The 57516-nt window shown below is 56.2% G+C and carries 53 protein-coding genes (2 of these 53 only partly in view); 31 read left to right on the top strand and 22 right to left on the bottom strand.

The features are described from left to right. The 14 genes from VPX56_RS16365 to VPX56_RS16300 form a co-directional block, all read left to right on the top strand. A protein-coding gene (locus tag VPX56_RS16365; protein ID WP_131635840.1) for a DMSO/selenate family reductase complex B subunit crosses the window boundary here: on the top strand, window positions 1-532 show its 3' portion. The gene continues 98 nt to the left of window position 1, outside the view; 532 of the gene's 630 nt are visible here — the last part of the coding sequence; its start codon lies beyond the left edge, outside the window; the stop codon is at window positions 530-532. Further along, a complete protein-coding gene (locus VPX56_RS16360; RefSeq protein ID WP_326467678.1) occupies window positions 525-1304 on the top strand; it encodes a dimethyl sulfoxide reductase anchor subunit family protein in 780 nt (259 codons plus the stop codon). The genes VPX56_RS16365 and VPX56_RS16360 overlap by 8 nt, the downstream gene beginning before the upstream one ends. Next, the gene (locus VPX56_RS16355) at window positions 1304-2179 is read left to right on the top strand and encodes a 4Fe-4S binding protein (RefSeq protein WP_326467676.1); all 876 of its coding nucleotides are present in this window, start codon (window positions 1304-1306) and stop codon (window positions 2177-2179) included. The genes VPX56_RS16360 and VPX56_RS16355 overlap by 1 nt, the downstream gene beginning before the upstream one ends. 122 nt (window positions 2180-2301) lie before the next feature. Then, on the top strand, window positions 2302-2733 hold the full coding sequence (gene ndk, locus VPX56_RS16350; RefSeq protein ID WP_131635837.1) for a nucleoside-diphosphate kinase: 432 nt from the start codon (window positions 2302-2304) through the stop codon (window positions 2731-2733). A gap of 147 nt (window positions 2734-2880) precedes the next feature. Next, window positions 2881-4047 carry a dual-specificity RNA methyltransferase RlmN gene (locus VPX56_RS16345; RefSeq protein ID WP_089597809.1) on the top strand — a complete coding sequence of 389 codons (1167 nt, stop codon included), beginning with the start codon at window positions 2881-2883 and terminating at the stop codon, window positions 4045-4047. 291 nt (window positions 4048-4338) lie between these two features. Continuing rightward, the gene (gene rodZ, locus VPX56_RS16340) at window positions 4339-5343 is read left to right on the top strand and encodes a cytoskeleton protein RodZ (protein WP_263609757.1); all 1005 of its coding nucleotides are present in this window, start codon (window positions 4339-4341) and stop codon (window positions 5341-5343) included. A gap of 26 nt (window positions 5344-5369) precedes the next feature. Continuing rightward, a complete protein-coding gene (gene ispG / locus VPX56_RS16335) occupies window positions 5370-6488 on the top strand; it encodes a flavodoxin-dependent (E)-4-hydroxy-3-methylbut-2-enyl-diphosphate synthase (RefSeq protein WP_131635835.1) in 1119 nt (372 codons plus the stop codon). Window positions 6489-6568: 80 nt separating this feature from the next. Beyond that, a complete protein-coding gene (gene hisS / locus VPX56_RS16330; protein ID WP_131635834.1) occupies window positions 6569-7843 on the top strand; it encodes a histidine--tRNA ligase in 1275 nt (424 codons plus the stop codon). 13 nt (window positions 7844-7856) lie between these two features. Beyond that, window positions 7857-8477, top strand: coding sequence for a YfgM family protein (locus tag VPX56_RS16325; RefSeq protein ID WP_326467670.1), 621 nt, complete (start codon window positions 7857-7859; stop codon window positions 8475-8477). Between the two features lie 10 nt (window positions 8478-8487). Beyond that, on the top strand, window positions 8488-9666 hold the full coding sequence (gene bamB, locus VPX56_RS16320) for an outer membrane protein assembly factor BamB (protein WP_326467668.1): 1179 nt from the start codon (window positions 8488-8490) through the stop codon (window positions 9664-9666). Between the two features lie 112 nt (window positions 9667-9778). Next, on the top strand, window positions 9779-11251 hold the full coding sequence (gene der / locus VPX56_RS16315; protein ID WP_131635831.1) for a ribosome biogenesis GTPase Der: 1473 nt from the start codon (window positions 9779-9781) through the stop codon (window positions 11249-11251). A gap of 298 nt (window positions 11252-11549) precedes the next feature. After that, the gene (locus VPX56_RS16310; protein ID WP_326467665.1) at window positions 11550-13091 is read left to right on the top strand and encodes a peptide MFS transporter; all 1542 of its coding nucleotides are present in this window, start codon (window positions 11550-11552) and stop codon (window positions 13089-13091) included. 61 nt (window positions 13092-13152) lie between these two features. Continuing rightward, on the top strand, window positions 13153-14187 hold the full coding sequence (locus VPX56_RS16305; RefSeq protein WP_326467663.1) for a Gfo/Idh/MocA family oxidoreductase: 1035 nt from the start codon (window positions 13153-13155) through the stop codon (window positions 14185-14187). A gap of 50 nt (window positions 14188-14237) precedes the next feature. Beyond that, window positions 14238-14459: a zinc ribbon domain-containing protein gene (locus VPX56_RS16300; protein ID WP_202781856.1), complete on the top strand. Its 222-nt coding sequence runs from the start codon at window positions 14238-14240 to the stop codon at window positions 14457-14459. On the opposite strand, the gene VPX56_RS16295 is transcribed toward VPX56_RS16300, so the two are convergent. Genes VPX56_RS16295 through xseA form a run of 3 tightly spaced genes read right to left on the bottom strand, consistent with a single transcriptional unit; the run spans window position 14456 to window position 17258 of the window. Further along, window positions 14456-14806 (bottom strand): protealysin inhibitor emfourin, encoded by a 351-nt coding sequence (locus tag VPX56_RS16295; RefSeq protein ID WP_006811517.1) that lies wholly within the window; start codon window positions 14804-14806, stop codon window positions 14456-14458. The genes VPX56_RS16300 and VPX56_RS16295 overlap by 4 nt on opposite strands. Next, the gene (locus VPX56_RS16290; RefSeq protein WP_326467659.1) at window positions 14807-15826 is read right to left on the bottom strand and encodes a M4 family metallopeptidase; all 1020 of its coding nucleotides are present in this window, start codon (window positions 15824-15826) and stop codon (window positions 14807-14809) included. It abuts the gene before it with no gap. 58 nt (window positions 15827-15884) lie between these two features. Further along, window positions 15885-17258 (bottom strand): exodeoxyribonuclease VII large subunit, encoded by a 1374-nt coding sequence (gene xseA / locus VPX56_RS16285; protein WP_326467657.1) that lies wholly within the window; start codon window positions 17256-17258, stop codon window positions 15885-15887. A gap of 159 nt (window positions 17259-17417) precedes the next feature. On the opposite strand from xseA, the gene guaB reads away from it, so the two are divergent. Together guaB and guaA are read left to right on the top strand one after the other, a co-directional pair. Next, window positions 17418-18884, top strand: coding sequence for an IMP dehydrogenase (gene guaB, locus VPX56_RS16280; protein WP_131635825.1), 1467 nt, complete (start codon window positions 17418-17420; stop codon window positions 18882-18884). 68 nt (window positions 18885-18952) lie between these two features. After that, window positions 18953-20530, top strand: a complete 1578-nt coding sequence (guaA, locus tag VPX56_RS16275) for a glutamine-hydrolyzing GMP synthase (RefSeq protein ID WP_326467653.1) — start codon at window positions 18953-18955, stop codon at window positions 20528-20530. A 96-nt stretch (window positions 20531-20626) separates the two neighbouring features. On the opposite strand, the gene VPX56_RS16270 is transcribed toward guaA, so the two are convergent. Both VPX56_RS16270 and VPX56_RS16265 read right to left on the bottom strand, forming a co-directional pair. Continuing rightward, window positions 20627-22612 carry an ORC-CDC6 family AAA ATPase gene (locus VPX56_RS16270; RefSeq protein ID WP_326467651.1) on the bottom strand — a complete coding sequence of 662 codons (1986 nt, stop codon included), beginning with the start codon at window positions 22610-22612 and terminating at the stop codon, window positions 20627-20629. A 183-nt stretch (window positions 22613-22795) separates the two neighbouring features. Then, on the bottom strand, window positions 22796-23998 hold the full coding sequence (locus VPX56_RS16265; RefSeq protein WP_326467649.1) for an MFS transporter: 1203 nt from the start codon (window positions 23996-23998) through the stop codon (window positions 22796-22798). Between the two features lie 114 nt (window positions 23999-24112). Here VPX56_RS16265 and VPX56_RS16260 point away from each other — a divergent pair, with 114 nt between their 5' ends. Continuing rightward, window positions 24113-24598: a winged helix-turn-helix transcriptional regulator gene (locus VPX56_RS16260; RefSeq protein ID WP_326467647.1), complete on the top strand. Its 486-nt coding sequence runs from the start codon at window positions 24113-24115 to the stop codon at window positions 24596-24598. On the opposite strand, the gene VPX56_RS16255 is transcribed toward VPX56_RS16260, so the two are convergent. The 3 genes from VPX56_RS16255 to VPX56_RS16245 are packed head-to-tail and all read right to left on the bottom strand — an operon-like array spanning window position 24558 to window position 27054. Next, window positions 24558-25301 (bottom strand): alpha/beta fold hydrolase, encoded by a 744-nt coding sequence (locus tag VPX56_RS16255; protein ID WP_263609762.1) that lies wholly within the window; start codon window positions 25299-25301, stop codon window positions 24558-24560. The genes VPX56_RS16260 and VPX56_RS16255 overlap by 41 nt on opposite strands. A 9-nt stretch (window positions 25302-25310) precedes the next feature. Then, a complete protein-coding gene (locus VPX56_RS16250) occupies window positions 25311-25772 on the bottom strand; it encodes a DUF6130 family protein (protein WP_263609763.1) in 462 nt (153 codons plus the stop codon). 52 nt (window positions 25773-25824) lie between these two features. After that, window positions 25825-27054, bottom strand: coding sequence for an MFS transporter (locus VPX56_RS16245; protein ID WP_326467642.1), 1230 nt, complete (start codon window positions 27052-27054; stop codon window positions 25825-25827). A gap of 96 nt (window positions 27055-27150) precedes the next feature. On the opposite strand from VPX56_RS16245, the gene VPX56_RS16240 reads away from it, so the two are divergent. Then, entirely contained in the window at window positions 27151-28032 is an 882-nt protein-coding gene (locus VPX56_RS16240) for a LysR family transcriptional regulator (RefSeq protein ID WP_326467640.1), read from the top strand. Window positions 28033-28037: 5 nt separating this feature from the next. Here VPX56_RS16240 and VPX56_RS16235 read toward each other — a convergent pair whose 3' ends face one another. Then, window positions 28038-28226, bottom strand: a complete 189-nt coding sequence (locus VPX56_RS16235; RefSeq protein ID WP_326467638.1) for a YfgG family protein — start codon at window positions 28224-28226, stop codon at window positions 28038-28040. 350 nt (window positions 28227-28576) lie between these two features. Here VPX56_RS16235 and VPX56_RS16230 point away from each other — a divergent pair, with 350 nt between their 5' ends. Beyond that, entirely contained in the window at window positions 28577-30817 is a 2241-nt protein-coding gene (locus VPX56_RS16230; protein WP_326467636.1) for an EAL domain-containing protein, read from the top strand. A 4-nt stretch (window positions 30818-30821) separates the two neighbouring features. On the opposite strand, the gene ppx is transcribed toward VPX56_RS16230, so the two are convergent. The 4 genes from ppx to purM all read right to left on the bottom strand — a co-directional run bounded on the left by ppx (window position 30822) and on the right by purM (window position 36329). Then, on the bottom strand, window positions 30822-32360 hold the full coding sequence (gene ppx / locus VPX56_RS16225) for an exopolyphosphatase (protein ID WP_131635817.1): 1539 nt from the start codon (window positions 32358-32360) through the stop codon (window positions 30822-30824). Window positions 32361-32363: 3 nt separating this feature from the next. Further along, window positions 32364-34424, bottom strand: a complete 2061-nt coding sequence (gene ppk1, locus VPX56_RS16220; protein WP_131635816.1) for a polyphosphate kinase 1 — start codon at window positions 34422-34424, stop codon at window positions 32364-32366. A 229-nt stretch (window positions 34425-34653) separates the two neighbouring features. Further along, window positions 34654-35295 (bottom strand): phosphoribosylglycinamide formyltransferase, encoded by a 642-nt coding sequence (purN, locus tag VPX56_RS16215; RefSeq protein WP_131635815.1) that lies wholly within the window; start codon window positions 35293-35295, stop codon window positions 34654-34656. Then, a complete protein-coding gene (purM, locus tag VPX56_RS16210; RefSeq protein ID WP_263609767.1) occupies window positions 35292-36329 on the bottom strand; it encodes a phosphoribosylformylglycinamidine cyclo-ligase in 1038 nt (345 codons plus the stop codon). Before purM ends, purN begins: the two co-directional genes overlap by 4 nt. A 265-nt stretch (window positions 36330-36594) precedes the next feature. Here purM and VPX56_RS16205 point away from each other — a divergent pair, with 265 nt between their 5' ends. The 4 genes from VPX56_RS16205 to VPX56_RS16190 all read left to right on the top strand — a co-directional run bounded on the left by VPX56_RS16205 (window position 36595) and on the right by VPX56_RS16190 (window position 41043). Continuing rightward, complete coding sequence (locus VPX56_RS16205) at window positions 36595-38025, top strand: 6-phospho-beta-glucosidase (protein ID WP_326467631.1); 1431 nt, start codon at window positions 36595-36597, stop codon at window positions 38023-38025. Between the two features lie 217 nt (window positions 38026-38242). After that, a complete protein-coding gene (gene upp, locus VPX56_RS16200) occupies window positions 38243-38869 on the top strand; it encodes a uracil phosphoribosyltransferase (RefSeq protein WP_022648979.1) in 627 nt (208 codons plus the stop codon). Between the two features lie 86 nt (window positions 38870-38955). Further along, entirely contained in the window at window positions 38956-40245 is a 1290-nt protein-coding gene (uraA, locus tag VPX56_RS16195) for a uracil permease (protein WP_326467628.1), read from the top strand. Window positions 40246-40341: 96 nt separating this feature from the next. Next, on the top strand, window positions 40342-41043 hold the full coding sequence (locus VPX56_RS16190; RefSeq protein ID WP_211438414.1) for a DnaA inactivator Hda: 702 nt from the start codon (window positions 40342-40344) through the stop codon (window positions 41041-41043). Window positions 41044-41122: 79 nt separating this feature from the next. Here the strand turns inward: VPX56_RS16190 and VPX56_RS16185 are convergent, their stop codons facing one another. From VPX56_RS16185 to celB, 3 genes are read right to left on the bottom strand one after another with little or no spacing between them, the layout of a single operon-like run. Next, window positions 41123-42541 (bottom strand): leucyl aminopeptidase family protein, encoded by a 1419-nt coding sequence (locus VPX56_RS16185; RefSeq protein WP_326467626.1) that lies wholly within the window; start codon window positions 42539-42541, stop codon window positions 41123-41125. Next, window positions 42541-43497: a glycosylasparaginase gene (locus VPX56_RS16180; protein WP_326467624.1), complete on the bottom strand. Its 957-nt coding sequence runs from the start codon at window positions 43495-43497 to the stop codon at window positions 42541-42543. The genes VPX56_RS16185 and VPX56_RS16180 overlap by 1 nt, the downstream gene beginning before the upstream one ends. Before the next feature lie 3 nt (window positions 43498-43500). Then, entirely contained in the window at window positions 43501-44820 is a 1320-nt protein-coding gene (gene celB / locus VPX56_RS16175; protein WP_131634755.1) for a PTS cellobiose transporter subunit IIC, read from the bottom strand. A 147-nt stretch (window positions 44821-44967) separates the two neighbouring features. Here celB and VPX56_RS16170 point away from each other — a divergent pair, with 147 nt between their 5' ends. Beyond that, window positions 44968-45792, top strand: a complete 825-nt coding sequence (locus VPX56_RS16170; RefSeq protein WP_326467622.1) for an XRE family transcriptional regulator — start codon at window positions 44968-44970, stop codon at window positions 45790-45792. Here VPX56_RS16170 and arsC read toward each other — a convergent pair. Together arsC and bepA are read right to left on the bottom strand one after the other, a co-directional pair. Continuing rightward, the gene (arsC, locus tag VPX56_RS16165) at window positions 45789-46145 is read right to left on the bottom strand and encodes an arsenate reductase (glutaredoxin) (RefSeq protein WP_326467620.1); all 357 of its coding nucleotides are present in this window, start codon (window positions 46143-46145) and stop codon (window positions 45789-45791) included. The two genes, VPX56_RS16170 and arsC, sit on opposite strands and share 4 nt — an antisense overlap. 13 nt (window positions 46146-46158) lie before the next feature. Next, a complete protein-coding gene (gene bepA / locus VPX56_RS16160) occupies window positions 46159-47622 on the bottom strand; it encodes a beta-barrel assembly-enhancing protease (protein WP_131634758.1) in 1464 nt (487 codons plus the stop codon). Between the two features lie 220 nt (window positions 47623-47842). On the opposite strand from bepA, the gene VPX56_RS16155 reads away from it, so the two are divergent. Beyond that, the gene (locus VPX56_RS16155; protein WP_263609774.1) at window positions 47843-48907 is read left to right on the top strand and encodes an AI-2E family transporter; all 1065 of its coding nucleotides are present in this window, start codon (window positions 47843-47845) and stop codon (window positions 48905-48907) included. A 96-nt stretch (window positions 48908-49003) separates the two neighbouring features. On the opposite strand, the gene bcp is transcribed toward VPX56_RS16155, so the two are convergent. Together bcp and VPX56_RS16145 are read right to left on the bottom strand one after the other, a co-directional pair. Next, window positions 49004-49474, bottom strand: a complete 471-nt coding sequence (gene bcp, locus VPX56_RS16150; protein ID WP_131634760.1) for a thioredoxin-dependent thiol peroxidase — start codon at window positions 49472-49474, stop codon at window positions 49004-49006. Beyond that, complete coding sequence (locus VPX56_RS16145) at window positions 49474-50043, bottom strand: glycine cleavage system transcriptional repressor (RefSeq protein ID WP_131634761.1); 570 nt, start codon at window positions 50041-50043, stop codon at window positions 49474-49476. Before VPX56_RS16145 ends, bcp begins: the two co-directional genes overlap by 1 nt. 145 nt (window positions 50044-50188) lie before the next feature. On the opposite strand from VPX56_RS16145, the gene dapA reads away from it, so the two are divergent. The 6 genes from dapA (at window position 50189) to ypfH (ending at window position 56646) form a co-directional block, all read left to right on the top strand. Next, window positions 50189-51067, top strand: coding sequence for a 4-hydroxy-tetrahydrodipicolinate synthase (gene dapA / locus VPX56_RS16140; RefSeq protein ID WP_263609775.1), 879 nt, complete (start codon window positions 50189-50191; stop codon window positions 51065-51067). Window positions 51068-51083: 16 nt separating this feature from the next. Continuing rightward, window positions 51084-52118 carry an outer membrane protein assembly factor BamC gene (gene bamC / locus VPX56_RS16135; RefSeq protein ID WP_326467615.1) on the top strand — a complete coding sequence of 345 codons (1035 nt, stop codon included), beginning with the start codon at window positions 51084-51086 and terminating at the stop codon, window positions 52116-52118. 109 nt (window positions 52119-52227) lie between these two features. Next, window positions 52228-52941 carry a phosphoribosylaminoimidazolesuccinocarboxamide synthase gene (gene purC, locus VPX56_RS16130; RefSeq protein WP_131634764.1) on the top strand — a complete coding sequence of 238 codons (714 nt, stop codon included), beginning with the start codon at window positions 52228-52230 and terminating at the stop codon, window positions 52939-52941. A gap of 120 nt (window positions 52942-53061) precedes the next feature. Continuing rightward, on the top strand, window positions 53062-53931 hold the full coding sequence (ypfJ, locus tag VPX56_RS16125; protein ID WP_326467612.1) for a KPN_02809 family neutral zinc metallopeptidase: 870 nt from the start codon (window positions 53062-53064) through the stop codon (window positions 53929-53931). Next, window positions 53931-55877 (top strand): tRNA(Met) cytidine acetyltransferase TmcA, encoded by a 1947-nt coding sequence (locus VPX56_RS16120; RefSeq protein WP_326472089.1) that lies wholly within the window; start codon window positions 53931-53933, stop codon window positions 55875-55877. The genes ypfJ and VPX56_RS16120 overlap by 1 nt, the downstream gene beginning before the upstream one ends. 73 nt (window positions 55878-55950) lie before the next feature. Then, a complete protein-coding gene (ypfH, locus tag VPX56_RS16115) occupies window positions 55951-56646 on the top strand; it encodes an esterase (RefSeq protein ID WP_131634766.1) in 696 nt (231 codons plus the stop codon). Between the two features lie 93 nt (window positions 56647-56739). On the opposite strand, the gene VPX56_RS16110 is transcribed toward ypfH, so the two are convergent. Beyond that, on the bottom strand, window positions 56740-56937 hold the full coding sequence (locus VPX56_RS16110) for a hypothetical protein (RefSeq protein WP_023308751.1): 198 nt from the start codon (window positions 56935-56937) through the stop codon (window positions 56740-56742). 24 nt (window positions 56938-56961) lie between these two features. After that, on the bottom strand, window positions 56962-57516 hold the end of the coding sequence (gene dapE / locus VPX56_RS16105) for a succinyl-diaminopimelate desuccinylase (protein WP_326467608.1). 573 nt of this gene lie beyond the right edge of the window; the window shows 555 of its 1128 coding nt (coding positions 574-1128); its start codon lies beyond the right edge, outside the window; the stop codon is at window positions 56962-56964.

Below are 57516 nucleotides of genomic sequence, written 5' to 3'. Positions count from 1 at the left end.
CTGCAAAGATAAAAATAATCTTGAAGTCGGGCGTCGGTTCCGCCGCGTGTACGAAGTCAACGGCGGAAACTTCATCCCAACCGGCCAGGGCGGCGTCAGCAATAACGTTTTTGCCTACACGCTCTCTATTTCCTGTAACCACTGTGCAGATCCCATCTGTACTAAAAACTGCCCGACCACCGCGATGCACAAGCGGCCGGGGGATGGCATCGTGCGCGTTGATACGGACAAGTGCGTTGGATGCGGATACTGCGCATGGTCATGCCCGTACGGCGCGCCACAGCTCAACGAGCAAACCGGACAGATGTCGAAATGCGATCTCTGCGTGGATCTGCAGGCTAAGGGGGAGCAGCCCGTCTGCGTGGCAACCTGTCCGCTGGAAGCAATCAAATTCGGCCCGATAGATGAACTACGGGCGAAGTACGGTACGGTCTGTGACGTAAAGGGCTTACCTGATTCCTCCATCACAAAACCGAATCTGGTCATCAAGGCGCATTCGGGTTCAGAGAAAGAGGGGAAACATCATGCATGAGTTGCCGCTGCTGATATTTACACTATTCCTGCAGGGATCGGTTGGCGTGACGCTCTGGCTGGCGCTTGGTAGCGCGACCTCTTCGCCGCGCAGCGTGATATCCGCCGCCGCGGGGGCGTTTGTTCTTGCCAGCCTTGGGCTTCTCGCCTCGGCGCTGCATATGGGCTACCCGCTTAATGCCCTGAACGCGCTGCGCCATGTTTCCAGCTCCTGGCTGAGCCGTGAAATCATTTTTGCCAGCCTCTATCTGGCGGCGCTGGGCCTTGCAATTCTGCTCTTGTTTGCGAATAAGCCCGGCTGGAAGCTGCTTCTGGTTGTTGCGGGTATTATTGGACTGGTGGATGTGTTCTGCATGGCGCAAATCTACATGCATGCCTCCGTCGTGACGTGGCAGCACGTTAACACGCTGGTGCTGTTTATGGGATCGGTGGGGATTATGGGTTCGGCCTGTATGGCTGCCAGGGCAAAAAATCACCGCGCTGCGGTCGCGATTGTCGTTCTGCTGGTCCTTGCACGCCTGCTTATGCAACCCGTCTGGCTGGCTGATATTTACGCCGCTGACAGCAGCGTCGTGACGTTCCCGCATGCTCCTTTGCAGATGCTTGAACAGCTTCGCGCCGTACACTTGCTGAGCTGGTGCGTCTCCGTTCTCGGCATGCTCTGCTTTGCAGCGGGTGGGCTGAAGTCCGCACGCGGCACGATGCTGATAGGGAGCGCACTGCTGATTGTCGGCGAACTGATGCTGCGCTTCGTTTTCTTCAGTATCGGCTGATGGTGGATCTGAGCTTTGGCCCGGCGGTGGACGTGACGCAGGAATGCGTCCGTCGCCGCTTCCGCCGCGCCTCCTGTCGTGCCTGTGCGGACGTTTGTCCCGCGCAGGTCTTCTCGTTTTCGGATACCGGCGTCTCGATAGAGAAAAGCCTCTGCATAGAATGCGGTGACTGCCTGTTTGTCTGTCCGACAGAGGCGATTACCGGCATCGCGCCGCGAAAACGATTTCTCAAGAACGACACGCTCGCTGGGCCTTTTACCGCACGCGCGGCCACCATTCACGAATTGTTGCTCTGGCACGCGGTGCATGGCGTTCGCTTTATCAGCCTTGAAGCGGAGCAATATCCCGCATGGATGACGGCGCTTGCCGGGCTTAACCTTGTCCTGCGTCGACGAGGTGAAACCGTCTGGGGTTTTAAACCCTGGGAGAAATATGAGGTAAACGTCGCGCGTCGGGCGCTTATTCATATCCCGCAAGAGGACGTTACGGCCTGCGCCGTGCAGCCCGGGAAACGAGCGCAGCGTGCGGCTTTCCCCGATATCAGTGAAGCGGATATTGTTCTCAACGCCGAGAAATGCATGCTGTGCGGTGCCTGCTGGCGAAGCTGCTCTGAAAACGCGATTCGTTTTGAGCAGCACGTGCTGATCGTCGAGGCTGCACGCTGTACCGGCTGCGGAGGATGCGAGGCGGTCTGTCAGCATCACGCGCTTGAGGTAACGAATAAAGAATCGAAAGCATCGATAACAACCTATCCGACGTATGCGGCTACCTGTACCGCGTGTCACCGTCCGTTCTGGTCGTTTCATCCTGACCAGAAGCAGTGTGCGCTTTGTCTGCACCACCCGCACGGCATGAGAAACCCGGACTGTTGCTAATATTCGTCTCATTTTAAAAAAATGTTATGTGGAACCATAGGCAATGGCGCTATTGCTCATTATAATCCGCGCCACACCATACTCCGGTATGCAAAACAACAGAACATTTGACAGAGGTTATCATGGCTATTGAACGTACTTTTTCCATCATCAAGCCAAACGCGGTGGCAAAAAACGTTATTGGCAGCATCTTCTCTCGCTTTGAATCAGCAGGGTTTAAGATCGTTGGCACCAAAATGCTGCACCTGACCGTTGAGCAGGCTCGCGGTTTCTATGCTGAGCACGAAGGTCGCCCATTCTTTGACGGTCTGGTCGAGTTCATGACTTCTGGCCCGATCGTCGTATCCGTACTGGAAGGCGAAAACGCGGTACAGCGTCACCGCGACCTGCTGGGTGCAACCAACCCGGACAACGCGCTGGCAGGTACTCTGCGCGCGGACTACGCGGACAGCTTCACCGAGAACGGCACCCACGGTTCCGACTCTGTTGAATCTGCCGCTCGCGAAATCGCGTTCTTCTTCGCAGAAGGCGAAGTGTGCGCTCGCACTCGCTAATATTTTCGTAAATGCCGCGTGCAAACGTGGCATCCCTGCGCCAGACTTTGTACAATGCAACGCCCCGGATGAGCAAACTGCTTTCCGGGGCGTTTCTTTTCAACCCTCCACGGGCCATAACGTGTAACAACGAGGCCGGAAAAAATTATGTCTGAATTAGTGAATACCTCCGAAGTCGCCATTCCTGCGGTTCCAAATAAAAATGGAAAAATCAACCTGCTGGATCTGAACCGTCAGCAGATGCGCGAGTTCTTCAAAGATATGGGTGAGAAGCCGTTTCGTGCCGATCAGGTAATGAAATGGATGTACCACTATTGCAGCGACAACTTTGATGACATGACGGACATCAACAAAGTGCTGCGCAACAAGCTCAAAGAAGTGGCTGAAATCCGCGCTCCTGAAGTCGTGGAAGAACAGCGCTCATCCGATGGCACCATCAAGTGGGCGATTGCCGTGGGCGATCAGCGCGTTGAGACTGTCTATATTCCGGAAGATGACCGCGCCACGCTGTGCGTCTCTTCTCAGGTAGGATGCGCGCTGGAGTGCAAATTCTGCTCTACCGCGCAGCAAGGCTTTAACCGTAACCTGCGCGTGTCTGAAATTATCGGCCAGGTGTGGCGTGCTGCGAAGATCGTTGGCGCGGCAAAAGTGACCGGCACCCGTCCAATCACCAACGTGGTGATGATGGGGATGGGCGAGCCGCTGCTGAACCTGACCAACGTGGTTCCGGCGATGGAAATCATGCTCGACGACTTCGGTTTTGGTCTGTCCAAGCGTCGCGTAACGCTCTCTACCTCTGGCGTAGTGCCTGCTCTGGACAAACTCGGCGACATGATTGACGTGGCGCTGGCCATCTCCCTGCATGCGCCGAACGATGCCATCCGTGACGAAATTGTACCGATCAACAAAAAGTACAACATCGAAACCTTCCTCGCCGGTGTTCGCCGTTACCTGGAAAAATCCAATGCGAACCAGGGCCGCGTGACCATCGAATACGTGATGCTCGATCACGTGAACGACGGCACCGAGCACGCGCACGAGCTGGCGGAGCTGCTGAAAGATACGCCGTGTAAGATTAACCTGATCCCATGGAACCCGTTCCCGGGCGCGCCGTACGGCCGTAGCTCGAACAGCCGAATTGACCGCTTCTCCAAGGTATTAATGGAGTACGGCTTCACCACCATCGTGCGTAAAACCCGTGGTGATGATATCGATGCGGCATGCGGACAGCTGGCGGGCGACGTCATCGACCGTACCAAACGTACGCTGCGTAAGCGCATGCAGGGTGAGACCATCGCGGTCAAAGCTGTTTGATTATTATGCTTCACGGCGCATTCTCTGCGCCGTGAAGCATAATCTTACTGAATAATCAGCCAAATTCGTGTTGATTGATTAATAATTACGGTGCGTTTCATACGACTTTCGGGCAGTATGTAACGACGTAACAACAGTTTAGCCACGCGGGCAGAGCTGCACTGTCATCTCCGGGCTGACAGTCTTATACTCTCTGTTCAAGGTTAACTGACCAGAAGTTTCGCGGTGCGGGTGGCATTGTGACTCACCGGCACCTGAACCCTTATTTTCACGTACCAGTAGTTGTAGCGAATGAATACTGAAGCCACTCACGACCAAAATGAAGCACTCTCCACTGGCGTTCGTCTTCGCAACGCCCGTGAACAACTCGGACTCAGCCAGCAAGCTGTTGCAGAACGCTTGTGCCTGAAGGTTTCCACGGTTCGCGATATTGAAGAAGATAAGGCGCCTGCCGATCTGGCTTCAACATTTCTGCGCGGTTATATCCGCTCATACGCAAAACTGGTGCATATCCCCGAAGAAGAATTACTGCCGATGATGGAGAAGCAGGCGCCGGTTCGTGCAGCAAAAGTTGCGCCGATGCAGACCTTCTCTCTGGGTAAACGTCGTAAAAAGCGTGACGGCTGGCTGATGAGCTTTACCTGGCTGGTGCTGTTTGTGGTTGTCGGCCTGACGGGCGCATGGTGGTGGCAAAATCACAAGGCGCAGCAGGAAGAGATCACCACGATGGCCGATCAGTCCTCGGCTGAGCTGAATCAATCCGGAAATGATAACGCGCAGAGCGTGCCTCTGAGTACTGAAGGCGCGGCAACCTCCAGCGAACCACAGACGGCGGCGACAGATACGCCAGCAACCGATGCTGCACAGACGCCAGAAGCCACGGCCAGCGCGGGCTCTGCGCCTCAAACTCAGGACCCGAACGCGGTGGTTTCGCCTTCCCAGGCTAACGTTGATACCGCTCCGGCAGCAACAGCGAATGACAGTGCCGCTTCACTGCCTACGGACCCGGCCGGCACCGCAGCGCCTGCTGCCGATCCAAACGCGCTGGTGATGAATTTCAGCGCCGACTGCTGGTTAGAAGTGACCGACGCAACGGGCAAAAAGCTGTTCAGCGGCCTGCAGCGTAAAGACGGCACGTTAAACCTAACCGGTCAGGCACCGTATAAACTTAAAATCGGCGCTCCGGCAGCGGTTCAGATCCAGTATCAAGGAAAACCTGTCGACCTGAGCCGCTTTATCAGAACTAACCAGGTTGCGCGTCTTACCGTTAATGCCGAACAATCAGCAGCACAGTAACAGACGGGCTACGCGGGAGATTTTTCATGCATAACCAGGCTCCGATTCAACGTAGAAAATCGAAACGGATTTACGTTGGGAATGTGCCAATCGGCGACGGCGCGCCTATCGCCGTCCAGTCGATGACCAATACGCGCACCACGGATGTGGAAGCGACGGTCAATCAAATCAAAGCATTAGAGCGCGTGGGTGCGGACATTGTTCGCGTTTCCGTGCCGACAATGGATGCCGCTGAGGCGTTTAAGCTGATCAAACAGCAGGTCAGCGTGCCGCTGGTTGCGGATATTCACTTCGACTACCGCATTGCGCTGAAGGTCGCTGAATACGGCGTCGACTGCCTGCGTATTAACCCAGGCAACATCGGCAACGAAGAGCGTATCCGCATGGTGGTGGACTGCGCCCGCGATAAAAATATTCCTATCCGTATCGGCGTCAACGCCGGTTCACTGGAAAAAGATCTCCAGGAAAAATACGGTGAGCCAACGCCTCAGGCGCTGCTCGAATCCGCCATGCGTCACGTAGATCATCTGGATCGTCTTAACTTCGATCAGTTCAAGGTAAGCGTCAAAGCGTCCGATGTTTTCCTGGCAGTAGAGTCCTATCGCCTGCTGGCAAAACAGATCGAACAGCCGCTGCACCTTGGGATCACCGAAGCCGGTGGCCTGCGCAGCGGTTCTGTTAAGTCTGCGATTGGTCTGGGCCTGCTGCTCTCCGAAGGGATCGGTGATACGCTGCGCGTCTCGCTGGCGGCGGATCCGGTAGAAGAGATCAAGGTCGGTTTCGATATCCTGAAATCACTGCGTATCCGCGCGCGCGGGATCAACTTCATTGCCTGCCCAACCTGTTCGCGTCAGGAATTTGACGTGATCGGCACGGTAAATGCCCTGGAGCAGCGTCTGGAAGACATCATCACCCCTATGGACGTGTCCATTATCGGGTGCGTGGTGAACGGTCCGGGCGAAGCGCTGGTGTCAACCCTGGGCGTGACCGGCGGCAACAAGAAAAGTGGTCTCTATGAAGATGGCGTTCGCAAAGATCGTCTGGATAATAGTGACATGATCGACCAGCTTGAAGCCCGCATTCGCGCCAAGGCGACGATGCTGGATGAAGCGCAGCGCATCAGCGTTCAGCAGGTTGAAAAATAACGTGATGGGAAGCCGCGAGCTTCCCATGTATGATTGAACCCATTCTTTGGGTTTTTTTTGTATATAGAAAGAGAATAAACGTGGCAAAGAACATTCAAGCCATCCGCGGCATGAACGATTATCTGCCTGGCGAAACCGCCATCTGGCAGCGCATTGAAGGCACACTGAAACAGGTGCTCGGCAGCTACGGTTACAGCGAAATCCGTTTGCCGATTGTAGAGCAGACCCCGTTATTCAAACGCGCTATCGGTGAAGTGACCGACGTGGTTGAAAAAGAGATGTATACCTTTGAGGATCGCAACGGCGACAGCCTGACCCTGCGTCCGGAAGGTACGGCGGGCTGCGTACGCGCCGGCATCGAACATGGTCTTCTGTACAATCAGGAGCAGCGCCTGTGGTATATCGGCCCAATGTTCCGCCACGAACGTCCGCAGAAAGGCCGTTATCGCCAGTTCAACCAGCTGGGTGTGGAAGTCTTCGGCCTGCAGGGGCCAGACATCGACGCCGAGCTGATCATGCTGACTGCCCGCTGGTGGCGCGCGCTCGGTATCTCTGAGCATGTTTCACTGGAGCTGAACTCTATTGGCTCTCTTGAAGCGCGCGCTAACTACCGCGATGCGCTGGTTGCCTTCCTGGAACAGCATAAAGACAAGCTTGATGAAGACTGCAAGCGTCGTATGTACAGCAACCCGCTGCGCGTTCTCGATTCCAAGAATCCGGACGTACAGGCGCTGCTGAACGATGCGCCTGCGCTGGGCGATTACCTCGACGAGGATTCACGCGAGCACTTTGCCGGCCTGTGCAAGCTGCTGGAAGCCGCGGGCATTGCCTATACCGTTAACCAGCGCCTGGTGCGCGGTCTGGACTACTATAACCGTACCGTTTTTGAATGGGTCACCTCGAGCCTGGGTTCGCAAGGAACGGTCTGCGCAGGCGGTCGTTATGACGGCCTGGTTGAGCAGCTGGGTGGTCGCGCTGCGCCGGGTGTCGGTTTTGCAATGGGCCTTGAGCGACTTGTTTTGCTGGTTCAGGCAGTTAATCCGGAATTTAAAGCAGATTCCGTTGTCGATATATACCTGGTGGCCTCAGGTGCGGATACGCAGCCTGCGGCGATGCAGCTTGCCGAACGCGTGCGTGATGCACTGCCGGACGTTAAGCTGATGACCAACCATGGCGGCGGCAACTTCAAAAAACAGTTTGCTCGTGCCGATAAGTGGGGCGCAAGTATCGCACTGGTGCTGGGTGAGTCCGAAGTGGCTAACGGCGAAGTGGTGGTAAAAGACCTGCGCTCTGGTGAGCAAACAACGGTAACGCAGGACGGCGTTGCGGCGCACTTGCGCACTCTATTGGGCTAAGGAGAAAGACGGCGTGGAAATGTACGAAAACGAACACGATCAGGTCGATGCGATTAAACGCTTCTTTGCTGAGAACGGCAAAGCCCTGGTTGTTGGGGTTATTTTAGGTGTGGGTGCCTTAGTTGGCTGGCGCTACTGGAACAACCATCAGGCTGATTCCGCGCGCGGCTCGTCTCTGAGCTACGAAAATACCGTTAGCGCGATTCGTGCTGACCAGCCACAGACGCTGACGGCGGCAGAGAAATTTGCTGCGGACAATAAAAACACCTACGGTGCGTTGGCCGCGCTGGAAGTGGCTCAGCAGTACGTTGATAAGAACGAGCTGGACAAAGCCGCTACACAGCTGTCGCAGGGGCTTGCGGCTGCAAGCGATGATAATCTGAAAGCGGTCATCACTCTGCGCCTGGCGCGTATCCAGGTTCAGCAGAAAAAAGCTGATGAAGCGCTGAAAACGCTCGATACCATCAAAGGCGAAGGCTTTGCTGCCATCGTTGCCGATCTTCGCGGTGAAGCACTGCTGAGCAAAGGTGACAAAGCGGGCGCGCGTAAAGCGTGGCAAGCTGGCGTAGACAGCAACGCTTCACCTGCGCTGAGCGAAATGATGCAGATGAAAATAAATAATTTGTCCGTCTGAGAGGGACCCGATGCAATTGCGTAAATTACTTCTGCCAGGACTGCTTTCCGTTACGTTATTGAGTGGCTGTTCACTGTTCAGTGGCGAAGAAGATGTTGTCAAAATGTCCCCGCTGCCGACGGTTGAAAACCAGTTTACGCCGTCCACCGCTTGGGACGTCTCCGTGGGTGACGGTATTGGTGACTTTTATTCCAACCTGCATCCGGCATATGCGGACAGCGTTGTCTATGCCGCCGACCGTAAAGGCACCGTGAAAGCGGTCAATGCCGACGACGGGAAAGAGGTGTGGTCCGTTAACCTGGCGGAAAAAGACGGCTGGTTCTCCCGTAAGCCTGCACTGCTGTCTGGCGGCCTGACCGTTGCCGGCGGTCACGTCTACGTAGGTAGTGAAAAGGCGCAGGTTTATGCGCTGAACAGCAGCGACGGTTCTATTGCCTGGCAAACAACCGTTGCCGGTGAATCCCTGTCTCGTCCAGTGGTGAGCGACGGTCTGGTGCTGATTCATACCAGCAACGGCCAGCTGCAGGCGCTGAACGAAGCTGACGGTCTGGTAAAATGGACGGTTAACCTGGATATGCCAGCGCTCTCCCTGCGCGGTGAATCCGCGCCGGCAACGGCGTTTGGTGCGGCCATTGTTGGTGGTGACAACGGTCGCGTGAGCGCCGTGCTGATGCAGCAGGGCCAGATGATTTGGCAGCAGCGTATCTCCCAGGCGACCGGTTCTACTGAGATCGACCGTCTGAGCGACGTAGATACAACGCCGGTTATCGCTGACGGTGTCGTTTACGCCCTGGCCTACAACGGCAACCTGACCGCGCTGGACCTGCGCAGCGGCCAGATCATGTGGAAACGTGAGCTGGGTTCCGTGAATGATTTCGTTGTTGATGGCAACCGTATCTATATGGTTGACCAGAACGATCGCCTGCTGGCACTGAGCACTGACGGTGGCGTGACGCTGTGGACGCAAAGCGATCTGCTGCACCGTCTGCTGACGTCACCGGCCCTGTACAACGGTAGCCTGGTGGTGGGTGATAGCGAAGGTTACATGCACTGGATTGACCCTGAAACGGGCCGCTTCACGGCGCAGCAAAAAGTCGACAGTTCCGGTTTCCTGACGGACCCGGTTGTGGCTGACGGCAAACTGCTGATTCAGGCAAAAGACGGCACGCTGTACGCGATCACGCGTTAATTAACCGGCGGTTGTAGTATACTAAACGGCTCCTGTTCACTCAGGAGCCGTTTTGACATTTTTAAAAACGCCGCAAAAGCGACGTTTATTTGAATTTTATGAGGCTTCAAACATGGTACCTGTGGTCGCGCTTGTCGGGCGCCCTAACGTTGGAAAATCCACTCTTTTTAACCGTTTAACACGCACCCGTGATGCGCTGGTTGCGGATTTCCCGGGGCTGACGCGTGACCGTAAGTACGGTCGTGCAGAGGTGGAAGGACGCGAGTTCATCTGTATCGATACCGGTGGTATTGACGGTACGGAAGACGGCGTTGAAACCCGCATGGCGGAACAGTCTCTGCTGGCGATTGAAGAAGCGGACGTGGTGCTGTTCATGGTGGATGCCCGTGCTGGCCTGATGCCTGCAGACTCCGCTATTGCAAAACACCTGCGCGCGCGTGAAAAGCCAACCTTCCTGGTGGCGAACAAAACTGACGGCATTGATGCCGATCAGGCCGTTGCGGATTTCTGGTCTTTAGGGCTGGGTGACATCTACCCGATTGCGGCCTCTCACGGTCGTGGCGTGACCAGCCTGCTTGAAACCGTTCTTCTGCCGTGGGTTGACGAAGTGAATCCACCGGAAGAAGTGGACGAAGACGCAGAGTACTGGGCGCAGTTCGAAGAAAGTGAAGAGGGCGAAGAAGAGCCTGAAGACACCTTCAACCCGCAGGATCTGCCTATCAAGCTGGCTATCGTGGGGCGTCCAAACGTAGGTAAGTCTACGCTTACTAACCGTATTCTCGGTGAAGAGCGCGTTGTGGTTTACGACATGCCGGGCACCACGCGCGACAGTATCTACATTCCCATGCAGCGCGATGAACGTGAGTTTGTCCTCATCGACACTGCGGGCGTGCGCAAGCGCGGGAAGATCACTGACGTGGTGGAAAAATTCTCCGTCATTAAAACGCTGCAGGCAATCGAAGATGCCAACGTGGTGCTGCTGGTTATCGACGCGCGCGAAGGTATTTCCGATCAGGATCTCTCTCTGCTCGGCTTTATCCTGAATAGTGGGCGCTCACTGGTTATCGTGGTTAACAAGTGGGATGGCCTGAGCAACGAAGTGAGAGAGCAGGTGAAAGAGACCCTGGACTTCCGTCTGGGCTTTATCGACTTCGCTCGCGTGCACTTCATCTCTGCGCTGCACGGTAGCGGCGTGGGCAACCTGTTCGAATCCGTTCGCGAAGCCTATGACAGCTCGACCCGTCGTCAGAGCACCGCTATGCTGACCCGTATCATGAACATGGCTGCAGAAGACCATCAGCCGCCATTGGTTCGCGGTCGTCGCGTTAAGCTGAAATATGCTCACGCCGGTGGTTACAACCCGCCAATCGTGGTGATTCACGGTAACCAGGTAAAAGACCTGCCGGATTCCTACAAGCGCTATCTGATGAACTACTTCCGCAAATCCCTGGACGTGATGGGTACGCCTATTCGTATTCAGTTCAAGGAAGGGGAAAACCCGTTTGCGAACAAGCGTAACACCCTGACGCCAAACCAGATGCGTAAGCGTAAGCGTTTGATTAAGCATATTAAGAAAAGCAAATAATCACTGCCTGTCTCACAAAACCCGCGCCAGTCGCGGGTTTTTTTCGTCCTTTCACACCGCCAGCTATCCCTGTGTGATGTCAATCACTATTCGCTTTTAACCATCTTTAAATCCAGAAAAGTAGACAATCATCGAATTTTCGTCTTAAAGTCCAGGGTCCGGTACTAGACAAAACTAGCGCCTGGTTATCAAATGGTTAACTAATTTTTCGCCGCATGTAAAAAATCGGTCAGATACGTAACTGGCCGGCGTACATGCTGGTGTTTACAAGCACGACACATACCTTTTCGGGAGAATTATGCAATCCTCTGTTAATCAAAAAGAAAGCCGAACGTTCTTCGGCCATCCGTATCCGCTCGGTTCGCTGTTCTTTACCGAGATGTGGGAACGTTTCTCGTTTTACGGCATTCGCCCGCTACTGATCCTGTTTATGGCGGCCACCGTTTATGACGGCGGGATGGGGCTGGCGCGTGAAAACGCTTCGGCGATTGTGGGGATCTTTGCCGGTACCATGTACCTGGCGGCGCTGCCGGGCGGCTGGCTGGCGGATAACTGGCTCGGTCAGCAAAAAGCCGTCTGGTACGGATCAATCCTGATTGCGCTCGGCCACATGTCGATTGCGCTCTCTGCCTTTATGGGCGACAACCTGTTCTTTATCGGCCTGATGTTCATTGTGCTCGGCTCTGGTCTGTTCAAAACCTGTATCTCGGTGATGGTCGGGACCCTGTACAAAAAGGGCGATGCGCGTCGTGACGGCGGCTTTTCGCTGTTCTACATGGGCATCAACATGGGCTCATTCATTGCGCCATTGATTTCCGGCTGGCTGATTAAATCTCACGGCTGGCACTGGGGCTTTGGTATCGGCGGTATCGGGATGCTGGTGGCGCTGATCATCTTCCGCATTTTTGCCGTTCCGGCGATGAAACGCTACGACAGCGAAGTCGGCCTGGATTCCACCTGGAACAGCCCGGTGGTAAAACGCAACGGCGTAGGCGCATGGCTGCTGGCGCTGGCGGTAGGCGTTGCCGTCATCGTGACGCTGATTGCGCAGGGCGTGATTGTGATCAACCCGGTTGCGGTTGCCAGCGTGCTGGTTTACGTGATTGCCGCTTCCGTTGCGCTCTATTTTATCTACCTGTTCATTTTCGCGGGTCTGAACCGTAAAGAGCGCGCCAGACTGCTGGTCTGCTTTATCCTGCTGGTCTCCGCCGCGTTCTTCTGGTCCGCGTTTGAGCAAAAGCCTACGTCGTTCAACCTGTTTGCCAACGACTACACTAACCGTACGATCGGCAGTTTTGAAATCCCGGCGGTGTGGTTCCAGTCGATTAACGCCCTGTTTATTATCCTGCTGGCCCCGGTGTTCAGCTGGGCATGGCCTAAGCTCGCGAGCATGAACATTCGCCCGAGCAGCATCACCAAGTTTGTCATTGGTATTCTGTGCGCGGCGGCAGGTTTTGGCCTGATGATGCTCGCTGCACAAAACGTGCTGAACAACGGTGGGGCAGGCGTGTCCCCGTTCTGGCTGGTGGGCAGCATTCTGATGCTCACCCTCGGCGAGCTGTGCCTGAGCCCGATTGGTCTGGCGACCATGACCCTGCTGGCACCGGACAGAATGCGCGGTCAGATGATGGGCCTGTGGTTCTGCGCAAGTGCGCTGGGTAACCTGGCGGCTGGCCTGATTGGCGGCCACGTGAAGGCCGATCAGCTGGATATGCTGCCCGATCTCTTCGCGCGCTGCTCCATCGCGCTGCTGATTTGTGCTGCGGTTCTGATCGTCCTCATTGTTCCGGTGCGCCGCATGCTGGAAAATGCGCAGACTAAGCCGGCCTCTGACGCCTGATAAACCTCGATCATGCCGGGGTAAGGTTATGCCCCGGCAATTTACTTAACGAGGTAAGACTATGCTGTTAGGGTTTGTTGGTCTTGGGGCCGTGGTTGAAACGGCGTACCTGCCCGCAATACGAAAACTTTTTGATACTCCCCCTCACTGTTTAGGCTTTGATATCCAGCCCGTAAAACAGCCGGAGGGCATAACGCGCTGCGCCACGCTGTCTGAACTTCTCTCCCAGCCGCTTGATACCCTGTTTATTACCACGTCGTCGCTGCACCATCTTGAGGTGCTTGAACAGGCTCTCGCCTCATCGGTTTCCCGCATCGTGGTTGAAAAACCGATTGTCTCCACGCTTCCTCAAACGGAAAAACTCAATGCGCTGCTGGCGAACCCTGACGCCGCCTCCCGCGTGCTGGCGCTCGATCACTGGATGGGTCGCCTTGAAACGGTGAAGCGGGGGCTTGTCTCAGCCTTTTCTGACATCGTCAAAATTGACGGTTTTTTGCAGGAGCCGAGCGGATATAACGCTGCAGGGGAACCCATTGCGCTTAACTTTGCCACGGGCGAGCCGGACGCGCGTACGCTTCGCCACCCTGATGGCGTGATTCTGGATATCGGTACGCACGTGCTGGCGATGCTGCGCGAAACGGTGCGCTATCTGGGCGGGAATGATGAGATGACGCTGGAGGTCGTCACGGCTAAAGACCGCCTGGGGCGCGATATCGCAAAAGGCGACCTGACCACGGCGGAAGGCGAGGCGCATCTTCAGGGAAGGATCAGCGGCGTGCCGGTGGATATCTGGCTTAACAAATACGCGGGACCCGCGGGCGGGCAAAAAGGTTTGCGGCTCTGGTTGCGCGACGGGCGGATCATCAGCTACGACCGACGCGGCGCGGAAGATGTGCTGGAGCTTGTGAATGGCGACATGCGACATAGCTGGGAAATCCCCGGTACAATTTACGAGCACTGTCTTGCAGAGCATATTCTGGGCGCCAACAGCCTGTTTGAACGGGATCCACACGAGGTGAGCCGCACGACGCGCCGCAGGGTCGAGGAGGTGACGCAGCTGCTGGCGTTACAGCAGCAGCTGCGTGGCCCGCACTGAACGTAACGTGGTAAAATTACTGCAGACCTGAACGCTTTAAAGGAGTCACCATGACGATTACCTGCCCGGATTGCCAAGCACCGCTTGAGCCCCTGAACGGGGTGGCGCACTGCGACAGCTGTAATAAAGATATTGCGCTTGAAGCCCGCTGCCCGGAGTGCCATCAGCCGCTCCAGGTATTAAAAGCCTGCGGCGCGGTGGACTATTTCTGCCAGAACGGCCACGGTCTTATCTCTAAAAAACGCGTGGAGTTTGTCCGGGCCGAAGGTTAATCGCAGACGCAGCCTTCGCCCTTCTGCCACAGCTCGACCAGCGATTCCGGCGCTTCCTGCTCGGGCACCAGCACGATGATGTCGGCATAGTGCGCCTGATTTTGCCCGGTCCAGATAATCTGAATGCGGAAATAGCGCTGGTCGCCGCTGCCGGGTGAAGAGGCTTGTCCTGGCGGCTGGCCGCGGGGAAAAGCCTGTTCCAGAATGCTCACCAGGCGCTGGCGCTGGGCCTCATTGAGCGAGGAGAGCGCGATGGTGCGCTGCCCGCTCAGCTTGGGAATAAAAGCGACGCCGCCTTCCCGGGCCAGCTCAACCACGGCGTCATCCGTCAGTTCCGGAACCTGCATTTACAACACTCCCACCTGTTCCCAGGCTTGTTTAATGGCCGCACCAGCGTCGCTGCCGGAGCGTTTCTCTCCGTGCGCGATCGTCAGTTTTGCGAAGGCCTCAAAATCCGCATCCTGCGCCAGATTGCGATCGCAAACCGTGTCGTACCAGGCATAACCCGCTTTTTCCCAGGCGTAGCCGCCGATCGCCATCGCGGCCAGATAAAATGCCCGGTTGGGGATGCCGGAGTTCAGATGCACGCCGCCGTTATCCTCGCGCGTTTTAATGAAATCTTTCATGTGCGCAGGCTGCGGGTCTTTGCCGAGCAGAGGATCGTCATAGGCGGTGCCGGGTTCAGACATCGAGCGCAGCCCTTTGCCGTTAATCCCTTTCGCCAGCAGCCCTTCACCAATGAGCCAGTCAGCTTTATCGGCGGTTTGCTTCAGATGGTACTGTTTCACCAGCGAGCCAAACACGTCAGACAGAGACTCGTTCAGCGCGCCCGACTGTTCAAAATAGATAAGCCCGGCCTCGGTCTCGGTCACGCCGTGGCTCAGCTCGTGCGCCACCACGTCGATGGCGATGGTAAAGCGGTTGAAGATTTCCCCGTCGCCGTCACCGAATACCATCTGCTGACCGTTCCAGAAGGCGTTCTGATATTCCCGACCGTAATGCACGGTGCCGGTCAAAATAAGCCCTTTATTATCGAGCGAATCACGCTGATATTCTTTCCAGAAGAAATCATGGGTAATACCTAAATAGCTATAGGCTTCATCCACCGCCACATCGCCGTTCGACGGCTGGCCTTCGTAACGCACCTGCGTACCCGGCAGTTCCTGGGTTTGCTTCGCGTCGTAGATATCGCGCTCCAGCTGTCCGGCTTTATTCACGTGCGGCGCGGCGGGTTTGCCGGGCATGTGGGCCATCAGCGTCTGGACGTGGGTTAAGGTCTGACGGGCACAGCGCTGCTGCGGCTCGGAACCGCTTTCGATAATACGACGAAGAATATAAGGGGGAATAACGCTATGAAGATGGGGCATGCTGCTCTCCTTATTAAAAAAGGGAATAGCAGCAGTATAGTAAGTAACCGGCGAAGAATTATCCGGTTTTACGCTGACGCGTCTTTTTCACCGGTTTAATTGATTTCACTTCGCTTTCTACCCAGCCGTCGGAAAGACGCGTCGTCAGCACATCGCCGGTATTCACCTGTTTGGTCTGCTTCAGCACTTTGCCGTCCGTTGCCGTCGTCACGCTATAGCCGCGCGCCAGCGTGGAGAGGGGGCTGACCGCTTCAAGGTGCGTCACCGCATTGCCAAAACGTTCGCGGGTGGTGCTCAGTCGGGCGCGGACAGTCTCCGCCAGGCGATACTCCAGCTGCTGGATCCGGGTTTGCGCGCGATAAATTTTCGGCTGCGGGTTCTGCTGGTTCAGGCGCTGCGTCACGCGCTGCTGGCGGGATACCGCGCGCTTAAGCTGCGCGTCCACCGCAAAACTCATGCGCTGACGCAGGCGCTCCAGCACGGTCTGCTGGCGGGCAAGGCGCAGCTGCGGGTGCTGCTGCTGAAGACGATGATGAAGCTGGGTAAAACGGCGGGTACGGTTGGCAAGGAAGTAGTCCATCGCCATCTCCAGGCGCTGCTGACCGTTCTGGATCTGGCGAAGCAGCTCCAACTGGTTGCGGCTGACCACTTCCGCCGCCGCGGACGGCGTAGGCGCGCGCAGATCCGCGACAAAATCGGCTATCGTGACGTCCGTTTCGTGGCCGACGGCGCTCACCACGGGGATAAGGCTTGCAAAGATTGCCCGCGCCACGCTCTCGTCGTTAAAGCTCCACAGGTCTTCCAGCGAGCCGCCGCCGCGCCCGACGATTAATACGTCGCACTCCTGACGGGCGTTCGCCAGCTCAATGGCGCGAACGATCTGGCCCGGCGCATCGTCACCCTGAACGGCGGTCGGGTAGATGATGACGGGCAGGGAAGGGTCGCGACGCTTTAACACGTGCAAAATATCGTGCAGGGCCGCACCGGTTTTTGAGGTGATGACCCCAACGCAGTGGGCAGGAGAGGGCAGCGGTTTTTTGAACTGCTGATCGAACAGCCCCTCGGCAGAGAGTTTGGCTTTCAGCTGTTCGTATTTTTGCTGCAGCAAACCTTCGCCCGCAGGCTGCATGCTCTCAACGATAATCTGATAGTCGCCGCGCGGTTCATACAGGGTGATATTGGCGCGGACCAGAACCTGCTGGCCGTGCTGAGGACGGAACGTCACGCGGCGGTTGCTGTTGCGGAACATCGCGCAGCGCACCTGTGCGGTGTCGTCTTTCAGCGTAAAGTACCAGTGGCCGGACGACGGCTGCGTGAAGTTAGAAATTTCACCGCTGATCCAGACCTGCCCCATTTCCTGCTCAAGCAGCAAACGCACCGTCTGATTAAGGCGGCTGACAGTATAAATTGAGGGGGATTGAGAGGATAACATGTGAGCGGGATCAAATTCTAAATCAGCAAGTTATTCAGTCGATAGTAACCTGCTGAGAGGCAATCGCAAGCATTTTTTTCAAAAAAGTGTAGATGCAATCGGTTACGCTCTGTATAATGCCACGGCAATATTTAACCACCCAGGTCAGAGATATTGCCCATGCTACGTATCGCTAAAGAAGCACTGACGTTTGACGACGTCCTCCTCGTTCCCGCTCACTCCACCGTTCTGCCGAATACTGCCGATCTCAGCACGCAGTTGACGAAAACCATTCGCCTGAACATTCCTATGCTCTCTGCGGCAATGGACACCGTGACCGAAGCGCGCCTGGCTATCGCCCTGGCACAGGAAGGTGGCATCGGCTTTATCCACAAAAACATGTCTATCGAACGTCAGGCGGAAGAAGTTCGCCGCGTGAAGAAACATGAATCCGGCATCGTGTCTGACCCGCAGACCGTTCTGCCAACCACCACGCTGCACGAAGTGAAAGCCCTGACCGAGCGTAACGGCTTCGCCGGCTATCCGGTTGTGACCGAAGAGAACGAACTGGTCGGTATCATCACCGGCCGTGACGTGCGTTTCGTGACCGACCTGAACCAGCCTGTCAGCGTGTACATGACGCCAAAAGAGCGTCTGGTCACCGTGCGTGAAGGTGAAACCCGCGACGTGGTGCTGGCAAAAATGCACGAAAAACGCGTTGAAAAAGCGCTGGTTGTTGACAGCAGCTTCCACCTGCGCGGCATGATCACCGTTAAAGATTTCCAGAAAGCAGAACGTAAGCCTAACGCCTGTAAAGACGAGCATGGCCGTCTGCGCGTCGGCGCTGCGGTTGGCGCAGGCGCAGGCAACGAAGAGCGCGTTGATGCGCTGGTTGCTGCGGGCGTTGACGTCCTGCTGATTGACTCCTCTCACGGCCACTCCGAAGGCGTTCTGCAGCGCATTCGTGACACCCGTGCAAAATACCCTGACCTGCAGATCATCGGCGGCAACGTGGCGACGGGCGCAGGCGCGCGCGCGCTGGCGGACGCTGGCTGCAGCGCGGTGAAAGTGGGCATCGGCCCTGGCTCAATCTGTACTACCCGTATCGTGACCGGCGTGGGCGTTCCGCAGATCACCGCGGTGTCTGACGCGGTTGAAGCGCTGGAAGGCACCGGTGTCCCGGTTATCGCCGACGGCGGTATCCGCTTCTCTGGCGACATCGCCAAAGCGATCGCCGCGGGCGCCGCTGCCGTGATGGTAGGCTCAATGCTGGCCGGTACCGAAGAATCCCCGGGCGAAATCGAACTCTACCAGGGCCGTTCTTACAAATCTTACCGCGGCATGGGCTCCCTGGGCGCGATGTCCAAAGGCTCCTCTGACCGTTACTTCCAGACCGATAACGCCGCTGACAAACTGGTACCGGAAGGTATCGAAGGTCGCGTTGCCTATAAAGGCCGTCTGAAAGAAATCATTCACCAGCAGATGGGCGGCCTGCGCTCCTGTATGGGCCTGACCGGCTGTGGTACCATCGACCTGCTGCGAACCAAAGCGGAATTCGTACGCATCAGCGGTGCGGGTATCCAGGAGAGCCACGTTCACGACGTGACGATCACCAAAGAGTCCCCGAACTACCGTCTGGGCTCCTGATTTTCTTCGCCCGACCTCGTGTCGGGCGATTTATTTAATCTGTTTCACTTGCCTCGGAATTAGCGTCAATGACGGAAAACATTCACAAACATCGTATTCTCATCCTGGACTTCGGTTCTCAGTACACTCAGCTGGTGGCGCGTCGCGTACGTGAACTGGGCGTTTACTGTGAGCTGTGGGCGTGGGATGTCACGGAAGCACAGATTCGCGAATTCAACCCAAGCGGTATTATCCTTTCCGGCGGCCCGGAAAGCACCACCGAAGCGAACAGCCCGCGCGCGCCGCAGTACGTGTTCGAAGCCGGCGTGCCGGTATTCGGCGTCTGCTACGGTATGCAGACCATGGCAATGCAGCTGGGCGGCCACGTTGAAGGCTCTAACGAGCGCGAGTTCGGCTATGCGCAGGTTGAAGTCGTTACCGACAGCGCGCTGGTGCGCGGTATCGAAGACTCCCTGACCGCAGAAGGCAAACCGCTGCTGGACGTGTGGATGAGCCACGGTGATAAAGTTACCGCCATCCCGTCTGACTTCGTCACCGTTGCCAGCACTGAAAGCTGCCCGTTCGCCATCATGGCGAACGAAGAAAAACGCTTCTACGGCGTGCAGTTCCACCCGGAAGTGACCCACACCCGTCAGGGTATGCGCATGCTGGAGCGCTTCGTGCGCGATATTTGCCAGTGTGAAGCCCTGTGGACTCCGGCCAAAATCATCGACGACGCCGTTGAGCGTATCCGCCAGCAGGTTGGCGATGACAAAGTGATCCTCGGCCTCTCCGGCGGCGTGGACTCCTCCGTAACCGCGATGCTGCTGCACCGCGCCATCGGCAAAAACCTGACCTGCGTCTTCGTGGACAACGGTCTGCTGCGCCTGAACGAAGCCCAGCAGGTTATGGACATGTTCGGCGACCACTTCGGCCTGAACATCGTTCACGTGGAAGGCGAAAAGCGCTTCCTGGACGCGCTGAAAGGCGAGAACGATCCGGAAGCGAAACGTAAGATCATCGGTCGCGTGTTCGTTGAAGTGTTCGACGAAGAAGCACTGAAGCTGGAAGACGTGAAGTGGCTGGCGCAGGGCACTATCTATCCTGACGTGATCGAGTCTGCGGCTTCCGCAACCGGTAAAGCGCACGTCATCAAATCTCACCACAACGTGGGCGGCCTGCCGAAAGAGATGAAGATGGGCCTGGTTGAACCGCTGCGCGAGCTGTTCAAAGACGAAGTGCGTAAGATCGGTCTGGAACTGGGTCTGCCGTACGACATGCTCTACCGTCATCCGTTTCCGGGTCCGGGTCTGGGCGTGCGCGTGCTGGGCGAAGTGAAGAAAGAGTACTGCGACCTGCTGCGTCGCGCGGACGCTATCTTCATCGAAGAGCTGCACAAAGCCGATTTGTACAACAAAGTGAGCCAGGCGTTCACCGTGTTCCTGCCGGTTCGTTCCGTCGGCGTGATGGGCGATGGCCGTAAGTACGACTGGGTTGTCTCCCTGCGTGCGGTGGAAACCATCGACTTCATGACCGCGCACTGGGCGCACCTGCCGTATGACTTCCTGGGCCGCGTGTCTAACCGCATCATCAACGAAGTGAACGGTATTTCCCGCGTGGTGTATGACATCAGCGGTAAGCCACCGGCGACGATTGAGTGGGAATAATTCTAAATTGCACGATTGAAATAAAGCCCGCGTTTGCGGGCTTTATTTTTTAAGTTATGCATCAGTTATATTTGGATAGTATTTTATTAATTAGTGTTATTCTATAAAAGGTGCTGTTTCTTCAAAATAGACCTCCCAATAATGAGGCCATTTTTCATTTAGCGAGAACAATGGTTTTCTTCCATTTTCACGATATTTTAACCATGGTAATTCTAATATGTGTTCTTTCCGCAACTCGCGAGACATATTATTAGTTGCTAGCTTTGGTCTACCAGCATTAGTAGTCATGTATTCATTTATAATTTTTGTTAATTCGGTTGCGTAGCTGTGATCGTAACCTTTTGCTTTACGTAAAACTAATGCTACAAGTATTATGGGTATATAAATCGTGCCAGCAACTTTAAGTATTCCAAGATTGTTTGGTATAGAGTTGATTAATAACTTATCAATTGATTTCTCAATAAGGCGTGTGGTTTTGTTTTGATTATGTGGTAGTTGTAATTGCTCAGTATTTGTTATCAGATTAAGTCTGAGTTGTCCATCTTGTTGATCTAGGTCGAGAATTGAATTTCTTACGGAACGGTAATCTGATTTAGGTACTTCAATATATTGAAGCTCATCATTTTCATCAGGCTCAATAATGAGTCCTAATGGAGCATTCTTTGAAGACATTAGCTCAACATAACAGCCATAATCTAATGTATATAAAGTAAATTTTTTACCTACTGCATTCTTAGCAGATATACCTTGTTTTAATACATGTATTACGCGCATATCATATAAATAGTCAATTAAATGATAATTCTTTTCGTTGCTAATCAAAAAACCTCTGGATTTACGCAACCCAATAACTTCATTGATAATTTTGTCAAGAAGTGATACCGCTTCAGGCCTACTGTTAAGTGCCGCATGTTTATTAACTTGGAACCATTTTTGTGCTGATTTTCTAATGTGGGTAATTGATATTTTGTTCGTTTGTGCAGCTTGTGCTGCTAAGGATATTATGTTGATTGCATCCCGAGGAACGCCTTCAACAGCTCTGACGAACTCATCAAAAGAAGATGTTTGACTAAATGTATCATTTATGAAAAGGTTCGGTTCAAGTTCACAGCAAGAAGTTTTGTCAATAGCAATAACGTGTCTATGCAAGAGTTTTTTGAAAAAATCTTTTGCAGCTTCACTGTCGTTGTCGAAAACCATATGTTCATCTAGATTAATAACGGAAGATGCATCTGAACCTAACTCAATTCCAATGCTTACTAATGTAGATTCATCTCTTATCATAAAGTTACAACGATGTGCGATAGCAGCAATTTTTACCGTTATACCGGGCGTTGGGAATAAAATCCGCCTAAGCAATTCTGCTAGGTAAGGTTGAAGGTCTAAAGGTGTTTCAGACCATTCATCAATTAGAATCCATAATTCTTTATGTGGCAATTTAGATACGATTTTATTAAGTAATTTTGTGATTGCACCAAAATGTATTCTTAGAGTCTGTTTTCCACATGATTTAAACCGTTCTGAGTTGCCATTGGCTTTTTTATTTGATAATCCGATATCTACCGAAATACCTTTGTTTGATAAGTTGGTTTTAACATGGTTATTATTGTAAAAATCATTTGTTCTTATTGTTTCATTCTCTGCTGTTCCATCGATATATATTGCTGTTGCTTGTTCAAGAAATTCGTTTAATAACTCGGTCAACTCGCTTGTATTAGATAATTCATTTTCATAAATATAATCTAAAATAAATTCATGGATTACGCAAAGTGTATCGGAAAGAAGTCGCGTAGCTCTCTCACTATGAGGAATGTTTTGGTCGGAAAAAATACCTCCGGTGGAGCCGATTAACCTCATGTCAATGGGGATGCTTATTATGCCTTTACTAGCTATTTCATTATTTAATACTGCGAGAAAATGAGTTTTGCCTGTGCCTCTTCTTCCAAAAATGATTTGATTATCATTGCTGGATAAAAGAGTATAGGCAGGGCCGACATCAACAAAGGATTTTATTAGATGATCTGGGTTAAGCTTTTCAGCACGCTTTGCTAGCCTCATTAAAATAGAATTAACATTTCTCATTGAATCCCTCCTTGTTAATGAATAATATCAAACTACATAATCATGATGCTTTTTTAACATTAACAGTTTGATGTTGAGAAATGCAAACGGTAGTCTGTAATTATATCTCTAATTTATAACAAACATCATATTTTTTGTTTTAGATAGCTGATTAACAAGTCTGAAATGCCGAGTAATGTAGGCTTAATAATTCGAGTTATAAGAATCAAAAGTTAGTAGCCAGAACATTAGCGCCAGCAAACTGACCGCCCCTCCAAGCAGGCATACGCCCTGCCAGCCCATGCTGGCAAACGCCATCGTCGTGCCAATGGCGCCCAGCCCGCTGCCCAGCGCATAAAAAAGCATATACAGTCCGACCAGTCGGCTATGCGCCTCGGGACGGGCGCGGAATATCAGGATCTGGTTAGTGACGTGGAGCGCCTGCCCGCCTAAATCCAGCAGCACAATGCCGATAATCAGGACGGCGAGAGAGTGCTCCATGAGCGACAGCGGCCACCATGCGAGGAGCAACGTCACTAGCGCTGCGGCGCTGGTGTAATGCGCGTAACCGCGATCGGCCCATTGCCCCGCACAGCTGGCGGCAAGCGCGCCAGCCGCGCCAGCAAGGCCGAACGCACCGATGACCGTGTGTGAGAAGTTCCAAGGCGGAGCACTCAGTGGGAGCACCAGCGCGCTCCAGAAAATATTGAACGCTGCAAACATCAGCAGCGCCAGCACGCCGCGCACCTGCAGCACTTTTTCCTTGCGCAGCAGCGTCAGCATTGAGCAAATCAGGCGCGGATAGCTTATCGAAGAGGGCAGGTTGGGAAGGGCAGGGAGCCTGCGCCAGAGAGGAAACGCGATAATGAGCATCAGCACGGCAGCACAAGCATACACGCCGCGCCAGCCTGTGATGTCGCTGATGCCACCGGCGAAGACCCGAGCGAGTAACAGACCCACAAACACGCCGCCTTGCGCCGCACCGATGACACGCCCCTGTTCATGGGGCGAAGCGGCACTGGCGGCGTAGGCTATCAGCCCCTGAGTCATTGCGGTACCCAGCATACCGGTCGCAAGCATCCCTGCCAGCAGCGCTGAGGCGGTTTGCGCCATGCTTACAAATGCCAGGACGACCACCAGCGCCGCTAGCTGAACCGCCATCAGGCGTCGGCGATCCACTTTGTCACCCAGAGGAACCACAAGAAGCAGAGCCAGCGCGCAGCCGATCTGGATAGCGGTCACTACGCCACCCACTGCCGCATAGCTGATGCTGAAATCGCGCGCCAGCGCGTCAAGCAAAGGCTGAGCGTAATAGACGTTTGCCACGCTCAAACCACTGGCGATGGCGAATAACCATACCCTGCCGCGCGACATGTTGGCTGAGGAAAGGGGGGAGGTATGTGACATGTTCAAAATTCTCGCCTGGACAACCTAGTTTTAAAATGAAACTTGTTGAATGCTAGGCTATGCAGTTTTAAAATGCAACTAGTTGTTGCCCGTTCTGAGCGAGGAAAAACTGTGATGTCCCTAGGGTCGAGAAAAGAGGAATATTGTCCCGTTGCCCGCAGCGTCGATCTGATAGGGGATCGGTGGTCGCTGCTTATTGTGCGAAATGCGTTTGACGGCATGACTCGCTTCGGGGATTTTCAGCGTAGCCTCGGGGTTGCGCGCAACATACTTTCTGACCGGCTGCGCAAACTGGTTGAGGCGGATATCCTGACGTTACAGGGGGCATCAGACGGCACGGCTTATCAGGAATATGTTCTGACCGAAAAAGGCGAAAGCCTGTTTCCGGTGGTTGTGGCGCTACGTCAGTGGGGAGAACAGCATCTGTTTGAGCAGGGCGAGCGACACTCGCTGTTGGTTGATAAGCGTACGGGCAAGCCGGTTCGCTTTATGACGCCAGCGGCGCATGAGGGCACTGCGCTACTGGCGGGAGATACTGAGGTGCAGAAGGTCGATGAGCTTAGTGAGCGTCCACCGCCTGCTCAATCGTCCGGGCGATAGCCTCCGGATGGCTCACCATCGACACATGGCTCGCCGCCACCTCCGTCGTTTTCGCGTGGATTGTTTTCGCCATCGCGCGCTCAAGTTCGGGATTGATCATCCGGTCGTTTTTGCTGACCACATACCAGCTCGGTTTGTCGTGCCAGGCCGCGTGGGTCACTTTCTCTGCAAACGCATCGGCTTTGATTGCCCCCTGGGTTGCGGCGATAAGTTTCTGTTCCTCCGGTTTTACGTCAGGGGCGAAATCTTCACGCACGGCTTTTGGCGGCAGAGATAAATAGCCGTCTGCACCTTTGGCGATACCCGCACTCCCCGGCGGGGCAGGGAAGCGCCCCGCCAGATCCGCTACAGACTGCCCGGAATCAGGGGCAAACGCCGCGACGTACACCAGTGATTTCACGCGTGCATCGTTACCGGCTTCACCGATCGCTGCTCCGCCCCAGGAATGGCCTACCAGCACCACCTCGCCATGCGCGCGGGCAATGGCACGCTGCGTGGCGGCGACGTCATCTTTCAGTGAGGTAAGCGGCAGCTGCACGGCGATAACCTCGGTGTTCCTTTCCTGCAGCCGACTAATCACCTTATTCCAGCTGCTGCCGTCTGCAAACGCGCCGTGCACCAGGACGACGCTGGTTTGATTTTGGGCAAACGCGCCGGTCGACAGCGCCAGCAGGCCCGCCGTTAAGATCGATATTGTTTTCATCTTCAGCCCCTAAAAGTGATGGATTTCCGCATGCGGCGGCACGGTGAATTCAACGGTTTTGTGGTCGATCGGTTTATGCGTCGGATCGGCAAGAATAACGGTCACTTTATGTTTACCCGCGGGCAGCCCGACCAGGATCACCGGCTCACCGCTGGCGTCAGCCCAGTGCCAGGGCGCGTTATCCACCACGACGTGAATATGGCCGATACGGGGAGCAATTTTTAGCGCCTCAGGACCGAATACCGGCTCAATGCGCAGATTTTCGACGCGGTATTGAATAAATACCGCACCTTTACTCAGCGGGCCGGGCAGCGGCGGGTCAACAACCAGCTTCGCCGGCGGTTGCGGATGTTCCAGCGGCGCAACCGCCGCCGGGCCATTGACCTCTGCGGCGCTGAGGCCGCTCAAGGGCTCGGCCCACGCGGAGCTGGCCAGCGTGAATAACGAGAGCAGCAGATAGCGATATTTCATTCAGATGTCTCCTGTGCAGGTAAAAAATGACGACAGGCACAGAAGACCACTTTTATGTATCGGGGATGTTTGTCGGGGAGGGCTTTTTGTACCGCTTTGTCTGCACGGCACTTTGGATACAGTGCGATACAGGTTGTGGGGCGTGGCGGCGTACCATCGCGACGGCGAGTCCCGCAATCAGCAGCGTTAACGCGGTGGAAACCCACATTGCCCCGCCGATCCCCAGCGTCTTATTCAACCACGCATACGCAAACGGCGATGCCGCCGCCGCTAGCTGCCCCGGGATAAGCAGCAGCCCCGTGCGGCTGGCATAGCTTTCCGCGCTGAAAAGCGCGAGGGGCAGCGTTGCTTTGACGATGGTCACCAGCCCGTTGATGGCGCCATAGCCCAGCACAAACCCGGCTGCGCTCCAGGCGAAAAGCGAGCTGCTTAACCCGATAAGGAAGCAGACCGGCATTGCCAGGGCGGTAAAGCGCGTTAAGCTGAGCGGGGTTAAGCGAGCGCCTGCCAGTACCTCCATAAATCGCGCGCCGGTCTGGCCGATCCCCCAGAGCATCCCAATAGCAACCGGCAGACCAAAGTGGGTAATAAACTCCGGCAGGTGTGTGGAGGTGCCGTTAGAAACGAAGGTAATCAGGGCAATAAATACCGCATAGAGCCAGCCGTCGCGCCGCTCGCTGTTCGTGGCTTTGCGCTTTTTATTCACGCCAGCGGTCAGCCGCTGGCGTGGAAGATTGCAGATAAGCATCGCGCTCAGCAGGCCAAAAAGCGCATAGACAGCCAGCGCACCCTGCCAGCTCACGATCGTTAGCAGCGCATCCCCCAGCGGCCAAAAGACGGCTGAAGCCAGCCCGCCCGCCAGCGTAATGCGCGAAATGGTGCTTCGCGCCTGCTGTCCGTACAGGTTCACCAGCGCGGCGAACAGCGCATCATACAGTGACAGGCGCATACCGATGCCCGTGAGTAGCCAGGCGCAGTACCAGCCTGCAAGGGAGGGCAGAATTGCCATCGCGAGGCAGCCAGCGGCAATCAGCAACGTGCCGCTCATCACCACCCGCCGCCCGCCCACGCGCGTCAGCAGACGGGCGACAAACGGGGAGACGGCCGCCATCATCAGCATTGCCAGCGTCAGGCCGAGATAGATTTGCGGCGAGGTCCACCCCCTGTCGGCTGCAATTGCCCGGGCAAAGGTGCCGGGCATATAAAAAGAGATCCCCCAGTTGATGAGCTGGTTACATCCCGCGGTGAGGGCGAGGCGGCGAGGAAGGGCAGGTGTTTCCATGTTTTTCATTCCGTTATGCAGTTGTCGTCAGCATAGCGGGCACGGTATTGTGCTGGCAGGTCAGCGCGCTTATGCGCGGTATAAGAGAAACTTTGAATGACAACGCTCAACCTGGTACATCTCGCCACCTTCCGTCTGGCGATCCGGCGCGGCAGCTTTTCGGCGGCGGCGGATGCGCTGGGGATTTCCCAGCCTGCCGTCAGCCTGCAGATACGCCAGCTGGAGCAGTTCCTGCAAACGCGTCTGGTGGAGCGCACCGGACGCGGTATCAACGCTACGGCGGCCGGACAGGCATTGCTGGCGCACGGGGAACGTATTGAGCAGGCGGTGGATGAGGCGATCCGCTCCGTGAGCGCGTTCAGCCACGAGGTGTGCGGCACCATTACGCTGGGTACGGGCGCGACTGCGTGCATCCATCTTCTGCCGCCGCTGCTGCAGCGGCTTCGCGGCGACTACCCTCTGTTCCGGGTGGCGGTGACGACGGGAAATACGCTCGATATTGTGCGGGCCGTTGAAGAGAATCGCCTGGACATGGGGCTGGTGACGCTTCCGGCTGGCGGACGCGCGCTGGACGTGACGCCGGTCATGGATGAAGAGTTCGTCTTTATTGCGTCGCTGGCTCAGCAGGAGGCGTTTAGCGGCCTTACGCCCGAGGTCTTACAGACCCAGCCGCTGATTGCTTTTGAATCAGGGAGCGGAACGCGAACGCTGATCGACGCCTGGTTTGAAGCCGGCGGGTTTACCATCGTACCGGTCATGCAGCTTGGCAGTATTGAGGCCATCAAAAGGATGGTGCGCGCGGGGCTGGGTTATAGCATCGTGCCGCGTATGGCGGTAAAGCAGGCGTCGGATCGCGAAGGGTTAGACGTTCAGTCGCTCACGCCCGTTCTCCAGCGAAGGCTGGCCGTGGTGATGCGTCAGGACAGGGTCCTTAGCAAAGGCATTGCGGGCGTAATCAGGATGCTGCACGACCAATAATCTGGCTAGCGGTCGGGCGTTTCGACGGTCAGGCTGGTTTGCTGCGTCTGGACTTTGTCCTGATGGTGATACCAGGCACCAACAGAAGAGTAAACAAAGCGGCCAAAGAAAAACAGGAAGCTGATGAGCAGTATGATGCGGGTCATCCGAGTGTTAAACCGATGTCGTTTGTGCATGCGCGTGACCTGACTCACTGTGTTTTTCCTGGGCATACCCTTTTGGGCGATGCGGATATTAAGGCACAGCGGGAAGGCAGGGTCAATTCGGGGATGTGTAAAAATCCGTCAATGTTTACATTAACGCATGTTATTAAAAATAACGAATGTATTTTCTGCGTTGATAATACAAAGAAAATTGGCCAAAAAAATCGTAATAAATAGTCATTTGAGTAAATTAGTTTGATTTAAGTCAACGGAATTCCGGCGTCGATAACTAAAATCCCTCCTCCATTATGTTCGCAGGCGTTAAGCCTGGGCATGTACGTCAGGTTGGATGCCTGTCTTTATTTTCCCTCAGGAGCAAAAAGGGGTTTAACCGGGCATCTATGAAAATTCTCCAGTTCCTGACGCGCCAAAAAGACCGCTGGTGGGCACTTCCCCTTATTTTACCCGTCGTTTTACTGCCCGTGCTCAGCGTGGTGAATACCCTGACGCAGCTGGGCGACGGCATTGTGGCGCTCTACTATCTGCCGCTCTCTTTCCTGCTGACGATGATGATGTTCTTTGGCGTGGAAGCGCTTCCCGGCATCGTGCTGTCGCTGTTTTTTCGCTACTACGCGTCAGTGGGGCTGTTTGAAACCGTTGCCGGTATCCTCCATTTCATTGTTCCCATTGTACTGAGCTGGGGCGGGTATCGCGTGTTTGCCCCCCGGCGCAACATGACGGCCTATGGCGATGTTCGTCTGATGGCACAGCGTATTTTTTGGCAGGTATTCTGCCCGGCAACGCTGTTTCTGGTGCTGTTTCAATTTGCGGTCTATCTCGGCATTTACGAGAGCCGCCAGAGCCTGGCGGGGCTGAACCCCTTTAATATTCGTACGCTTATCAACTATCAGGCGCTGCTGGTCAGCGGGCTTACCGGCGTGCCGCTGAGCTATCTGCTCATTCGCCTGATCCGTCATCCGCGCTATGTTCGGACGCTGTTCTCACAGATCCGCGCGCAGATAGACAAAAAGGTGACGGCTGTAGAGTTTCTGATTTGGGCTGGCGCGCTTGTCGGTTTGCTCACAATGCTGTTGATCCCCATGAATGAGAACAGCTCTATTTTCAGCACCAACTACACGCTGTCGCTGCTGATGCCGGTGATGCTCTGGGGGGCGATGCGCTTTGGCTATAAGCTCATGTCCATCGTCTGGACGCCGGTCCTGCTGGTGTCGATTCACTATTTTTACCGCTATATACCGCTTCATCAGGGCTATGACATCCAGCTGGCGATCACCTCTTCCAGCTACCTGGTCTTTTCGTTTGTTGTGATATACATGTCGATGCTGGCGACGCGCCAGCGTGCCGTGAACATCCGCTCCCGCAGGCTGGCGCTGCTCGATCCGGTGGTTCACATGCCGAATCTGCGGGCGCTGTCCCGTGACCTGGCAAAAAATCCGTGGTCGGCGCTCGGCCTGTTGCGTATTCCCGAGCTTGAAGTTCTCGGACGCAATTACGGCGTGCTGCTGCGTATTCAGTATAAGCAGCAGCTGGCACAGTGGATAAACGGCATCTTACAGCCCAATGAACGGGTCTATCACCTGACGGGCTATGACCTTGCGGTTCGTCTTAACTCCGAGTCTCATCAGCAGCGTATTGACGCGCTGGATGAGCATATCAAGCAGTTCCGCTTTCTCTGGGATGGTATGCCGCTGCAGCCTCAGGTTGGGGTCGGTTACTGCTATGTACGCTCTCCGGTGAACCATCTGTACCTGGTCCTGGGAGAGCTGGGCGTTATTGCCGATCTGTCAATTTCCACCAACCATCCCGAGAACCTCCAGCAGCGTGGCGCCGTGCATCTGCAGCGTAGCCTGAAGGATAAGGTGGCGATGATGAGCCGCCTGCAGCGTGCCCTCGATCAGAGCGAATTCACGCTGATGGTCCAGCCCGTGCGCGGCCTGCGGGGGGATCGTTATCACGAAGTGTTGCTGCGGATGCCGGATGACAACGGTAATTTCATTGTTCCCGATCGTTTCCTGCCGGTGGCGCAGGAGTTCGGGCTCTCCTCACGCGTCGATTTATGGGTGCTGGAACGTACCCTGGGCTTTCTTGCCAAGCATCGTGACCGGCTTCCGGGCCAGCGTTTTGCCATCAATCTGGCGCCTTCCACCGTTTGCAGAGCGCAGTTTCCGCTTGAGGTGAGTCGCCTGCTGGCGAAGTACTCGGTTGAGGCGTGGCAGCTGATTTTCGAAGTCACGGAAAGCACCACCTACGGTAACGCCGAGCTTGCGATCCATACCCTCAGGCAGCTGCAGAAAATGGGGGTGCGGATTGCAATTGATGATTTTGGGACGGGCTATGCGAGCTATGCGCGGTTAAAAAGCGTCGATGCGGACATCCTCAAGATTGACGGTAATTTTATTCGCAATATCGTCAGTAACAGTCTGGATTATCAGATTGTGGCCTCTATATGCCATCTGGCGCGCATGAAGAAGATGCTGGTGGTGGCAGAGTATGTTGAAACTGAGGAGATACGTAGCGCGGTGCACGCGCTAGGTATCGACTATGTGCAGGGATCGTTGATCGGCAAGCCGGTTGATCTTGACTCCCTGCCTGAATCAGAGGCGTCGCTGGCGGACGCCTGAGCGCTTACGCCGCGACGTCTGAACTCTCTTCTTCAATCTTCAGCAGCCAGCCGGTAACGGCTTCCCAGTACTGCTGCTCTTTTTCCAGATCCAGCAGCACCAGCGCGTTCTGGCTGAACCAGTCGTGCGGGAAGCTCAGCGTCCAGTGGTGATCGTCAGTTTTCAGCTTCAGCGTAGGCGGCGTGGTCGTCGCCTGGCGTTGATTATTCAGCAGCACGCCGAGACGCAGCAGCTGGATAAGCGGCAGGAACTGCTTTTTCTTAAACAGCGTAAAGCGCGGCAGGTCGTCGAGCTTGATGGCTTTGCGGTGGTAACGCACCAGCGTGGCCATCATGGTTTGCTGCTCCTGGTTGAAGCCGGGCAGATCGCTGTTTTGCAGAATGTAGGCCGAATGGCGATGCATCCCGCTGTGGTTAATGTTCAGGCCCACTTCGTGCAGCATTGCAGCCCATTTCAGCAGGGCGGCAAGCTGGGGATGCGCCAGCTTAGGATTCTGTTCCTGCCACTGATCGTACATCTGGACGGTGGTTTCAAGGACGCGCTTCGCCTGCTCGCGGTCGATGTTGTACTGGTTTGCCAGGCTTTGCGCGGTGCGGCTGCGAATATCCTGATGACGGAAACGGCCTTCCATCTCGTACAGCACGCCTTCGCGCAGCGCGCCGTCGGAAAGCCGCAGCTCCTTAATCGCCAGCGCGTCAAACACGCCGCAGAGGATCGCCAGCCCCGGCACGAACACCGATTTCCGCTCATCGGAAAGACCCGGCAGGCTCAGGGCGTCGAAGCTCTTGTGCTTCAGCACTTCTTCGGTGAGCAGGACCAGGCGTTCAGGGGTAATAATTCCGTCTTTCTCACCCATCGCCAGCAGCACTTCGTGCGCGGCTTTAATCGAACCCGATGCGCCCAGCGCAACGTTCCAACCCTGAATACGATACTGCCAGGCCAGATTTTCCAGTTTTTGTACCGCCGCCATGCGCGCGCGCTGGAAGTTTTCGCGGGTAATCGCTCCCCCCGGGAAGTACATCTGCGCGAAGCTGACGCAGCCCATGCGGCGGCTTTCCACCAGGCGCGGCTCGAAGTCCTCGCCGATAACCAGCTCCGTTGAACCACCGCCGATATCGATCACCAGCTTGCGGCCTTTTTCCGGCTGCGTATGCTCCACGCCCATAAAAATCAGACGCGCTTCTTCGTTACCGGAGATGATCTCAATCGGATAGGGGATAACCTTTTCTGCACGCTTGAGGAACTCCGGCGCGTTCAGCGCCTGGCGCAGCGTATGGGTACCGACGATACAGACGCTGGACGGCGAGAAGCCCTGCAGGCGTTCCGCAAACAGGGACAGGCAGTTCAGGCCCCGCTCCATGGCCTCTTCGCTGAGCATGCCGCGCGCGTCCAGGCCATCGGCCAGATGCACGCGCTGCTTGAGACGGCCAATGATCTGCATTGCGCCATCCACCTCACGGGCGATGACCATGTGGAAACTGTTAGAGCCAAGATCGACCGCGGCGAACTCCTGCGGTCGTGGGGTCTTATCATTTATCGGCATAGGTTAATCGGGTTGCTCGAGTGATTTGATATAGTCGTAAATCGCCAGCTGTGACCGCACTTTGCGGCGGTTGCCGCGCGGCACGTAGCGGTTACTGAGTTCTTTGTCGATATAGCGTGCTTTCACCGTATCGCTAAACAGTATTTCGATAATGTCCAGGATCCGCTGCTTCAGACGCGGGTCCAGCAGCGGGGTTGCAACTTCAATTCGGTAATCAATGTTGCGCGTCATCCAGTCTGCGGAAGAGAGATAAACCTGTTTATCGCCAGCGTTATCGAAAATATAGACCCGGTCATGCTCCAGATAGCGGTCAACGATGCTAATGACGCGAATATTGTCGCTGATGCCTTCCAGTTCGGGGATCAGCGAACACATGCCGCGGATCAGCAGGTTGACCGGCACGCCGGAGCCGGAAGCGGCATACAGCCTGTCTACCAGCCCTTTGTCGACCAGGTTGTTGAGCTTCAGGGTAATGCCGGAAGACAACCCTTTCTGAGCGTTGGCGATCTCTTTGTCGATCATATCGTACAGCAGGCGGCGTGAGTTCTGCGGCGACACCAGCAGATAGTCGAAGCTCACCGGACGATACGGATTCTCTATGAAGTTAAACACCCGACGCACTTCGTTGGTAATACGCGCATCGGCGGTCAGCAGCGAGTAGTCGGTATAGATGCGCGCGGTTTTCTCGTTAAAGTTCCCGGTACCGATGTGGGCGTAACGCACCACGTCGTCACCCTCCTTACGGGAGATCAGGAACAGCTTGGCGTGAATTTTCAGCCCCGGCGCGGAGAAGATCACGTGAACGCCGGCTTCGGTCAGGCGGCGCGCCCAGTGGATGTTGGCCTCTTCGTCAAAGCGCGCCTGCAGCTCAACCACCACGGTGACTTTCTTGCCGTTATGCGCCGCGTGGATCATCGCATCGATGATGCGGGAATCTTTTGCCACGCGGTAGATGTTGATTTTGATCGCCAGCACGTTCGGGTCGAACGAGGCCTGGCGCAGCAGCTCCAGCACGTGTTCAAACGTATGGTACGGATAGTAGAGCAGAACGTCGCGCTCGCGGATGGCGTCGAATCCGTTGCGGAACTTATCGAACCAGATATGGCGCAGGCGCGGCAGCGGTTTGTTCACCAGATTGGCCTTGCCGACGTTCGGGAAGCCAATAAAGTCCTTAAAGTTGTGGTAGCGCCCGCCGGGAATAATCGAATCGTAGCGGGAGATGGTCAGCTTATCGCGCAGCATTTCGACCATCGCGTCCGGCATATCGCGCTGATAGACGAAGCGCACCGGCTCAGCGGTCAGGCGCTGCTTGAGGCTGGACGACATCAGCTCCATCATGCTGGCTTCCATCTCGTGCACCAGGTCATATTCGGCGTCACGGGTCATCTTCATCGAGTAGGCGTTTAACGCGTCGTAGTCGAAAAAGCCTTTGAAAATGTCGTCCAGACAGTAGCGCAGAATGTTATCCAGCAGGATCATCGGCTTGCGGCGACGGGGCGTTTCCGGCGGCAGGTTCACAAAGCGCGGAACCTTATCGGACGGAATTTCCAGCAGCGCGTAGCTAATGTTCTCACCGCGAATGATTTCCACCGCCAGATAGGTGTAATCGTCCTTCAGGAACTGCACGAGGTCGGTTTCGCGGTTGATCAGAATAGGGGTGATGTGTTGGCGCAGGTAGTGTTTGAAGTAGTGGCGCAGCCAGGTCTGTTGGTTAACGGAGAGCTGGCGTTCGTTAATCAGGAAGATTTGGTTACGCGCCATTTCCAGCAGCAGCTCGTTGTAGAGGCCATCAAACTCCTGATCGGCTTTCATTACGCGAGACTGGATTTTTCCAAGCAGATGGCGCGAGTGGGAATTTAAACCCTGCTCTTCGCTGATGATGATCCGCCGCTTCAGTTCGGCAAAGCGAACCTTGTAGAATTCATCCAGGTTGTTGGAATAAATACCCAAAAAACGCATACGCTCAATCAGCGGGTTACTTTTGTCTGCCGCTTCCTGGAGTACACGCTCGTTAAATGCTAACCAGCTTAGCTCTTTCTCGATATATAACTTTTCCTGACCCATTACAGCTCACACTCCAGTTCAATCACAGGACGTGGTAAATCCGTCTCGTCCTTATTATGGCGAGCATTTCCACGATATGTCCAACAGTGCCAGAAAAGTATGACAGTTATTTTTTTTGTTGGGGATTTTAGAGGGTTGGAGAAGGGATTATCGGGTGGCGCTGCGCTTACCACGACCTACGGAACCGTAGGCCCGCGCAAGCGAAGCGCCGCCGGGCAATTCAAACAAACTACTCGTCAGCCGCATAGCCCTGCGGTGGAAGCTTAACGCCGTCCAGCCAGGCAGCGCCGTCGCGCATCTCAAGACGTCCGTCGACAAACCAGCTGACCACCAGCGGGTAAATGGCGTGCTCCTGAGCCTGCACGCGTTCGGTTACGTCGTCTTCGTTGTCGCCATCAAAGACCGGCACTTTCGCCTGCAGAATAACCGGGCCGCCGTCGAGCTCGTCGGTAACGAAATGCACGGAAGTACCGTGCTCTTCGTCGCCGTTTTCCAGTACCTGACGGTGGGTGTGCAGGCCGGGATATTTCGGCAGCAGGGAAGGGTGGATATTCAGCAGTCGACCGGCGTAGTGTTTGACAAATGCCGGGCTAAGAATACGCATATAGCCCGCCAGCACCACCACGTCCGGCGCGTAGGCATCAATTTCCAGAACCAACTCGCGGTCAAAGGCCTCACGCCCTGCGAACTGGCTGGCTTCCAGCGCGTGCGCGGGAATATTCGCTTCCCGCGCGCGCTCAAGGCCGAACGCGTCGGCCTTGTTGCTGAATACTGCCCGAATGGTGCCATTGATTTTCTTCTGCTTGCAGGCGTCTATGATTGCCTGCAAATTGCTTCCGTTGCCGGAAATGAGCACCACGATGTTTTTCATTCGATGACCACACGCTGTTCGGAATCGGAAGCTTTAATCGTACCGATTTTCCACGCGTTTTCACCTTTTTCATTCAGGAACTTAACCGCTTTGTCCGCTTCGTCTGCTGGCAGGGCAATCAGCATGCCCACGCCGCAGTTAAAGGTGCGGTACATTTCGTGAGAGCTGACGTTGCCCGCGGTCTGCAGCCAGTTGAAGACGGACGGCCACTGCCATGAGGATTCGTCGATCACTGCCTGGGTGTTGTCCGGCAGCACGCGCGGGATGTTTTCCCAGAAGCCGCCGCCGGTCAGGTGGGCAATAGCGTGAACGTCAACGTTCTCGATCAGCTCCAGAATATTTTTCACGTAGATGCGGGTAGGTGCCAGCAGGTGATCGGCCAGCGGTTTACCGTCAAGCTCGGTGGTCTGCGGGTCGCAGCCGCTCACTTCGAGGATTTTACGCACCAGGGAGTAGCCGTTGGAGTGCGGGCCGCTGGAGGCCAGCGCAACCAGCACATCGCCGTCAGCCACTTTGCTGCCGTCGATAATTTCTGATTTTTCTACCACGCCGACGCAGAAGCCTGCGACGTCATAATCTTCGCCGTGGTACATGCCCGGCATTTCAGCGGTTTCGCCGCCCACCAGCGCACAGCCGGACTGCAGGCAGCCTTCGGCGATACCGTTGATCACGCTGGCTGCGGTGTCCACGTCCAGCTTGCCGGTCGCATAGTAGTCGAGGAAGAACAGCGGCTCTGCGCCCTGGACCACCAGGTCATTCACGCACATCGCCACCAGATCGATACCGATCGTGTCGTGACGTTTAAGATCCATCGCCAGACGCAGCTTGGTGCCTACGCCGTCCGTACCCGAGACCAGAACAGGTTCACGATATTTTTGCGGCAGCGCGCACAGTGCGCCGAAGCCACCCAGACCACCCATCACTTCCGGGCGGCGGGTTTTTTTCACCACACCTTTGATTCGGTCAACCAGCGCATTACCTGCGTCAATATCAACACCGGCATCTTTGTAGCTGAGAGAAGTTTTGTTGGTCACGGCTTAAATCCCCACGCGATTGCATAGCTAGTAAGAAAAATCGGCGCAATTCTAACAGTCCAGGCAAACGTTTGCGAGCCTATTCTCGGCGCGCGTGTTTTTTTTCTTTCGCACGGACGCAGGCCGCCAAACTTGACTCCGTTCACGAAAATGAAACCGGTTTCGGTGAACTGCTTGCAACGCGAAGCCCCTTTACACATCATTGGACTGAAACCGGTTTCTGTAACTGTTTTTGCAGAAAATAACGCAGAATGAGGGAAAGCGAATGTCAGGATTTAAAGCAGGTTTTCTGTGGGGTGGTGCCGTTGCCGCGCATCAGCTCGAAGGCGGCTGGAAAGAGGGCGGAAAAGGCGTTAGCGTTGCCGACGTCATGACCGCCGGCGCGCACGGCGTGCCGCGTGAAATCACCAACGGCGTGCTGCAGGGGAAAAATTACCCTAATCACGAAGCCATCGACTTCTACCATCGCTATAAAGAAGACATCAAACTCTTTGCCGAGATGGGCTTCAAATGTTTCCGTACTTCTATTGCCTGGACGCGTATTTTCCCGAAGGGCGACGAGCTGGAGCCGAACGAGGCTGGCCTGAAATTCTATGACGATCTGTTCGACGAATGCCTGAAGCACGGTATCGAACCGGTTATTACCCTGTCCCACTTTGAGATGCCGTTCCACCTGGTCACCGAATACGGCGGCTGGCGCAACCGTAAGCTGATCGACTTCTTCGTGCGTTTCGCAAAAGTGGTGTTCCAGCGCTACCAGCACAAGGTGAAGTACTGGATGACCTTTAACGAGATCAATAACCAGGCTAACTTCCACGAAGACTTTGCCCCGTTCACCAACTCCGGGCTGAAGTACGCGCCGGGCGAAGACCGCGAGCCGGTGATGTTCCAGGCGGCGCACTACGAGCTGGTGGCCAGCGCCCTGGCGGTAAAAGCGGGGCGGGAGATTAACCCGTCGCTGCAGATCGGCTGCATGATCGCCATGTGCCCAATCTATCCGCTGACCTGCGCGCCGGACGACATGATGATGGCGATGAACGCCATGCACCGCCGCTACTGGTTCACCGACGTGCACGTGCGCGGCAAGTATCCGCAGCATCTGCTCAACTACTTCGAGCGTCGCGGCTTCGCGCTGGATATCACCGAAGAAGATAAAGCGGCGCTGATGCAGGGCTGCGTGGACTACATCGGGTTCAGCTACTATATGTCCTTCGCTACCAAGGCGACGCCGGACAACCCGCAGCTGGATTACGACGAGAGCAAGAGTCTGGTCTCTAACCCATACGTGCAGAAATCCGACTGGGGCTGGCAGATTGATCCGGTGGGGCTGCGCTACTCCCTCAACTGGTTCTGGGATCGCTACCAGCTGCCGCTGTTTATCGTTGAGAACGGCTTCGGCGCGATCGACGTGCAGGAGAGCGACGGCACGGTGAACGACCAGTACCGCATTGACTACCTCGCCGCGCACATCAGCGAGATGAAAAAAGCGGTGGTGGAAGACGGCGTTGACCTGATGGGCTATACGCCGTGGGGCTGTATCGACCTGGTCTCTGCCGGAACCGGCGAAATGAAAAAACGCTACGGGTTTATCTTTGTCGATAAAGACAACGAAGGGAACGGCACGCTGAACCGCAGCAAGAAGAAATCGTTCGACTGGTATAAGCAGGTGATTGCGAGCAACGGCGAGCAGCTATAATTGCCCGGTGGCGCTAACGCTTACCGGGCCTACGGGACGTGTAGGCCGGGTAAGCGTTAGCGCCACCCGGCAGAATCTCGCACCCAAGCCGGAGCCCAGCCTCCGGCTTTTTCATTTTTGATTGATGCACGTCAAGCAACATGGGTATGGCCTAATCCGAAAAAAGCGGTATAATCCCGCGATTTTTTTGCGGATGCCACCTCAGAGGAGAAAGAGAATGAAGATTGTGGAAGTGAAACACCCACTCGTTAAACACAAGTTGGGCCTGATGCGTGAGCATGACATCAGCACGAAGCGTTTTCGCGAACTGGCTTCTGAAGTGGGCAGCCTGCTGACCTACGAAGCGACCTCTGACCTCGAAACCGAAAAAGTGACCATCGAAGGCTGGAACGGCCCGGTACAGGTTGAGCAGATCAAAGGGAAGAAAATTACCGTAGTGCCAATTCTGCGTGCCGGTCTGGGCATGATGGAAGGCGTGCTGGAGCACGTGCCAAGCGCGCGTATCAGCGTAGTGGGTATCTACCGCAACGAAGAAACCCTTGAGCCAGTGCCTTACTTCCAGAAGCTGGTGTCCAACATCGACGAGCGCATGGCGCTGGTGGTTGACCCAATGCTGGCAACCGGCGGTTCTATGATCGCTACCATCGACCTGCTGAAGCAGGCGGGCTGCAGCAGCATTAAGGTGCTGGTTCTGGTGGCGGCACCGGAAGGTATCGCGGCGCTGGAAAAAGCGCACCCGGACGTTGAACTCTATACCGCGTCTGTCGACCAGGGGCTGAACGAGCACGGGTACATCATCCCGGGGCTTGGCGATGCCGGCGACAAGATTTTTGGTACTAAGTAATCGAATAACGATAAAGAAGCCGACTTTGATAGTCGGCTTTTTTTTGAATAAAACGCCAATAACAATACAACTCAGAGGAAAACACTATGACGCGCCGTGCTATCGGGGTGAGTGAAAGACCGCCACTTTTACAGACTATCCCGCTTAGTTTGCAGCACCTGTTCGCCATGTTTGGCGCAACCGTGCTGGTGCCAATCCTGTTTCACATTAACCCGGCCACCGTGCTGCTGTTCAACGGCGTCGGTACGCTGCTGTATCTCTTCATCTGTAAAGGTAAGATCCCGGCGTATCTGGGATCGAGCTTCGCCTTTATCTCACCGGTTCTGCTTCTGCTGCCGCTGGGTTACGAAGTCGCGCTGGGCGGCTTTATCATGTGCGGCGTGCTGTTCTGCCTGGTCTCCTTCATCGTGAAGAAAGCCGGTACGGGCTGGCTGGACGTGATGTTCCCGCCTGCGGCGATGGGCGCAATCGTTGCCGTCATCGGTCTTGAGCTGGCGGGCGTCGCGGCGAATATGGCTGGCCTGCTGCCTGCTGACGGCCAGTCACCGGATTCCAAAACCATTATCATCTCGCTGGTGACGCTGGGCGTGACGGTGTTTGGCTCCGTGCTGTTCCGCGGCTTTATGGCAATTATCCCGATCCTGATCGGCGTGCTGGCGGGCTACGCGCTCTCCTTCATGATGGGCGTGGTGGATACCACCCCGATTGCTCAGGCGCACTGGTTCGCGCTGCCAACCTTCTACACCCCGCGCTTCGAGTGGTTTGCCATCTTCACCATTCTGCCTGCGGCGCTGGTGGTGATTGCGGAGCACGTCGGCCACCTGGTGGTGACGGCGAATATCGTTAAGCGCGATTTAATCCGCGACCCGGGCCTTCACCGCTCCATGTTTGCCAACGGCTTCTCGACCATTATCTCCGGCTTCTTCGGCTCCACGCCAAACACCACCTACGGTGAGAATATCGGCGTAATGGCGATCACCCGCGTCTACAGCACCTGGGTTATCGGCGGGGCGGCAATCATCGCCATTCTGCTCTCCTGCGTCGGCAAGCTGGCTGCGGCGATTCAGATCATCCCGGTGCCGGTGATGGGCGGCGTTTCTCTGCTGCTCTACGGGGTGATCGGTGCCTCCGGTATCCGCGTGCTGATTGAATCCAAAGTGGATTACAGCAAGGCGCAGAACCTGATCCTGACCTCCGTTATCCTGATCATCGGCGTGAGCGGCGCGAAGGTGCACATCGGTGCCGCTGAGCTGAAGGGCATGGCGCTGGCGACCATCGTTGGCGTGGGCCTGAGCCTGATCTTCAAGCTGATTTCCGTTCTGCGCCCTGAAGAAGAAATTCTGGACGCGGACGACAGCGAAAAAGCACCACATTGATCGAAAAGTCGGGCGAGGGATCGCCCGGTTCTCTCCTTGCTGGTTCCGTGTTAAACTCCATTCCGATTTTACGTAGGATCTCTGGTTGAGGTATTTCTGAACGGACCGGCACAGCTCTCTCTGCCACTTTATCTTCCTGACGACGAAACTTTCGCGAGTTTCTGGCCGGGCGATAACCCCTCTTTACTGGCTGCACTGCAAAACGTGCTGCGCCAGGATCACAGCGGATACATCTATATCTGGTCACGCGAAGGCGCGGGGCGCAGCCACCTGCTGCATGCCGCCTGCGCGGAGCTTTCAGCGCGCGGTGACGCGGTAGGCTACGTGCCGCTGGATAAGCGTACCTGGTTTGTGCCCGAGGTGCTGGAGGGAATGGAACACCTCTCGCTGGTCTGCATCGATAATATCGAATGCGTGGCGGGGGATGAGCCGTGGGAAATGGCGATCTTTAACCTCTACAACCGAATTCTGGAATCGGGCAAAACCCGGCTGCTGATCACCGGCGATCGTCCCCCGCGCCAGCTCAACCTGGGGCTGCCGGATCTGGCGTCTCGTCTGGACTGGGGGCAAATCTACAAGCTGCAGCCGCTGTCGGATGAAGACAAGCTTCAGGCGCTACAGCTGCGCGCAAAGCAGCGTGGGTTTGAGCTGCCGGAGGACGTGGGCCGTTTCCTGCTTAAACGACTGGATCGCGAAATGCGCACCCTGTTCGACACGCTCGATCAGCTCGATCGCGCCTCCATTACCGCCCAGCGCAAGCTGACCATCCCGTTTGTGAAAGATATTCTTAAGCTTTGAGTTTTTTTGCCCGGTGGCGGCTTTGCCTTACCGGGCCTACGAAAACCCGTCATACCTTGTAGGCGCAGCCGCCACCCGGCTAAAGATCTCCCATTAGATGCTCAACCAGCAGTGGAATCGGCCTTCCCGACGCCACGCTCCGTCCGTTTTCTCGCCACAGCGCCGTACCGCTAATATCCAGATGCGCCCACGGAACAGTTGGCGGGCAGAAGTGGTGCAGCAGCCACGCCGCCGAGGCGCTAATCGCCGCATTGTTGGTCGGCGTGTTGCACAGGTCGGCAATCGCGCTGTCGGTCTGCTTTTTCAGCCGCGCGTCCAGCGGCAGGGACCACACTTCATCGCCGCTCTGCTTACCCGCCAGCGTCAAAGCCGCGCGCAGCGGCTCATCCTGCGTCATTAACCCGCTCAGCTCATACCCCAGCGCCTTCACCACCGCACCGGTTAAGGTCGCTATATCAATAATATATTGAGCCTGTGGGTGCCGCTGGCTGGCCCAGGCGATGGCGTCCGCCAGCACCAGCCGCCCTTCGGCATCGGTGTTGTTGATTTCAACCGTAGTGCCGTTGCAGGCCGTAGCCACCGTGCCGGGCTGCATGGCGTCCGGCCCGATGGCGTTTTCCGCCAGCGCCAGCACGCCCATGATGCGCACGGGAAGCTCCAGTTCTGCGACGGTCAGCATCAATCCCAGCACGTTAGCCGCGCCGCACATATCGTATTTCATGGTGTACATGCCCGCGCCTTCCTTCAGCCACAGGCCGCCGGTATCAAAGGTAATGCCTTTGCCGACATAGCAGCGCACCGGGCCGTCGCTGGCACCGTCATAATGAATCGCCAGCAGGCGCGGCGGACAGGTCGCCCCTTTGCCGACGGCGTGCAGCAGCCCAAGTCCCTGCTCAACGATTTGCTTTTCATCCAGCACCTCACACCGCAGGGCAGGGCTGGCGGCACACCGTTTTTGCGCCTCTTCCACCATAAACTGCGGCGTGCAGCGGTCGGACGGGATATCCGCCAGACGTCGCGCCGCGACCATGCCGTGGGCGATGGCCTGCTGCTGGCGGAAAATAATCGCCAGCCGGTCCTGCTGTTCGGGTAAGCAGAGCGCCGTGATGCGCTCAAGACGGGCCGTGTCACTGGTTTTCTTCAACTGCAAATCGCTCAGCCGGTGCGCCTGATTAAAGAGAAAACGCAGCACCTGCGCCAGCACCACGTCGTCGATATCAGTCACGTCCAGTATCAGCTCGGGGCTGACGGGCGAGGCCAGCAGCGGGCGCAGCGCCGTCAGTAATCCTTCGGTCAGGCTATCCTGCCAGAGGGCGTCGGGCAGCAGGGTGATTCGGGCAAACGGGGCACAGCCAAAGCGGGTATCCGCGATGCCGTCAGACTCGCGCATTTCTGCGACAAGCGCATTTTGCGGCAGAAGGTGACTGCTCGCGCGGGCAATCAAGTGGCTCTGCGGCTTCGCGTCAGAAAGCGCGGTGATAAACTGATAGGTAATCATTATTGCTCCTCAATCGGCGCGCGGATCCGCGCGGCATAGGCCTGCATCCATTCGTCATCCACGGCCTGGTAATGCGTTTTCTCCCGCAGGCGCTCGGTACGATAAACGGTGAGGGGCTGGCGAGCCGACGCCACCACGAACGAAAATGTTTTGATGTTGGTGGCAGCACCAAATTCGCCCCTGTTGTTCATGCACACCACGGAGAGATCGCCCACGCGACCAAAGCGCGACATCAGCCTGTCCTCCAGTTCGAACACCACGGAGTCTGCCGCCTGCTGCGGCGTCATGCCCTGCGCCATTCGGCGGACGATTTCATAGCTGGTGCAGCCCTTCATCAGGTCTTCACCGACGCCCGTGGCGGTGGCGGCACCGGTTTCGCTGTCGCAGTAAAAGCCGGAGCCGATAATCGGCGAGTCACCGATGCGGCCGCGCTTTTTCATAAACAGGCCGCTGGTGGAGGTGGCGACGCTCATCGAACCCTGTTTATCGAGGCCGATAATGCCGACGGTGTCGTGCCCGTCGTAGGGGCTTAAGCCCTTATCCAGCGTTTCGCGGCAGCGTTTTCGGTAGTGCTGCATGGCGCGGTCGGTGAGCATGGCTTTATCGGCAAAGCCCTGGCTCAGCGCCCATTCGCGCGCGCCCTGGCCGACCAGCAGGCTGTTGTAGCGCTGACGGCTGAGCGCGTGCGCCACGCGCACCGGATTGGCGATATCCACCAGATTGCCTACCGCGCCAAACGCCAGCGTGTCGCCATCCATATAGGCGGCGTCCAGCTCCACCTCGCCGTTTTCGGTGGGCAGGCCGCCGTAGCCGACGGATTTATAGAAAGGAAAGTCCTCGACGGCAGCCACGGCATCAACCACCGCCGGCGCGACCGGTTTGCCCGCAGCCAGCGCAGACGCAGACTCCGTTACGCCCTCAAGCGCCATTCGCCAGGTTGCGATAATTCCCCACATGCTTTACTCCTGTTTTGCAAGGGTGGTGTCGGTTTGCGTAACGCTGGCAACTTCCGCCGCGCGGTACTGTTTATCCAGGATACGCATGAAAGGCAGATACAGCATGGCGCCGATCAGCAGGTTGAGAAGCTGCATGACGCTGCCGCTCAGGTGTCCGGTGACGATAAAGCCGCTGATCACCGGCGGCAGCGTCCACGGAATAAATACCCCGGTGGTCACGGCAACCGCGCCAATCTTCATTGCGGCATACTGCACGGTAACCAGCACCAGCGGCACCAGGTTGAACGGGATAAGCATGATCGGGTTCATGATCACCGGCAGGCCAAACAGAATCGGCTCGTTGATGTTGAATACCGATGCCCCCGCGCCGAGGCGCGCCACTTCACGCATGTTTTTGCTGCGGGCGAAAATCAGCATCGCAATCACCAGCGACAGCGTTGCGCCCGCGCCGCCCATCCAGATCATGTCAAAAAACTGTTCGGTGATGATGTGCGGCGGCGTCGTGCCTGCCTGAATGGCGGCGATGTTGTCCGTCTGGTTCTCCATCCACAGCGGGCGAATGATGCCGTTGATCATCGAGCCGGAGTTAATGCCCACTGACCACAAAATGGTGATGCTAAAGACCGTCATCAGCGCGCCAAAGTAGGAGGTGCCATAGTGGCGCACCGGCGTGGCGACGACCTCATAGATAAACTGGTGAATGGTGTTGTAGTGGGTGTTTTCAAAGACGATGCGGATACCCAGCACCAGAATCATCACCAGCAGGGCCGGGATCAGCGCGGCGAACGACTCCTGCACCGCCGGGGGCACGCCGTCCGGCATTTTGATCACCAGCTTTTTGCGCTTCAGCCAGCAGAACAGCTCCGTCCAGATCAGCGAGCCAATCATCGCCACGAACAGCCCTTTGCTGCCGATCCACTCCACCGGCATCACGGTGATGCCGCCGTTTTCCGCCACCTTAATAAACGGAGTCAGGATCAGAAACGCAACCAGCGCCAGAATGCCGCAGGAGATGCGGTCTTCCCCGTAGTGCTCCGCCAGGCGAAACGCCACCAGGAAGCTGATAAACAGCGACATGGTGGAGAACACCGCGTTAAACGGAATTTCGATAATGGCGCTCCAGCTCTCACCAAAGGCCTGAGACATAAACTGCTGATAGGTTTGATTCGGGAACGACGAGATCACCAGCAGAATAGAGCCGACGATGATAAACGGCATGAATGACACGTAGGCACCGCGAATGGCGCCCAGATGACGCTGCTGGGCCGTTTTGGCCGCCAGCGGCATCAGTTTTGCTTCTAGAAATCCCAGAACATTGTTCATTGTGAACTCCGTACAAGATTGAGGGGTGTTGTTTGTGTTATGTCTGGGGATTATCAGTGAAGCGTGGCGAACGAAAGGTGAAATCGGTCACAAAGCATTCGCTGATGTGATATAAATCTCACAAGATTGGTTTCGGGGATTCATGCGATGGAAATTAAGCTGCACGCTAATGCCACTACGACGCCACGTATTCGTCGCTACCTTCAGCAGTCTGATAAAAGCGACCGGGAGCTGGCCGTTGAGTTAGGGATCTCGGTCACCACCGTCAGGCGCTGGCGCAACCGCGAGCAGGTTTCTGATAACCAGACTACGCCGAAGGTGATACACAAAGCGATGAGACAGGAGCAGATCGCTCTGGTGAACGCCCTGCGCGACATGCTGGGCGCGCCGCTGGACGAGCTGCTGCTGCTGGTGAACGAGGTGCTGGGCATCCCGGTTTCCCGGGCAACGCTGAATCGCTATCTTAAACCTGTCTCCGCAAAACCCAAGGACGCGGGCCCGCAGGGGAAACAGGCGCTGAAGGCGGGCATCGTGCCGCATAAGCTGGTTCTGCATCATCAGCCCCTGTCGCTGCACATGGACGATGGCGGGGAGCAGCACCTGCTGTGGGCGCGTGAGCCGGTAAGCGGCTGGTGCTACGCCCGGCTTTACGCGGGACTCTCGCCCCAGCTGCTTACCCACTGGACGCAGGCGCTGCTTGAGGCTTGCCCGGCTGATATACAATCCGTTGAGACTTTCGGCTTTCAGCTGGAGCTTCCGGCGCAGGACGTCGAGGTAAAAATACGGTCGCAAAAGCACGGCGCGGTGCAGGTCACGGTGCCCTTACACGACGTTATTCCGCAGGTAAAAACGACCCCTGTCGGGGAACTGCTGGTTCAGCTGTGTGAATTTTACAACCGGGGAAAAGCGCAGAAAAAACTGGGAGACAGCACGCCGCAGGCCTTTCTGGAAGGGCTGCGGCGTAAAGATTAGATAATGTCCAGCACGTCTTCCGGCGGGCGACCAATGCGTGCCTTGCCGTTGGCGACCACAATCGGGCGCTCAATCAGCTTTGGATTTTCAACCATCGCCTGAATCAGCTGCTCCTCGGTAAGATGCGCATCGTCCAGATTCAGCGACTTATACAGATCCTCTTTCTGGCGCATTAGCTCGCGCGCGCTGCCCATCTCCAGCATGTTCAGCAGGTGGCGGATCGTCTTCGCGTCCGGTGGCGTTTCCAGATACAGCACCACCTCCGGATCGACGCCGTTAGACTTCAGCAGGCTGAGGGTGTCGCGGCTCTTGGAGCTGCGGGGGTTATGGTAGATTTTTACCGCGTCTGTCATGACATCTCCTTGATTACATCTTCTCGTACGGCTTGAAGCGCTGCTGCAGCCCGCGCAGCTGATCGATACGCGCATCGTAACGCGCCTGCTGCAGGCTGCCGAGCTTGACCTGCGAACTGGCGCTGCTCAGCATAGATATGGCCTGGTCAAGACGCCCGACCAGCGCAAAGCCTTCGGCGCGCGCCGCAAGCTCCTGGTCGCGATTGCCCAGCTGGGCCTCGGCCTGAGCAAGCAGATCCCAGCCGTTTTGATCGTCTTTATTGTTAAAGGTGTAGCGGTTCAGGATGGTCGCCGCTTCGCCCGGCTGACCGCCCTGCAGGTAAGCATTCGCCAGGTTGAGCTGCAGCACCGGGTTGGTACGCACGTCTTTTGCCCCTTTCAGACGGTTGATGGCGTCGGTGGCTTTTTTCTGCCCCAGATCGATATCGGTTGAAAGGTCGAGATACCACGGATTGTTAGGATCGGCGGCCAGCAGCGGCTGCAGCGTTTTACGCGCCTCGTCGTATTTACTGGCCTCCATCGCCTGCAGCGCCTGCCCGTACTGCGCGGCATTTTTCTCACGCACGTTGCCCTTTGCCAGCGCGTCCAGCAGGTCGCTGGTGAGCTGGTTACGCCCGGAGTTATACATTCCCAGCGTTCTGACTTTCGCCATATAGAAATCCTGCGACGACTGGACTACCACCGGACGCATCTGGTTGGCGCGGTTACGGGCATCCGACAGGCGGCTTTCCGGCAGCGGGTGCGTCAGCAGAATTTCGGGTGGACGCGTCGAATAACGTGCCTGATCCAGCAGTTTTTCGAGGAAGCTCGGCATCGCCTGCGGATCAAAGCCCGAGCGCTGGAGCACCTGGATACCGATGCGGTCCGCTTCCTGCTCGTTTTGCTGCGTGAAGCTGATCATGCCCTGACGCGTTCCCGCCAGCGTACCGGTCAGTGCCGCCATCCCGGCCTGCGGGCTGGCCATCGCCAGCAGAATGGAGCCGAGTGCGCCCACCCAGGTGAGCGGGGCGTTACGCTTTTGGTCTTCCATTGCGCGCGCCAGGTGGCGCTGGGTGACGTGAGAAATTTCGTGCGCCATCACCGACGCCAGCTGGCTTTCGTTGTCGGAGTAGCGGAATAACGCCGAATGCAGCACCACGTTGCCGCCAAAGAAGGCGAAGGCGTTGATTTCGTCGTTATTGATTAAATAGAAGTGGAAGGGCGTTTTCACCGAGTCGGCGTGGGCAACCAGGCGCATCCCCAGGCCGTTAATATACTGCACCAGCAAGGGGTCATTGATCAGCGGGGCGCTGCCGCGCAGCTGGCGGACATAGTAATCACCCATCTGCATCTCTTGCCCAATAGAGAGCGTGCTTCCTGCCGTGGTCCCCATATCCGGCAATGAATCGGACGAGTCAGCAAAAGCAGGCATGACCTGACCGACCGCCATTGCGGCAATCAGCGTTGCAACCAGTGTTTTTCTCAACTGCCTGAACATAACCACTGTCCTGTATTTTGGATGTGCTAATTTGACCGATGAACCGTCTTATCGTTCATCTCCACTGCTCTGCGAGTGTAGCCGTGTTGTCGCATGAAGAAAATCCCATTCATCAGGGTTTTGCGAATCGTTACAGTGATACAAAAAGGAAAGTCTTTTTTGTGACAGTTCGATACAATTCACATTCTCACTCCCGCCATCCGATTCAGGGAAGGGTTGTATGCTCGAAATGTTAATGCAGTGGTATCGGCGTCGTTTTAGCGACCCGGAGGCCATTGCTCTACTGGTTATTCTGCTTGCCGGGTTCGGTATTCTTTTCTTCTTTAGCGGCCTGCTGGCCCCCCTGCTGGTGGCGATTGTGCTGGCGTATCTGCTGGAATGGCCCACGGCACGTCTGGAAAATATCGGCTGTTCCCGCCGCTGGGCGACCAGCATCGTGCTGGTGCTGTTTGTCGGCATATTATTGCTGATGTCATTTGTGGTGATGCCCATCGCCTGGCAGCAGGGGATCTACCTCATCCGCGATATGCCCGGCATGTTGAACAAGCTGTCTGATTTCGCCGCCACGCTGCCGCGTCGTTATCCGGCCCTGATGGATGCCGGGATCATTGATGCGATGGCTGAAAATATGCGCGCCCGCATCATGACGATGGGCGACTCGGTGGTGAAATACTCTCTGGCCTCGCTGGTCGGGCTGCTGACGCTGGCGGTTTATCTCGTACTCGTCCCGCTCATGGTATTTTTCCTGGTTAAGGATAAAGACCAGATGCTGAACGCCGTCAGGCGCATTTTGCCGCGCAATCGCGGGCTGGCTGGGCAGGTATGGGAAGAGATGAACCAGCAGATCACCAACTACATTCGCGGCAAAGTGCTTGAGATGATTGTGGTGGGCGTGGCGACCTGGATTGGCTTCCTGATCTTCGGCCTGAACTATTCGCTGCTGCTGGCGGTGCTGGTGGGGCTTTCCGTGCTCATTCCGTATATCGGCGCCTTCGTGGTGACTATTCCGGTAGTGGGCGTCGCGCTGTTCCAGTTTGGCCTCGGCACCGAGTTCTGGAGCTGTTTCGCGGTCTACCTGATTATTCAGGGACTTGACGGTAACCTGCTGGTGCCGGTGCTGTTCTCGGAAGCGGTAAACCTGCACCCGCTGGTGATTATCTTATCCGTGGTGATTTTCGGCGGTCTGTGGGGATTCTGGGGCGTGTTCTTTGCGATTCCGCTGGCGACGCTGATTAAAGCGGTCGTGCATGCATGGCCGGATGTGCCGGCAGTAGAAGAGAAGTAGTTTTTGTGCGGCCTGATGCCCTCACCCCGACCCTCTCCCACGGGGAGAGGGGGAAAACACTAAAAACGGCAACCTGGGTTGCCGTTTTGCTGTTTATCAAGCACTCTCTTTCAACCACTTCAACACCACGTCGTGGTGATTGCTGGTTTTGAAATCATCAAATACGTGCTCAACTTTACCGTTAGCGTCGATCAAGAAGCTGATACGGTGGATGCCGTCATAGGTCTTGCCCATAAAGGACTTCTCGCCCCAGACGCCAAACTGCTCGCAAACCTGGTGGTCTTCATCGGAAAGGAGGGTGAAATTCAGGACCTCTTTTTCCGCAAATCGTGACAGCTTCTCTGGTTTATCGGTGCTGATACCCAGCACTTCCACACCGACTTTTTTCAACTCGTCCATGTTGTCGCGTAAGCCGCAGGCCTGTACGGTACAGCCCGGGGTCATGGCTTTCGGGTAGAAATAGACCAGAACGCGCTGTCCCTGGAAGTCGGTCAAATTTACTTGCTCGCCGTCTTGATCCGGTAAGCTAAATTTCGGTGCGATGTCACCGGCTTTCAGTGGATTCATTACTCAACTCCATCCTGTTCGTGCTGCGAATAATTGACGACGCTTATACTGCCCTGCGCGTGTAATTCTGTACAGAGGGCTTTGAACGCTTGCTCAATATTTGATGCATCCTGCGAGGCAGGACTGTGCGCGGTAATTTGAATAAACAGCACCGGAAGATTGTTGCTATCGCTGGTCTGCGTGCGGGAAACCAGTTCGGCAATGTTCATCTGATGGCTGTCAAAAAGCGCGGTAAAGCGCTCAATCAGATGGGGGGAATCAGGCACTTCAACCTGCACCCAGACGGTTGCGGGCATTGCCGGACGTGGGCGCGCGTTGGTGCGCTTCATCACAATCAGTAAATCCAGCTCGGCGCCTTTCAGCGGCAGGGTCGATTCAATCAGCGTAATGGCGTTCCATGTCCCGGAAAGCAGCATAATAAACGTGAACTCTTCGCCCAGCATCGCCAGACGACTGTCTTCGATATTACAGCCGCAGCTGCTGACGTGACGGGTGATGGTGTTCACAATACCCGGCCTGTCGGCACCCAGCGCAGTGATAACCAGGTAATGTTGTGATGAGGTTGTCAAACCTGTTCTTCCTTTGCTTGGTTAAGTCTTCCTAAGGAAAGCATAAAAAAAACATGCATACAACCGCCTGAGAGCCTCAGGTCGCTTGCTTTTATTACAGTTCCAAACGTAACATTGAGACTCTTGTTCGCACAGAGGATGGCCCATGTTCACGGGAAGTATTGTCGCGCTTGTTACACCGATGGATGAAAAAGGTAACGTCTGCCGGTCCAGCATGAAAAAGCTGATTGATTACCATGTCGCCAATGGAACCTCGGCGATCGTTTCGGTAGGGACTACCGGTGAATCTGCAACGCTGAGCCACGAAGAGCACGGCGATGTGGTTATGTTGACCCTCGAACTGGCTGACGGGCGTATCCCGGTCATCGCAGGTACGGGTGCGAACGCAACCGCAGAGGCTATTAGCCTGACCCAACGTTTTAACGACAGCGGCATCGTGGGCTGTCTGACGGTGACCCCTTACTACAACCGTCCTACTCAGGAAGGTCTGTTCCAGCATTTCAAAGCCATCGCTGAACATACTGACTTGCCGCAAATTCTGTATAATGTGCCGTCCCGTACCGGTTGCGATATGCTGCCGGAAACCGTTGGCCGTCTCTCGAAAGTAAAAAATATTATCGCGATTAAAGAGGCAACGGGGAACTTAAGCCGCGTTCATCAGATCAAAGAGCTGGTTTCAGACGACTTTATTCTGCTGAGCGGCGACGATGCGACCGCGCTGGACTTTATGCAGCTCGGTGGTCACGGTGTGATTTCCGTAACGGCGAACGTTGCGGCCCGCGATATGGCGGAAATGTGTAAACTGGCGGCTGCGGGTCACTTTGATGACGCTCGCGTGGTCAATCAGCGTCTGATGCCATTGCACAATAAATTATTTGTCGAACCCAATCCGATCCCAGTGAAATGGGCATGTAAGGAGTTGGGACTTGTAGCAACCGACACGCTGCGTCTGCCAATGACACCGATTACCGACCACGGTCGTGACATCGTTGCTGGCGCGCTGAAGCATGCCGGTTTGCTGTAAAGTTTAGGGAGATTTGATGGCTTATTCAGTACAGAAGTCGCGCCTGGCGAAGGTTGCGGGTGTTTCGCTTGTTATGCTGCTCGCTGCCTGTAGTTCAGACTCGCGCTACAAGCGCCAGGTGAGCGGTGATGAATCCTATCTGGATGCCGCGCCGCTTGCTGAACTTCACGCACCTGCCGGCATGATCCTGCCGATTCAGAACGGCGATTATAATATCCCCGTGACGAACGGCAGCGGTCTGGTAGGAAAAGCGCTCGATATTCGTCCACCGGCTCAGCCGCTGGCGCTGGTGAGCGGGGCGCGTACCCAGTTCGCCGGTGATACGGCATCGCTGCTGGTTGAAAATGGCCGTAACAGCACGCTGTGGCCGCAGGTGGTGAGCGTCATTCAGTCGAAGAACTACACGATCGATAAACGCGATGACGCCAGCCAGACCTTAACCACGGACTGGATTGAATGGAACCGTCTGGATGAAGATCAGCAGTACCGCGGTCGTTATCAAGTCTCCGTGAAACCACAGGGCTATCAGCAGGCGGTAACCGTTAAGCTGCTGAACCTGGAGCAGGCGGGTAAACCGGTTGCTGATGCGGCGTCCATGCAGCGTTACAGCACCGAAATGCTGAACGTGATTGCCGCTGGTCTTGATAAGAACGCCACCGACGCCGCGAATGCTGCGCAGGGCCGCAGCGGTTCTACCTTCGACGTGCAGAGCGCCGCAGATGATACCGGTCTGCCAATGCTGGTCGTGCGTGCGCCGTTTAACCAGACCTGGCAGCGCCTGCCGGCGACGCTGGAAAAAGTGGGCATGAAGGTTACCGACAGCACGCGTTCAACGGGCAGCATGACGGCAACGTACAAGCCGCTGTCTGACAGCGCCTGGCAGGAACTGGGAGCACGCGATCCACAGCTGGCTTCTGGTGACTATAAAATCCAGGTCGGCGATCTCGATAACCGCAGTAGCTTGCAGTTTATCGACCCGAAAGGTCACACGCTGACCCAGTCGCAGAACGATGCGCTGGTCGCCGTCTTCCAGGCGGCATTCAGCAAATAAATATGAGGGCTGGTTAATCCAGCCCTTTTTATTTTCGTGCCACGCAAACGTGTGCGTGGCATAATATCCCCAGTATTGAACACAAATCATCACACCAGGAGTAATCAAGATGCAGAAGCAAGCTGAGTTGTATCGTGGCAAAGCGAAGACCGTATACAGCACGGAAAACCCGGATCTGTTGGTGCTCGAGTTCCGCAATGATACGTCAGCAGGGGATGGCGCACGCATTGAGCAGTTCGATCGTAAAGGCATGGTGAACAACAAGTTCAACCACTTCATTATGACCAGGCTGGCCGAAGCGGGTATCCCGACTCAAATGGAAGCCTTGCTCTCCGATACGGAATGTCTGGTGAAAAAGCTGGATATGGTTCCGGTTGAGTGCGTTGTTCGTAACCGTGCTGCGGGCTCCCTGGTAAAGCGTCTGGGCATTGAAGAAGGTATCGAACTCAATCCGCCGCTGTTCGACCTGTTCCTGAAAAACGACGCCATGCACGACCCGATGGTCAACGAATCTTACTGCGAAACCTTCGGCTGGGTGAGCAAGGAGAATCTGGCGCGTATGCAGGAGCTGACCTACAAAGCGAACGACGTGCTGAAAAAGCTGTTTGATGACGCGGGCCTGATCCTGGTCGACTTTAAGCTGGAGTTCGGCCTGTTCAAAGGCGAAGTGGTGCTGGGCGATGAGTTTTCACCGGACGGCAGCCGCCTGTGGGATAAAGAAACCCTGGATAAAATGGACAAAGACCGTTTCCGTCAGAGCCTCGGTGGCCTGATCGAAGCGTACGAAGCGGTTGCCCATCGTTTAGGCGTTAAGCTCGACTAATCTCCTCATTTGCCAAGGGATGTTCGCATCCTTTGGCGTCTTACCTTTGTTTCCTATGGTAATCCTGCCGTTAACCGCCTACGATCATAGCTATTATTAATGGAATAGTTCGAGGTAGTTATGCGCTGGCAAGGGCGTCGTGAAAGTGACAATGTAGAAGACAGGCGCAGTAGTGGCGGCGGTGGCCCCTCAATGGGCGGTCCCGGCTTCCGGTTACCCAGCGGAAAGGGCGGTATTATTCTGCTGATCGTGGTGCTGGTTGCAGGCTATTACGGCGTCGATCTCACCGGCTTAATGACCGGTGAACCGCTGCAACAGCAGCAACCATCTCAGCATTCAATCAGCCCGAATGACGATGAAGCGGCCAAATTTACCTCCGTTATCCTTGCGACGACCGAAGACACCTGGGGTCAACAGTTCGAGAAAATGGGGCGTACCTATCAGCAGCCGAAACTGGTGATGTACCGGGGCGCGACGCGCACCGGCTGCGGAACAGGCCAGTCGGTAATGGGGCCGTTTTACTGCCCGGCTGACGGCACCGTCTATATCGATCTCTCATTTTATGACGACATGAAAAACAAGCTGGGCGCCGACGGCGATTTTGCTCAGGGCTATGTCATTGCGCATGAAGTAGGTCACCACGTGCAGAAGCTGCTGGGGATTGAGCCTAAGGTGCGTCAGCTGCAGCAGAATGCGTCTCAGGCGGAAGTTAACCGTCTATCCGTGCGCATGGAGCTGCAGGCGGACTGCTTCGCGGGCGTCTGGGGCCACAGCATGAAGCAGCAGGGCGTACTTGAGTCCGGAGACCTGGAAGAGGCGTTAAACGCAGCGCAGGCCATCGGTGACGATCGTCTCCAGCAGCAGAGCCAGGGGCGCGTCGTGCCGGATAGCTTTACGCACGGGACGTCTGAACAACGCTACAGCTGGTTCAAGCGCGGCTTCGACAGCGGCGATCCGGCGCAGTGTAATACCTTCGGCAAAGCTATGTGATGCTGCCGTTTGTTAATCTGATCGACCAGCTTACGCGCAAAGGGCAGCGTCGGCTGGTGGTGCTCAGCGGCGATGCGCAGTGGACGGCTGCGCAGGCCGCAGCGCTGCGAAACGATCTGCCCGGCGACTGGCTGTGGCTGGAGGATAACCCCTCGAAGGCCATCAGCGGCCTGCTGGGGCGCGAGTTTCTGCACGCTGTTTTTGACGCGCGCTCGGGGTTCGATGTCTCCGCCTTTGCGGCGCTGAGCGGTACCCTGCGCGCCGGCAGCCTCCTTGTGCTGCTGGTGCCGCCGCTGGCGGGCTGGGCGCAGATGCCGGACGCAGATTCCGTGCGCTGGAGCGACAGCCCCGAGCCGATCGCCACACCGCGCTTTATTCACCATTTTTGCCGTACGATCGCTGACGACCCGGACGCGATCGTGTGGCGGCAAAACCAGCCGTTATCGATTCCCTCTTTTCCAGACGTCCCCGACTGGCAGCCTGCCAGCGGCGCGCCGCAGCGCGAGCAGGCTGAGATCCTGAACAAAATTCTGTCCCTGCAGAGCGGCATTGTCGCCGTCACGGCGGCGCGCGGGCGCGGAAAGTCCGCCCTGGCCGGGATGTTGCTCAACAGCATTGAGGGCAGCGCCGTCGTTACCGCTCCGGCTAAAGGTGCAACCGACGTTATCGCCCGCTTTGCCGGGGATAACTATCGCTTTATGGCGCCGGACGCGCTGCTTGCCTCTACGATTCAGGCCGACTGGCTGATTGTCGACGAGGCGGCTGCCATTCCTGGCCCGCTTCTTGAGAAGCTGGCCGCGCGTTTTCCTCGCGTGCTGCTAACGACCACGGTGCAGGGGTATGAAGGAACGGGCCGGGGGTTTTTGCTGAAGTTCTGCGCCCGGTTCAGCGCCCTGCAGCGGTATAGCTTATCCGCGCCGGTTCGCTGGGCTGCCGGGTGTCCGCTTGAACGGGTCGTTGCCCGCGCGCTGCTGTTTGACGATCGGCTTATCGACCATAAGCCGGAAGGTGAGGTGCGTTTCGCGGCGCTGGAACCACGGGCGTGGGAGAGTAACCCGCCGCTGGTGGCGAGCGTGTATGAGCTGCTGTGCGCTGCGCACTATCGTACTTCACCGCTTGATTTGCGCCGGATGATGGACGCCCCCGGCCAGCATTTTGCCGTCGCGCAAACCGATTCGGCTATCGCGGGCGCGCTCTGGCTGGTGGACGAAGGCGGGCTAAGCGCAGCTCTTAGTCGTGCCGTCTGGGCGGGATTCAGGCGTCCACGCGGCAACCTGGTGGCGCAGTCCCTGGCGGCGCACGGCGGTTCGCCGCTGGCGGCAACGCTGAAAGGACGACGGGTCAGCCGAATTGCGGTGCATCCGCATCGCCAGCGGGAAGGCATCGGGCAGGCACTGATCCGCAGTGCGCATGGGCAGGATTATCTTTCGGTGAGTTTTGGCTATACCGACGAGCTATGGCGTTTCTGGCAGCAGTGCGGCTTTGTGCTCGTGCGGATGGGCAGCCATCGTGAGGCAAGCAGCGGCTGCTACACCGCGATGGCGCTCCTGCCTCAAAGCGAGGCGGGGCAAACGCTGTGTGAACACGCGCACCGCCGCCTGTGTCGCGATGCGCGAGTATTATCCGCCTGGAACGACGAAAAGATCCCGGTGAACGACGGCTGGGACGCTACCCTTAATGATGATGACTGGCTGGAGCTGGCCGGGTTCGCCTTTGCGCATCGGGCGTTTTCGACCTCTGTCGCTGCCTTAACGCGTCTGCTGTTAAACGTTGAGCTACCGCTTCCGTCCCTTCGCGGAAAAATGGCCGGGGAAACGGACGGCGCAGGACGAAAAGCGCAGCTGGCAAATCTGCGCAAGGACGCGGCGCAGGCGCTTGAAAGCCTTGATCGTGCGCGCTGTCAGCAGTTGAAAGACGCTATTTTGCAATGGCAATTTTTTCAATGACTTATTCAGTAAACTGACATGGTCATTACCCCGCAGAGGCGTAGAATTCTGCTTATCAATTAAGGAGAACGCCATGAAACACGACCACTTTGTTGTTCAAAGCCCTGAGGCCCCGGCTAAACAGTTACTGCTTCTGTTTCATGGCGTGGGCGATAATGCCGTCAATATGGGGCAGATTGGCAGCTGGTTTGCGCCGATTTTCCCGGAGGCGCTGATCGTCAGCATCGGCGGCGTGGAGCCTTGCGGCCCGAACGGGCGCCAGTGGTTCTCGGTGCAGGACGTGACGGAAGAGAACCGGCAGGAACGCATTGATGCCATCATGCCGACTTTTATCGACACCGTACGCTACTGGCAGCAGCAGAGCGGCGTGGGTGCCGATGCCACCGCGCTGATTGGCTTCTCGCAGGGGTCAATCATGTCGCTGGAAAGCGTGAAGGCAGAGCCTGGCCTGGTATCCCGCGTGATTGCTTTTAACGGTCGTTTTGCGACCTTACCGCAGCGCGCCACCACCCGAACGACGATCCATCTGATCCACGGCGGTGAAGATCGGGTGATTGAGCTTTCGCATGCGGTCGCCGCGCAGGAAGCGCTGATCCGCCAGGGCGGAGACGTGACGCTGGATATTGTTGACGATCTGGGGCACGCCATTGACGATCGCAGCATGCAGTTTGCGCTCGACCATCTGCGTTACACCGTGCCGAAGCACTATTTTGATGAAGCGCTAAGCGGCGGTAAGCCGAATGATGATGATATTGTAGAGTTTATGTGAGGTTTTTCCCCCTCACCCTGACCCTCCCCCCGGAGGGGAGAGGGAACATGGCCCCCCTCGCCCCTCCGGGGAGAGGGGTTGGGGGTGAGGGGATTACTTCTTCTGGTCCTTATTCGGCCAGTCGTCGTCATCGTCCCACTTGTCGTTGAAATCACGATGCGGCGGAAGGTCCGGCTTGTTGGCGAGGAACTTCTTGTGGTCAACGCGCTTAAGGTCTTTAATCACGTTAAGTAGTACGCCTACCAGAAACACCAGCACCAGAATCCACCAGTACTTTGAAAGCCAATCCATTCGCTAATCCTCTTTAGGCAGCCGTCAGGCGACGAGCTGCTCCATGATACGTTGATACATACGGGCCAGCAGTTGTAAATCTGCTGCGTTCACACATTCATTGATTTTGTGAATCGTTGCGTTTACCGGACCCAGTTCGACAACCTGTGCACCCATGCGGGCAATAAAGCGTCCGTCAGAGGTGCCGCCCGTCGTCAGCAGCTGTGGCTTAATTTCATTATAGTGCGCGATGGCGTTGACGACCGCATCCACCAGCTTGCCGCGCTGCGTCAGGAACGGCTGGCCGGAAACCCACCACTCTACGGTATAGCGCAGTTGGTATTTTTCAAGCAGCGCGAGCACGCGGGCTTTGATCGTCTCGTCGGTCAGTTCGGTGCTGAAGCGGAAGTTGAACTGGACGAAGAAATCACCGGGGATGACGTTGTTGCTGCCGGTACCGGCCTTAACGTTAGCAATCTGCATGCTGGTCGGCGGGAAGAACTCGTTGCCTTTATCCCACTCGATGCCCACCAGCTCGTTCAGCATCGGGGCCGCGCGATGTACCGGGTTATCGGCCAGATGCGGATAGGCAACGTGCCC

It is taken from the genome of Enterobacter wuhouensis (genome assembly GCF_035835995.1).
Lineage (GTDB): Bacteria > Pseudomonadota > Gammaproteobacteria > Enterobacterales > Enterobacteriaceae > Enterobacter > Enterobacter wuhouensis.
Note: the sequence above shows the minus strand (reverse complement) of the source record. Positions and strands in the feature narration are given on the sequence as shown.

Bases quoted from the DNA above. Each gene is read 5' to 3' on its own strand.
- VPX56_RS16360 (WP_326467678.1), top strand. From the start codon at position 525: ATGCATGAGTTGCCGCTGCTGATATTTACACTATTCCTGCAGGGATCG.
- VPX56_RS16355 (WP_326467676.1), top strand. From the start codon at position 1,304: ATGGTGGATCTGAGCTTTGGCCCGGCGGTGGACGTGACGCAGGAATGC.
- ndk (WP_131635837.1), top strand. From the start codon at position 2,302: ATGGCTATTGAACGTACTTTTTCCATCATCAAGCCAAACGCGGTGGCA.
- VPX56_RS16345 (WP_089597809.1), top strand. From the start codon at position 2,881: ATGTCTGAATTAGTGAATACCTCCGAAGTCGCCATTCCTGCGGTTCCA.
- rodZ (WP_263609757.1), top strand. From the start codon at position 4,339: ATGAATACTGAAGCCACTCACGACCAAAATGAAGCACTCTCCACTGGC.
- ispG (WP_131635835.1), top strand. From the start codon at position 5,370: ATGCATAACCAGGCTCCGATTCAACGTAGAAAATCGAAACGGATTTAC.
- bamB (WP_326467668.1), top strand. From the start codon at position 8,488: ATGCAATTGCGTAAATTACTTCTGCCAGGACTGCTTTCCGTTACGTTA.
- der (WP_131635831.1), top strand. From the start codon at position 9,779: ATGGTACCTGTGGTCGCGCTTGTCGGGCGCCCTAACGTTGGAAAATCC.
- VPX56_RS16310 (WP_326467665.1), top strand. From the start codon at position 11,550: ATGCAATCCTCTGTTAATCAAAAAGAAAGCCGAACGTTCTTCGGCCAT.
- VPX56_RS16305 (WP_326467663.1), top strand. From the start codon at position 13,153: ATGCTGTTAGGGTTTGTTGGTCTTGGGGCCGTGGTTGAAACGGCGTAC.
- VPX56_RS16300 (WP_202781856.1), top strand. From the start codon at position 14,238: ATGACGATTACCTGCCCGGATTGCCAAGCACCGCTTGAGCCCCTGAAC.
- VPX56_RS16295 (WP_006811517.1), bottom strand. From the start codon at position 14,806: ATGCAGGTTCCGGAACTGACGGATGACGCCGTGGTTGAGCTGGCCCGG.
- VPX56_RS16290 (WP_326467659.1), bottom strand. From the start codon at position 15,826: ATGCCCCATCTTCATAGCGTTATTCCCCCTTATATTCTTCGTCGTATT.
- xseA (WP_326467657.1), bottom strand. From the start codon at position 17,258: ATGTTATCCTCTCAATCCCCCTCAATTTATACTGTCAGCCGCCTTAAT.
- guaB (WP_131635825.1), top strand. From the start codon at position 17,418: ATGCTACGTATCGCTAAAGAAGCACTGACGTTTGACGACGTCCTCCTC.
- guaA (WP_326467653.1), top strand. From the start codon at position 18,953: ATGACGGAAAACATTCACAAACATCGTATTCTCATCCTGGACTTCGGT.
- VPX56_RS16270 (WP_326467651.1), bottom strand. From the start codon at position 22,612: ATGAGAAATGTTAATTCTATTTTAATGAGGCTAGCAAAGCGTGCTGAA.
- VPX56_RS16265 (WP_326467649.1), bottom strand. From the start codon at position 23,998: ATGTCACATACCTCCCCCCTTTCCTCAGCCAACATGTCGCGCGGCAGG.
- VPX56_RS16260 (WP_326467647.1), top strand. From the start codon at position 24,113: ATGTCCCTAGGGTCGAGAAAAGAGGAATATTGTCCCGTTGCCCGCAGC.
- VPX56_RS16255 (WP_263609762.1), bottom strand. From the start codon at position 25,301: ATGAAAACAATATCGATCTTAACGGCGGGCCTGCTGGCGCTGTCGACC.
- VPX56_RS16250 (WP_263609763.1), bottom strand. From the start codon at position 25,772: ATGAAATATCGCTATCTGCTGCTCTCGTTATTCACGCTGGCCAGCTCC.
- VPX56_RS16245 (WP_326467642.1), bottom strand. From the start codon at position 27,054: ATGGAAACACCTGCCCTTCCTCGCCGCCTCGCCCTCACCGCGGGATGT.
- VPX56_RS16240 (WP_326467640.1), top strand. From the start codon at position 27,151: ATGACAACGCTCAACCTGGTACATCTCGCCACCTTCCGTCTGGCGATC.
- VPX56_RS16230 (WP_326467636.1), top strand. From the start codon at position 28,577: ATGAAAATTCTCCAGTTCCTGACGCGCCAAAAAGACCGCTGGTGGGCA.
- ppx (WP_131635817.1), bottom strand. From the start codon at position 32,360: ATGCCGATAAATGATAAGACCCCACGACCGCAGGAGTTCGCCGCGGTC.
- ppk1 (WP_131635816.1), bottom strand. From the start codon at position 34,424: ATGGGTCAGGAAAAGTTATATATCGAGAAAGAGCTAAGCTGGTTAGCA.
- purN (WP_131635815.1), bottom strand. From the start codon at position 35,295: ATGAAAAACATCGTGGTGCTCATTTCCGGCAACGGAAGCAATTTGCAG.
- VPX56_RS16205 (WP_326467631.1), top strand. From the start codon at position 36,595: ATGTCAGGATTTAAAGCAGGTTTTCTGTGGGGTGGTGCCGTTGCCGCG.
- upp (WP_022648979.1), top strand. From the start codon at position 38,243: ATGAAGATTGTGGAAGTGAAACACCCACTCGTTAAACACAAGTTGGGC.
- uraA (WP_326467628.1), top strand. From the start codon at position 38,956: ATGACGCGCCGTGCTATCGGGGTGAGTGAAAGACCGCCACTTTTACAG.
- VPX56_RS16185 (WP_326467626.1), bottom strand. From the start codon at position 42,541: ATGATTACCTATCAGTTTATCACCGCGCTTTCTGACGCGAAGCCGCAG.
- VPX56_RS16180 (WP_326467624.1), bottom strand. From the start codon at position 43,497: ATGTGGGGAATTATCGCAACCTGGCGAATGGCGCTTGAGGGCGTAACG.
- celB (WP_131634755.1), bottom strand. From the start codon at position 44,820: ATGAACAATGTTCTGGGATTTCTAGAAGCAAAACTGATGCCGCTGGCG.
- VPX56_RS16170 (WP_326467622.1), top strand. From the start codon at position 44,968: ATGGAAATTAAGCTGCACGCTAATGCCACTACGACGCCACGTATTCGT.
- arsC (WP_326467620.1), bottom strand. From the start codon at position 46,145: ATGACAGACGCGGTAAAAATCTACCATAACCCCCGCAGCTCCAAGAGC.
- bepA (WP_131634758.1), bottom strand. From the start codon at position 47,622: ATGTTCAGGCAGTTGAGAAAAACACTGGTTGCAACGCTGATTGCCGCA.
- VPX56_RS16155 (WP_263609774.1), top strand. From the start codon at position 47,843: ATGCTCGAAATGTTAATGCAGTGGTATCGGCGTCGTTTTAGCGACCCG.
- bcp (WP_131634760.1), bottom strand. From the start codon at position 49,474: ATGAATCCACTGAAAGCCGGTGACATCGCACCGAAATTTAGCTTACCG.
- dapA (WP_263609775.1), top strand. From the start codon at position 50,189: ATGTTCACGGGAAGTATTGTCGCGCTTGTTACACCGATGGATGAAAAA.
- bamC (WP_326467615.1), top strand. From the start codon at position 51,084: ATGGCTTATTCAGTACAGAAGTCGCGCCTGGCGAAGGTTGCGGGTGTT.
- purC (WP_131634764.1), top strand. From the start codon at position 52,228: ATGCAGAAGCAAGCTGAGTTGTATCGTGGCAAAGCGAAGACCGTATAC.
- ypfJ (WP_326467612.1), top strand. From the start codon at position 53,062: ATGCGCTGGCAAGGGCGTCGTGAAAGTGACAATGTAGAAGACAGGCGC.
- VPX56_RS16120 (WP_326472089.1), top strand. From the start codon at position 53,931: ATGCTGCCGTTTGTTAATCTGATCGACCAGCTTACGCGCAAAGGGCAG.
- ypfH (WP_131634766.1), top strand. From the start codon at position 55,951: ATGAAACACGACCACTTTGTTGTTCAAAGCCCTGAGGCCCCGGCTAAA.
- VPX56_RS16110 (WP_023308751.1), bottom strand. From the start codon at position 56,937: ATGGATTGGCTTTCAAAGTACTGGTGGATTCTGGTGCTGGTGTTTCTG.